The organism is Oceaniglobus ichthyenteri (assembly GCF_003057885.1).
GTDB classification, from domain to species: Bacteria; Pseudomonadota; Alphaproteobacteria; order Rhodobacterales; family Rhodobacteraceae; genus Oceaniglobus; species Oceaniglobus ichthyenteri.
In genome coordinates this window covers 1-54,917 of the sequence record NZ_QAGK01000006.1, presented here as the reverse complement: position 1 = coordinate 54,917, position 54,917 = coordinate 1, and the positions used below count along the sequence as shown (strand labels likewise).

At 59.7% G+C, this 54,917-nt stretch carries 61 protein-coding genes, 1 tRNA gene, 1 other RNA gene and 1 pseudogene (1 of these 64 running past the window's edge); 38 read left to right on the top strand and 26 right to left on the bottom strand.

What is annotated here, in order from left to right; genetic code table 11:
- On the bottom strand, nt 1-384 hold the 5' portion of the coding sequence (locus C8265_RS10530; protein WP_108483975.1) for a YceD family protein. It extends 174 nt beyond the left edge of the window; 384 of the gene's 558 nt are visible here — the first part of the coding sequence; its start codon is at nt 382-384; its stop codon lies off the left edge, out of view.
- Nucleotides 385-470: 86 nt separating this feature from the next.
- Here C8265_RS10530 and C8265_RS10525 point away from each other — a divergent pair, with 86 nt between their 5' ends.
- Complete coding sequence (locus C8265_RS10525) at nt 471-935, top strand: outer membrane protein assembly factor BamE (RefSeq protein ID WP_108483974.1); 465 nt, start codon at nt 471-473, stop codon at nt 933-935.
- 56 nt (nt 936-991) lie between these two features.
- On the opposite strand, the gene msrB is transcribed toward C8265_RS10525, so the two are convergent.
- Nucleotides 992-1,387, bottom strand: coding sequence for a peptide-methionine (R)-S-oxide reductase MsrB (msrB, locus tag C8265_RS10520; RefSeq protein WP_108483973.1), 396 nt, complete (start codon nt 1,385-1,387; stop codon nt 992-994).
- An 86-nt stretch (nt 1,388-1,473) separates the two neighbouring features.
- Here msrB and C8265_RS10515 point away from each other — a divergent pair, with 86 nt between their 5' ends.
- From C8265_RS10515 to C8265_RS10505, 3 genes are read left to right on the top strand one after another with little or no spacing between them, the layout of a single operon-like run.
- Complete coding sequence (locus tag C8265_RS10515) at nt 1,474-2,253, top strand: GNAT family N-acetyltransferase (RefSeq protein ID WP_108483972.1); 780 nt, start codon at nt 1,474-1,476, stop codon at nt 2,251-2,253.
- 31 nt (nt 2,254-2,284) lie between these two features.
- Entirely contained in the window at nt 2,285-4,090 is a 1,806-nt protein-coding gene (locus tag C8265_RS10510; RefSeq protein WP_108483971.1) for an ABC-F family ATP-binding cassette domain-containing protein, read from the top strand.
- 39 nt (nt 4,091-4,129) lie between these two features.
- Entirely contained in the window at nt 4,130-5,032 is a 903-nt protein-coding gene (locus C8265_RS10505) for a cation diffusion facilitator family transporter (protein ID WP_108483970.1), read from the top strand.
- Here C8265_RS10505 and C8265_RS10500 read toward each other — a convergent pair.
- The 11 genes from C8265_RS10500 to C8265_RS10450 all read right to left on the bottom strand — a co-directional run bounded on the left by C8265_RS10500 (nt 5,029) and on the right by C8265_RS10450 (nt 13,449).
- Nucleotides 5,029-5,745 (bottom strand): RlmE family RNA methyltransferase, encoded by a 717-nt coding sequence (locus C8265_RS10500; protein WP_108483969.1) that lies wholly within the window; start codon nt 5,743-5,745, stop codon nt 5,029-5,031. The genes C8265_RS10505 and C8265_RS10500 overlap by 4 nt on opposite strands.
- A gap of 96 nt (nt 5,746-5,841) precedes the next feature.
- Entirely contained in the window at nt 5,842-6,066 is a 225-nt protein-coding gene (locus C8265_RS10495; RefSeq protein ID WP_108483968.1) for a ribbon-helix-helix domain-containing protein, read from the bottom strand.
- Nucleotides 6,063-6,239 carry a DUF4169 family protein gene (locus C8265_RS10490; RefSeq protein ID WP_108483967.1) on the bottom strand — a complete coding sequence of 59 codons (177 nt, stop codon included), beginning with the start codon at nt 6,237-6,239 and terminating at the stop codon, nt 6,063-6,065. Before C8265_RS10490 ends, C8265_RS10495 begins: the two co-directional genes overlap by 4 nt.
- Nucleotides 6,236-7,627, bottom strand: a complete 1,392-nt coding sequence (gene fumC / locus C8265_RS10485) for a class II fumarate hydratase (protein WP_108483966.1) — start codon at nt 7,625-7,627, stop codon at nt 6,236-6,238. Before fumC ends, C8265_RS10490 begins: the two co-directional genes overlap by 4 nt.
- 88 nt (nt 7,628-7,715) lie before the next feature.
- Nucleotides 7,716-8,273 (bottom strand): class I SAM-dependent methyltransferase, encoded by a 558-nt coding sequence (locus C8265_RS10480; RefSeq protein ID WP_126623166.1) that lies wholly within the window; start codon nt 8,271-8,273, stop codon nt 7,716-7,718.
- Nucleotides 8,274-8,321: 48 nt separating this feature from the next.
- On the bottom strand, nt 8,322-8,777 hold the full coding sequence (locus tag C8265_RS10475) for an SspB family protein (protein WP_108484172.1): 456 nt from the start codon (nt 8,775-8,777) through the stop codon (nt 8,322-8,324).
- A gap of 286 nt (nt 8,778-9,063) precedes the next feature.
- The gene (locus C8265_RS10470; RefSeq protein ID WP_108483964.1) at nt 9,064-9,489 is read right to left on the bottom strand and encodes an ester cyclase; all 426 of its coding nucleotides are present in this window, start codon (nt 9,487-9,489) and stop codon (nt 9,064-9,066) included.
- A gap of 100 nt (nt 9,490-9,589) precedes the next feature.
- Nucleotides 9,590-9,944: a transfer-messenger RNA gene (ssrA, locus tag C8265_RS10465) on the bottom strand.
- Between the two features lie 51 nt (nt 9,945-9,995).
- A complete protein-coding gene (locus C8265_RS10460) occupies nt 9,996-11,570 on the bottom strand; it encodes a pilus assembly protein TadG-related protein (RefSeq protein WP_108483963.1) in 1,575 nt (524 codons plus the stop codon).
- The gene (locus C8265_RS10455; protein WP_108483962.1) at nt 11,567-12,019 is read right to left on the bottom strand and encodes a TadE/TadG family type IV pilus assembly protein; all 453 of its coding nucleotides are present in this window, start codon (nt 12,017-12,019) and stop codon (nt 11,567-11,569) included. The genes C8265_RS10460 and C8265_RS10455 overlap by 4 nt, the downstream gene beginning before the upstream one ends.
- 392 nt (nt 12,020-12,411) lie before the next feature.
- Nucleotides 12,412-13,449 (bottom strand): ABC transporter substrate-binding protein, encoded by a 1,038-nt coding sequence (locus tag C8265_RS10450; RefSeq protein WP_108483961.1) that lies wholly within the window; start codon nt 13,447-13,449, stop codon nt 12,412-12,414.
- 369 nt (nt 13,450-13,818) lie between these two features.
- Between C8265_RS10450 and acuI the strand changes: the two genes are divergently transcribed.
- From acuI to C8265_RS10395, 11 genes are all read left to right on the top strand, one after another.
- On the top strand, nt 13,819-14,808 hold the full coding sequence (acuI, locus tag C8265_RS10445) for an acryloyl-CoA reductase (protein WP_108483960.1): 990 nt from the start codon (nt 13,819-13,821) through the stop codon (nt 14,806-14,808).
- Between the two features lie 94 nt (nt 14,809-14,902).
- A complete protein-coding gene (locus C8265_RS10440; protein WP_206050327.1) occupies nt 14,903-16,621 on the top strand; it encodes a BCCT family transporter in 1,719 nt (572 codons plus the stop codon).
- Nucleotides 16,622-16,810: 189 nt separating this feature from the next.
- Nucleotides 16,811-18,232, top strand: coding sequence for a cryptochrome/photolyase family protein (locus C8265_RS10435; RefSeq protein WP_108484171.1), 1,422 nt, complete (start codon nt 16,811-16,813; stop codon nt 18,230-18,232).
- A 124-nt stretch (nt 18,233-18,356) separates the two neighbouring features.
- Nucleotides 18,357-19,571 carry an SAM-dependent methyltransferase gene (locus tag C8265_RS10430; protein ID WP_108483958.1) on the top strand — a complete coding sequence of 405 codons (1,215 nt, stop codon included), beginning with the start codon at nt 18,357-18,359 and terminating at the stop codon, nt 19,569-19,571.
- A gap of 4 nt (nt 19,572-19,575) precedes the next feature.
- Entirely contained in the window at nt 19,576-20,034 is a 459-nt protein-coding gene (locus C8265_RS10425; protein WP_108483957.1) for a TrgA family protein, read from the top strand.
- A 3-nt stretch (nt 20,035-20,037) separates the two neighbouring features.
- A complete protein-coding gene (locus C8265_RS10420; protein ID WP_108483956.1) occupies nt 20,038-21,156 on the top strand; it encodes an NUDIX domain-containing protein in 1,119 nt (372 codons plus the stop codon).
- Nucleotides 21,157-21,207: 51 nt separating this feature from the next.
- On the top strand, nt 21,208-22,233 hold the full coding sequence (locus tag C8265_RS10415) for a cysteine synthase A (protein WP_108483955.1): 1,026 nt from the start codon (nt 21,208-21,210) through the stop codon (nt 22,231-22,233).
- Complete coding sequence (locus C8265_RS10410; RefSeq protein WP_108483954.1) at nt 22,230-24,587, top strand: DUF3772 domain-containing protein; 2,358 nt, start codon at nt 22,230-22,232, stop codon at nt 24,585-24,587. Before C8265_RS10415 ends, C8265_RS10410 begins: the two co-directional genes overlap by 4 nt.
- Nucleotides 24,587-25,303 (top strand): alanyl-tRNA editing protein, encoded by a 717-nt coding sequence (locus C8265_RS10405; protein WP_108483953.1) that lies wholly within the window; start codon nt 24,587-24,589, stop codon nt 25,301-25,303. Before C8265_RS10410 ends, C8265_RS10405 begins: the two co-directional genes overlap by 1 nt.
- Nucleotides 25,304-25,423: 120 nt before the next feature.
- Nucleotides 25,424-25,513 (top strand) — tRNA-Ser (locus tag C8265_RS10400).
- Between the two features lie 349 nt (nt 25,514-25,862).
- Complete coding sequence (locus tag C8265_RS10395; protein WP_108483952.1) at nt 25,863-26,699, top strand: protein NO VEIN domain-containing protein; 837 nt, start codon at nt 25,863-25,865, stop codon at nt 26,697-26,699.
- Between the two features lie 390 nt (nt 26,700-27,089).
- Here C8265_RS10395 and C8265_RS10390 read toward each other — a convergent pair whose 3' ends face one another.
- From C8265_RS10390 to C8265_RS10365, 7 genes are all read right to left on the bottom strand, one after another.
- A complete protein-coding gene (locus C8265_RS10390; RefSeq protein WP_108483951.1) occupies nt 27,090-27,947 on the bottom strand; it encodes a DUF4435 domain-containing protein in 858 nt (285 codons plus the stop codon).
- Nucleotides 27,944-29,314, bottom strand: a complete 1,371-nt coding sequence (locus C8265_RS10385; protein ID WP_108483950.1) for an AAA family ATPase — start codon at nt 29,312-29,314, stop codon at nt 27,944-27,946. The genes C8265_RS10390 and C8265_RS10385 overlap by 4 nt, the downstream gene beginning before the upstream one ends.
- 226 nt (nt 29,315-29,540) lie before the next feature.
- The gene (locus C8265_RS10380) at nt 29,541-29,936 is read right to left on the bottom strand and encodes a hypothetical protein (protein ID WP_108483949.1); all 396 of its coding nucleotides are present in this window, start codon (nt 29,934-29,936) and stop codon (nt 29,541-29,543) included.
- The gene (locus tag C8265_RS10375; protein ID WP_108483948.1) at nt 29,933-31,258 is read right to left on the bottom strand and encodes a recombinase family protein; all 1,326 of its coding nucleotides are present in this window, start codon (nt 31,256-31,258) and stop codon (nt 29,933-29,935) included. Before C8265_RS10375 ends, C8265_RS10380 begins: the two co-directional genes overlap by 4 nt.
- The gene (locus tag C8265_RS10370) at nt 31,258-31,707 is read right to left on the bottom strand and encodes a DUF2924 domain-containing protein (RefSeq protein ID WP_276308498.1); all 450 of its coding nucleotides are present in this window, start codon (nt 31,705-31,707) and stop codon (nt 31,258-31,260) included. The genes C8265_RS10375 and C8265_RS10370 overlap by 1 nt, the downstream gene beginning before the upstream one ends.
- Nucleotides 31,708-31,744: 37 nt before the next feature.
- Nucleotides 31,745-31,990: a hypothetical protein gene (locus C8265_RS19310; RefSeq protein ID WP_126623165.1), complete on the bottom strand. Its 246-nt coding sequence runs from the start codon at nt 31,988-31,990 to the stop codon at nt 31,745-31,747.
- 171 nt (nt 31,991-32,161) lie between these two features.
- Entirely contained in the window at nt 32,162-32,839 is a 678-nt protein-coding gene (locus tag C8265_RS10365) for a LexA family transcriptional regulator (RefSeq protein ID WP_108483946.1), read from the bottom strand.
- 107 nt (nt 32,840-32,946) lie between these two features.
- Here C8265_RS10365 and C8265_RS10360 point away from each other — a divergent pair, with 107 nt between their 5' ends.
- From C8265_RS10360 to C8265_RS10270, 19 genes and pseudogenes are all read left to right on the top strand, one after another.
- Complete coding sequence (locus tag C8265_RS10360) at nt 32,947-33,630, top strand: hypothetical protein (protein WP_108483945.1); 684 nt, start codon at nt 32,947-32,949, stop codon at nt 33,628-33,630.
- A gap of 199 nt (nt 33,631-33,829) precedes the next feature.
- On the top strand, nt 33,830-34,141 hold the full coding sequence (locus tag C8265_RS10355; protein ID WP_338065783.1) for a helix-turn-helix transcriptional regulator: 312 nt from the start codon (nt 33,830-33,832) through the stop codon (nt 34,139-34,141).
- A 12-nt stretch (nt 34,142-34,153) separates the two neighbouring features.
- Nucleotides 34,154-34,507, top strand: coding sequence for a hypothetical protein (locus tag C8265_RS10350; RefSeq protein ID WP_206050326.1), 354 nt, complete (start codon nt 34,154-34,156; stop codon nt 34,505-34,507).
- Nucleotides 34,507-35,040, top strand: a complete 534-nt coding sequence (locus C8265_RS10345; RefSeq protein ID WP_206050325.1) for a hypothetical protein — start codon at nt 34,507-34,509, stop codon at nt 35,038-35,040. The genes C8265_RS10350 and C8265_RS10345 overlap by 1 nt, the downstream gene beginning before the upstream one ends.
- Nucleotides 35,037-35,342, top strand: coding sequence for a hypothetical protein (locus tag C8265_RS10340; protein ID WP_126623164.1), 306 nt, complete (start codon nt 35,037-35,039; stop codon nt 35,340-35,342). Before C8265_RS10345 ends, C8265_RS10340 begins: the two co-directional genes overlap by 4 nt.
- Nucleotides 35,342-36,088: an ATP-binding protein gene (locus C8265_RS10335; RefSeq protein ID WP_108483943.1), complete on the top strand. Its 747-nt coding sequence runs from the start codon at nt 35,342-35,344 to the stop codon at nt 36,086-36,088. The genes C8265_RS10340 and C8265_RS10335 overlap by 1 nt, the downstream gene beginning before the upstream one ends.
- A 23-nt stretch (nt 36,089-36,111) precedes the next feature.
- On the top strand, nt 36,112-36,612 hold the full coding sequence (locus C8265_RS10330; protein WP_108483942.1) for a DUF669 domain-containing protein: 501 nt from the start codon (nt 36,112-36,114) through the stop codon (nt 36,610-36,612).
- 63 nt (nt 36,613-36,675) lie between these two features.
- Complete coding sequence (locus tag C8265_RS10325) at nt 36,676-37,050, top strand: hypothetical protein (RefSeq protein ID WP_206050324.1); 375 nt, start codon at nt 36,676-36,678, stop codon at nt 37,048-37,050.
- Nucleotides 37,050-37,994, top strand: coding sequence for a PD-(D/E)XK nuclease family protein (locus tag C8265_RS10320; RefSeq protein WP_108483941.1), 945 nt, complete (start codon nt 37,050-37,052; stop codon nt 37,992-37,994). The genes C8265_RS10325 and C8265_RS10320 overlap by 1 nt, the downstream gene beginning before the upstream one ends.
- Nucleotides 37,988-39,727, top strand: a complete 1,740-nt coding sequence (locus C8265_RS10315) for a DEAD/DEAH box helicase (RefSeq protein ID WP_108483940.1) — start codon at nt 37,988-37,990, stop codon at nt 39,725-39,727. Before C8265_RS10320 ends, C8265_RS10315 begins: the two co-directional genes overlap by 7 nt.
- Nucleotides 39,724-39,948, top strand: coding sequence for a DUF6511 domain-containing protein (locus C8265_RS19480; protein WP_164512312.1), 225 nt, complete (start codon nt 39,724-39,726; stop codon nt 39,946-39,948). The genes C8265_RS10315 and C8265_RS19480 overlap by 4 nt, the downstream gene beginning before the upstream one ends.
- Complete coding sequence (locus C8265_RS10310) at nt 39,948-42,272, top strand: DUF3987 domain-containing protein (RefSeq protein ID WP_164512311.1); 2,325 nt, start codon at nt 39,948-39,950, stop codon at nt 42,270-42,272. The genes C8265_RS19480 and C8265_RS10310 overlap by 1 nt, the downstream gene beginning before the upstream one ends.
- 345 nt (nt 42,273-42,617) lie before the next feature.
- Complete coding sequence (locus tag C8265_RS10305) at nt 42,618-43,103, top strand: crossover junction endodeoxyribonuclease RuvC (RefSeq protein WP_108483938.1); 486 nt, start codon at nt 42,618-42,620, stop codon at nt 43,101-43,103.
- Nucleotides 43,100-43,297: a hypothetical protein gene (locus C8265_RS10300; protein ID WP_108483937.1), complete on the top strand. Its 198-nt coding sequence runs from the start codon at nt 43,100-43,102 to the stop codon at nt 43,295-43,297. The genes C8265_RS10305 and C8265_RS10300 overlap by 4 nt, the downstream gene beginning before the upstream one ends.
- Complete coding sequence (locus C8265_RS10295; protein WP_108483936.1) at nt 43,290-43,667, top strand: DUF6362 family protein; 378 nt, start codon at nt 43,290-43,292, stop codon at nt 43,665-43,667. The genes C8265_RS10300 and C8265_RS10295 overlap by 8 nt, the downstream gene beginning before the upstream one ends.
- A 416-nt stretch (nt 43,668-44,083) precedes the next feature.
- Nucleotides 44,084-45,337, top strand: a complete 1,254-nt coding sequence (locus C8265_RS10290; protein ID WP_108483935.1) for a site-specific DNA-methyltransferase — start codon at nt 44,084-44,086, stop codon at nt 45,335-45,337.
- Nucleotides 45,338-45,340: 3 nt separating this feature from the next.
- A pseudogene (locus C8265_RS19745) lies at nt 45,341-45,940 on the top strand (DNA cytosine methyltransferase); the annotation flags it as partial.
- Between the two features lie 477 nt (nt 45,941-46,417).
- Nucleotides 46,418-47,449, top strand: coding sequence for an IS110 family RNA-guided transposase (locus C8265_RS10280; protein ID WP_108484166.1), 1,032 nt, complete (start codon nt 46,418-46,420; stop codon nt 47,447-47,449).
- A gap of 475 nt (nt 47,450-47,924) precedes the next feature.
- Nucleotides 47,925-48,191 (top strand): DUF7220 family protein, encoded by a 267-nt coding sequence (locus tag C8265_RS10270; protein WP_108483934.1) that lies wholly within the window; start codon nt 47,925-47,927, stop codon nt 48,189-48,191.
- Here C8265_RS10270 and C8265_RS10265 read toward each other — a convergent pair.
- From C8265_RS10265 to C8265_RS10245, 5 genes are all read right to left on the bottom strand, one after another.
- On the bottom strand, nt 48,127-48,438 hold the full coding sequence (locus C8265_RS10265; RefSeq protein WP_206050323.1) for a type II toxin-antitoxin system RelE/ParE family toxin: 312 nt from the start codon (nt 48,436-48,438) through the stop codon (nt 48,127-48,129). The two genes, C8265_RS10270 and C8265_RS10265, sit on opposite strands and share 65 nt — an antisense overlap.
- On the bottom strand, nt 48,435-48,710 hold the full coding sequence (locus tag C8265_RS10260) for a type II toxin-antitoxin system Phd/YefM family antitoxin (protein WP_108484165.1): 276 nt from the start codon (nt 48,708-48,710) through the stop codon (nt 48,435-48,437). The genes C8265_RS10265 and C8265_RS10260 overlap by 4 nt, the downstream gene beginning before the upstream one ends.
- A 75-nt stretch (nt 48,711-48,785) precedes the next feature.
- Nucleotides 48,786-49,346 carry a DUF3489 domain-containing protein gene (locus C8265_RS10255; protein WP_108483932.1) on the bottom strand — a complete coding sequence of 187 codons (561 nt, stop codon included), beginning with the start codon at nt 49,344-49,346 and terminating at the stop codon, nt 48,786-48,788.
- Nucleotides 49,347-49,441: 95 nt separating this feature from the next.
- Nucleotides 49,442-49,660 (bottom strand): hypothetical protein, encoded by a 219-nt coding sequence (locus C8265_RS10250; RefSeq protein WP_108483931.1) that lies wholly within the window; start codon nt 49,658-49,660, stop codon nt 49,442-49,444.
- A gap of 5 nt (nt 49,661-49,665) precedes the next feature.
- Nucleotides 49,666-49,935, bottom strand: a complete 270-nt coding sequence (locus C8265_RS10245) for a hypothetical protein (RefSeq protein WP_108483930.1) — start codon at nt 49,933-49,935, stop codon at nt 49,666-49,668.
- A 146-nt stretch (nt 49,936-50,081) separates the two neighbouring features.
- On the opposite strand from C8265_RS10245, the gene C8265_RS10240 reads away from it, so the two are divergent.
- Together C8265_RS10240 and C8265_RS10235 are read left to right on the top strand one after the other, a co-directional pair.
- Nucleotides 50,082-50,642, top strand: a complete 561-nt coding sequence (locus tag C8265_RS10240; RefSeq protein ID WP_108483929.1) for a hypothetical protein — start codon at nt 50,082-50,084, stop codon at nt 50,640-50,642.
- Entirely contained in the window at nt 50,590-52,584 is a 1,995-nt protein-coding gene (locus C8265_RS10235) for a phage terminase large subunit family protein (protein ID WP_108483928.1), read from the top strand. Before C8265_RS10240 ends, C8265_RS10235 begins: the two co-directional genes overlap by 53 nt.
- 38 nt (nt 52,585-52,622) lie before the next feature.
- Here the strand turns inward: C8265_RS10235 and C8265_RS19740 are convergent, their stop codons facing one another.
- The gene (locus C8265_RS19740; RefSeq protein ID WP_338065781.1) at nt 52,623-53,516 is read right to left on the bottom strand and encodes a DUF1186 domain-containing protein; all 894 of its coding nucleotides are present in this window, start codon (nt 53,514-53,516) and stop codon (nt 52,623-52,625) included.
- Nucleotides 53,517-53,581: 65 nt separating this feature from the next.
- Between C8265_RS19740 and C8265_RS10225 the strand changes: the two genes are divergently transcribed.
- Nucleotides 53,582-53,797: a phage head-tail joining protein gene (locus tag C8265_RS10225; protein ID WP_108483927.1), complete on the top strand. Its 216-nt coding sequence runs from the start codon at nt 53,582-53,584 to the stop codon at nt 53,795-53,797.
- Between the two features lie 3 nt (nt 53,798-53,800).
- A partial coding sequence (locus tag C8265_RS10220) for a phage portal protein (RefSeq protein ID WP_240611043.1) occupies nt 53,801-54,917 on the top strand: 1,117 nt, incomplete at its 3' end.

The window sequence follows — 54,917 nt, the reverse complement described above, 5'->3', positions numbered from 1 at the left end:
AACGAGGTTCAGATCCAACGTGGCTGGCAAGGCTTCGGCGGTGTCGTCTTCGGGCATTTCAACTTCGCCGGTGGTGTCGGGCTCTTGCCAGTCGGCCAGATAGCGCCGGGTGACATCGGTATCGATTCGGGTGGTAACGGGCGCCAGGCTGACCACACAGGGCTGTACGACGGTGGCACCCAGGGTTGCATCCAATTGCCAATCGCGCCCCGAAAGCGGGGTCAGCGTGCCGGCAAAGCGCAGTTTTTTTACCCCGTCTATGCCGAGGTCGCGCGCCAATGCGGCACGGGCGGCGGCATCTGGGGCCAATTCAAACGCGGTTTCGCGCCGTTGGGCCAAATCGGCCAGACGCAGGATGTGGGACCGGGGGGCAGGATCGGGCATGTCAGTCTTTCGATTCTTGAACAGGGGGCCAACACGGGGTAAGCCATGTGAAGGTAAGCAATATAACGATAAGTTAAAAGCGGGGCATGGATGGTATGGGGCGATTTGCCAAGGGAATACAGCGCGCAGTGTTATTATGTGCGGTGCTGGGGGTGGCGGCCTGTTCATCGGTGTACCGCAATCACGGCTATGTTCCGGCCGATGACCAGCTTGAGGTGATTGAAGTGGGCGTTGATACCCGCGAAACAGTGGCAACCGCCGTGGGCCGCCCGACATCAACCGGCGTTCTGGATGCGGGCGGTTGGTATTATGTCAAAAGCCGGTTCCAACATTTCGGCCCCCGCGCGCCAAAAGAGATCGATCGTCAGGTATTGGCGATTTCCTTTACCGAAGGCGGCGTGGTTGAAAATATCGAACGGTTCGGCCTTGAAGATGGGCGTGTTGTCGTTCTGTCGCGCCGGATCACCGACAGCAATATCAAGGGCATTGGGTTCTTGCGTCAGTTGTTTGGCAATCTCGGCAATTTCTCAGCCGGCGATTTCCTGCAATAATCTGGATCTTGCGGCGGTGCGCCATTGGGGCAGACCCACGGCGCACCGCCGAACGCTCAACCGGATTTGGGTTTGAAGTCCAACGCGACGCCGTTCAGGCAGTATCGCTGGCCGGTGGGTTGTGGTCCGTCGGGGAAAACATGCCCCAAATGCGCGTCGCACCGCTTACAATGCACTTCGGTTCGGCTCATCAACCACGACCGGTCGGTGGATTCGCCCACCAGTTCGGGGTTGGACGGTTTCCAGAAACTGGGCCAGCCGGTGCCGCTGTCGAATTTGTGCGCCTGATCGAAGATTTCCGCCCCGCAACAGACGCAATTGAATGTGCCGGGCTCTTTTGGAAAATCATCGTGGGAAAATGCCCGCTCTGTGCCGTGTTTGCGCGTTACCTTGAACGCCAGGTCGGACAGTTCGGCGCGCCATTCGGCATCGGTTTTAGTGATCTTTTCCATCGCTTTTGTTCCTTCTGCTTTTGCCCGGCTTGTGCGCCCGGCGGTGTTGATGCCATATCTAAGGTGTTTTGCAAGGCAGACCACCCATGAACCTGATCCACGCGATCGACCCATTGGAAAAAGGGCCATTGCGGGTGCGTGCCCTGACCGGGCCCGCCGATCTGGCCGCGCTTCTGGCGGTGCGGGGCCTGTGTTTTCGTGGCCATGCAGGCGCCGATGATAGGGATCAGTATGACGATGACTGTATCCATATGGTGATTGAACGGCGGGATTGCATCATTGGCGGTTTCCGTCTACGCCGGTTTTCAGGTGCCGAAATAGCCGATAGTTACAGCGCACAGTTTTATGATCTGACACCGCTTCATCGATTTTCCACCCCGATGCTTGAACTGGGCCGGTTTTGTATCGACCCGGTGCATCAGGATGCCGATGCCGTGCGACTGGCCTGGGGGGCGATCACGCAACAGGTTGATCGTGGGGGTGTTGGCCTGTTGTTTGGGTGCAGTTCGTTCGCGGGCTGCGATCCGGCACCGTATCACGATGCGTTCGGGGTGTTGCGCACGCGCCATCTGGCGCCGCGCGGCTGGGCCCCCGGTATGGGCCGCGGTGCAACTGTACGGTTTGCCGATTTGCCCATGGTTCACGATCGCGGCGCCGGGCTGCGCGCCTTGCCGCCACTGTTGCGCACGTATCTGGCCATGGGCGGATGGGTCAGCGATCATGCAGTGATTGATCGCGCGCTTGGAACGGTGCATGTGTTTACCGGCCTTGAAATCGGTCAGGTGCCGCCGGGCCGGGCGCGATTGCTGCGCGCCGTGGCCGCAGGTGGGCAGGTATTTCAAGATCGCGATCAGACGGGGCGTTGACCTTCTTGGGTGGGCGGCTTAGCTGAGCCTCATGGCACGCGCACCCCTTTTACAACTCTCCGATATCGCCCTCACCTTTGGCGGCGATCCTGTATTTTCAAACCTCGATCTGGTGGTTCAGCCCGGCGATCGGGTGGCCCTTGTCGGGCGCAATGGTTCGGGAAAATCCACCCTGATGAAGGTGATGGCCGGACTTGTCGAACCCGACAGTGGCACCCGCGTGGTGACCCCGGGCATTGGCGTGGGATACATGGAGCAGGACCCCGGCATGGAGGGGCACGCCACCTTGGGCGACTATGCCGCCAGCGGGCTGGATCTGGGCGATTCCTATCGCGTTGAAATGGTGGCCGAAGGGCTGAAATTTGATCCGTCGCGCGCTGTTTCGGTGGCCAGCGGTGGCGAAAGACGCCGCGCCGCATTGGCCAAACTTCTGGCCGAGGCGCCGGGTTTGATGCTGTTGGATGAACCGACAAACCATCTGGATATTCAAGCAATTCAATGGCTTGAAAGCGAACTTTCAACCACCCGCACCGCTTTTGTTCTGATTTCGCATGACCGCGCGTTCCTGAACGCGCTGACCCGCGCGACCCTGTGGATTGATCGCGGCCAGGTGCGCCGACAGGAAAAGGGATTCGTCCATTTCGAGGCATGGCGCGATGAAATCTGGGCCGAAGAAGACGTGCAGCGCCACAAACTGGATCGCAAGATCAAGGCCGAGGCACGATGGGCCGTTGAGGGCATTTCAGCCCGGCGCAAACGCAATCAGGGCCGGGTGCGCGCCTTGGGCGAATTGCGCGCCGAACGCAGTGCGCAGATCCGCCGCCAGGGCACCGCCGCAATGGCGCTTGAGGCGGGACCAACCAGCGGCAAGCGTGTAATGGAAGCGCGCGGTATATCAAAGACTTACGATGGAAAGGTCATCCTTGCGCCGTTTGATCTGCGGGTACAGCGCGGCGACAGGATTGCCTTTGTCGGGCCCAATGGTGTGGGCAAAACCACGCTGCTGAAAATGCTGATTGGCGAAATTGAACCTGATACCGGTACGGTTCAGATGGGCACCAATATGGATCTCGCGGTGTTCGATCAGAACCGCGTCCAGTTGGAGCACGACAAAACCCTGTGGGAAAACCTGACCGGTGATCCGGCGATTGGTGTCTCGGGCAAGGCCGATCAGGTCATGGTGCGTGGAATGCCGCAGCATGTGATCGGCTATCTCAAAAGCTTCCTGTTTTCCGAGGCGCAGGCCCGCGCGCCTGTCCGCTCTCTTTCGGGGGGGGAAAAGGCGCGTTTGTTGCTCGCCCGAATCATGGCGCGGCAATCCAACGTTCTGGTGTTGGACGAACCCACCAACGATCTGGATGTCGAAACATTGGACCTGCTGCAGGATCTGTTGGCCGATTATGATGGCACGGTTTTGCTGGTCTCGCACGACCGTGATTTCCTGGATCGTGTTGCCGATACCACCGTCGCCATGGAAGGCGACGGGCGTGCCACGGTTTACGCCGGCGGTTGGACCGATTACCAATCGCAACGGGGCGAACGCGTTGCCGAAGCGGCCGCTGTGACCAAAAAACCTGCCGCACCGGTGAGCGAGGAAAAGCCAGCCGCGGGCGGATTGTCATTTACCGAAAAGCACCGGTTGGAAGCATTGCCCGCTGAAATTGCCCGGCTGGAAGCGGAAATCGCCAAGCTGGAAGAGTTGATGATGGATCCTGATCTGTTCACCCGGGAACCGGTAAAGTTTCAAAAGGCAACCGACGCTTTGATTGCCCGCCACGATCTTCTTTCGACTGCCGAAGAAGAGTGGTTGGCGCTTGAGGAAAAAGCTGCGCAATAAATTCCCGCGTGGCCCAATTGTGATCTGAGGGCCCGCCCCATGACATCAAATCTGCGTCTTTTGGCGATTGCGACGATTGTTATCGGGGCATTGGTTTTCGGCCTGAAATGGGCCGCCTTCATCGTCACCGGCAGTGTGGCATTGTATTCCGATGCTCTTGAAAGTGTTGTGAATATTGGCGCGGGCATCTTGGCCCTTGTGGCAATTCACGTCAGCGCCAAACCCCCCGATGCCAACCACCATTATGGCCACGCCAAGGCCGAATATCTGTCGGCTGTCGCCGAAGGCGTGATGATTGTCGTCGCCGCGCTTTTGATCATGACCGAAGCATATGGCGCCTTGGCCCGCCCTCGTGCCCTGGATGCGCCGCTTTTGGGGCTGGCGATAAATGGCGCCGCAACCATTCTGAACGTGATCTGGTCGACAATCCTGATTCGTGTCGGTACATCGGCCCGTTCGCCCGCCTTGGTGGGGGATGGGCGGCATTTGCGGGCCGATGTGATTACCTCGGTCGGGGTGATCCTGGGCTTGATTTTCGCCCAGATCATCGGCTGGGCCTGGCTTGATCCGGCAATGGCGATGGGTGTGGCGCTGTATGTTTTATGGTCTGGATGGTCGTTGATGCGGGTATCAATCGCCGGCTTGATGGATGCGGCCCCCAACGCCGAAATGCGCCAAAAGGTGGAAACGGTGATCGCCGAAAACGGCAAGGGTGCGCTGCAGGCCCATGATTTGCGGATGCGGGAAACGGCGCATATGACGTTTATTGATTTCCACCTGATCGTACCGGGCACGATGACAGTGTCGGAATCGCACACGATCTGTGACAGAATCGAAACCGCGCTGGCCGCCGATTTCAGCGGAGCCGTTATTTCAATTCATGTTGAACCTGAAATCAAACAAAAATCCGGCGATGTGGTTGATCTGACGGGATTTTATTAACCGCGAAATCCGGTTGCGACGACAAATTTTTCTGAACTGTCAGATCTTGATGCGGGCGGTTTCACATTCACCACCTTGGTGAATTTTTGCTTCAACAACTGTTGCAGATCAGCCTCGGCGCCGCCTGCCAGAACCTTGGCCACGAAGGTGCCGCCGGGATTAAGCACATCAAACGCAAAATGCGCTGCCGCCTCGCACAGCATCATGATGCGCAAATGATCGGTTTGCTTGTGGCCCGAACTGGACGCCGCCATATCCGACATGACCACGTCGGCCGGCCCGTCGAGCCATGCTTTTACCTTTTCATCGGCGCCTTCTTCCAGAAAATCCAGCACATGAATATCGCAGCCCGCGATCGGCTCGACCTCTTGAAGATCAATCGCCACGATCTTGCCCACCGCCTTGCCAGGTTTATCGCCCAACGCGTTGACGCGGCGCGCGGCAACCTGACACCATCCGCCGGGTGCGCAGCCCAAATCGACAACCCGCGCCCCGGGCACCAGAAAGCGATATTTATCGTCCAGCTCAAGAATCTTGAAAGCGGCGCGCCCGCGATAGCCCATCGCCTGAGCTTTTTTCACGTATGGGTCATTCAACTGGCGCTGCAACCACAGAGTTGACGACATTTTGCGCCCCCGGGCTGATTTTACCCGGATGGTCAAATCGCGCTGGCCGCGCCCTGAATTGTTTTTCTTGCCGGGTGGTTTGCCCATGGTGCGATCCTTTGTTGCGGCCCCTTCTTAAACCCTGTGTGCACCAATTGCCATTGTCATCATCAACAGTTTATTTTCGGTTAAGATGGCTGGATTTTAAACCTTTTTGTCCCGCACAGCGCGAAAAACATACAGACGGATCGCTGTTGCAAGACCGGTTTCGGGCGTGCGTTCTGCATCAATTTCGGCGGCCAAGTCATTGATCGGGCGGTTATTTTCCGCAGCAATGGCGCGAAATGCGTGCCAAAAGTCGTCTTCCAATGAAACCGAAGTGCGATGGCCGCGCAATGTCAGAGAATGTTTGCGGGGCCGGTCGCTCATTCTTCTTGCTTGTGCTGATCAAGGGCGCGCGCCGCCTTTGCGTTGCTTGTCGCATTCAGGATTTTCTCTGCTTTACTTTGGCCATGTTTGATCGCGTTCGCATCAGCCTGCATGCGCTTTTCGTCCCGCGCGCGCTGTTTGCGCGCGCGGTTAAGGTTGATCGGCTCGCTCATTTAGGGCCGATCATGTTTTCCGGGCGCACAACCTTGTCAAAGGTTTCCTCATCGACAAACCCAAGGGCGATTGCCTCTTGTTTCAAAGTCGTGCCGTTTTTATGGGCCGTTTTGGCGACCTTGGTGGCGTTGTCATATCCGATGGTGGGGGCCAAAGCGGTGACCAGCATTAATGATTCGTTCATGATGCGGGTGATATTGTCAGTATTGGCGGTGATTCCCACCACACAATTATCGGTAAACGCGGTGGCTGCATCGCCCAGCAGTTGCATGGATTGCAGAACGTTATAAGCCATCATCGGCTTGTACACGTTCAGCTCGAAGTGACCCTGTGATCCGGCAAAGCCAACGGCGGCGTCGTTTCCAAAGACATGGGCGCACACCTGAGTCAGCGCCTCACATTGGGTTGGGTTTACCTTGCCCGGCATGATCGAACTGCCCGGTTCATTCTCGGGCAGCATCAATTCGCCCAAACCACAGCGGGGGCCAGACCCAAGCAAACGAATATCATTGGCGATCTTGAACAGCGACGCGGCAACCGTTTTCAACGCGCCAGACATTTCCACAAGGGCGTCATGGGCGGCCAGGGCTTCAAATTTGTTCGGGGCGGTGACAAAGGGCAGGCCGGTTATATCGGCCATGTTTGCGGCCACTTCCTCGGCCCAACCCACGCGGGTGTTCAGCCCGGTGCCAACGGCGGTGCCCCCTTGGGCCAGTTCGTAAATATGGGGCAGGGCGGCTTTTACCCGTTTGATCGCCATTGCCACTTGATGGGTGTATCCGCCGAATTCCTGCGCCAGGGTCAGGGGGGTGGCATCCATCGTATGAGTGCGGCCAATTTTGATGATGCCGTCAAATTCGGCAACTTTTGCCTGCAACGCGGCGTGGAGTTTTTCGAGACCCGGCAGTGTCACATCCCGCGCGGTTGTAGCCACGGCAATGTGCATCGCGGTTGGGAACGTATCGTTGGACGATTGGCCCATGTTACAATGATCGTTCGGATGCACCGGATCCTTGGTGCCGATGGTGCCGCCCAGAATTTCGATGGCCCGATTGGCGATCACTTCGTTGGCGTTCATGTTGGATTGGGTGCCCGATCCGGTCTGCCAGACGACCAGTGGAAAGTTATCGTCAAACTTGCCAGCCACCACTTCGGCCGCCGCCTGCATGATCGCATCGGCCTTTTCGCCGTCGAGCGCGCCAGCCTTTTTGTTGGCCTGGGCGCAGGCCTGTTTGATCACGCCCAGCGCGCGAACGATGGCAATGGGCTGTTTTTCCCACCCGATCGGGAAATTCAGGATCGAGCGTTGGGTCTGCGCGCCCCAGTATTTATCGGACGGCACCTCAAGGGGGCCAAAGCTGTCGGTTTCTGTGCGTGTATTTGTCATCTCTGCCTCATCCGCAAAAGGGTTGGCGGTGTTTTAAGGGCAGGCAGCGGTGAAATCAATTGGTATACGATAGTATGCGAAAAATGACCTAGGGTGTTCGGCGATAAAACCGATAGACGCGCGCCGGGGGCAGATTGCGCAAAACGCGCGCGCCTTTTTCCACACGCAGATCCAGCTCGGCAATCAGATCGGCAGGCAGCGGCGGACGCGGGCCATAGGTAAATTGAACCAAAGGCGCGCCCGGAGCCAAGAGTTTGAACGCCGCCATGACAATTTCGTGGCGTACCGCGTTGGGCATCGAAAGCAGCGGCAGACCCGAGATCACCGCCGCTGCCCCTTTGGGCATGCTTGCGCGCATCAGGTCAGGCGCAGTTTGGGCCGGTTGTTGGTGGATGGTCACTGCGGGCGGCAGGGTTGCGCCCAAATGTGCGGCCAATTCTCTATCCAGTTCGAACAGAGTCAGACGGTCAGGGGGCAGGCCGGTCTCCAGTATCGCGCGGGTGATGCGGCCCGTGCCGGGGCCAAATTCAACCATCGGGCCCGTATGGGGGCCAATACCGGCAGCCATCGCATTGGCCAATTCGCGCGAGGATGGCGCAATCGCAGATATTTGCCGCGGGTTTTGCAACAGGCGTCGCCGAAACATGGCGAATTCAGAGACCTGCGCTGTCACCCGTTAAATGCCCCCTTGGCCTTAATTTTTGCGAAAACTGTCAAGGCTGACAACCTGCGCCGCGCCGGGTTCGGCGTCAGGCACTGTGTCATCCTCGGTTTCGTCATCGTCTTCGGCGATTTTGGTTTGGGTTTCGAACCGCAGACCAAATTCAACCGACGGATCCACAAAGGTACGGATCGCATCATAAGGGATATACAGGGGTTCGGGGCTTTCACCAAAATTCAGGGTAATTGAAAACCCTTCGTCCGTCACCTCAAGCCCGTCATACCAATGCTGCACAACGACAGTCATCTCATCGGGATACCGATCAGACAGCCAATCGGCGATTTCCACATCGGGATGCATCGTATCGAAGGTGATGAAAAAGTGATGTTCGCCCGGCAGACCGCGTTCAGAGATGTCGTTCAGAACCTCTTGGATTAGGCCCCGCATGGCGCGATGCATCAAATTTCCATAGTCGATTTTGCGCGACATCCACAGCCCCCTGATTGTTATGGATAGCATAGAACATTCGTAGGTGATGAAAAGGGCCGGCAGACGGTTTTCGCCATAAGCGCCGGAAATCAACCATATACCGGCCCACGCCATCCCATCGATCGTCGCAATGTCCAGGCCAGATGATCCCGATCAATCCTCACGACCGCCAAAAGACAGCAAGCTGATACGCGGAAAATTGTGAGGGATGGCGCAATTCCCAAAGCAACGTGATTTTGCCCGCAGTGTTCTGTCAAATACAAAGGCCCACCTTGAATGCGCCACCTCAGACCAGCGGTTCACCCGACAGGCACAGCATTACCGCCTCGTGGGGAATAAGGCCGAGCTGTTGGAAAAGCCCGAGAAAATCAAAATGGTTGTACACTTCGACAATCAGGCCATGTTCAAATCGCGCGATGATCTGTCCGGTTGCGGTGATAACCGCCGTGTTGATTTGTGACTCGGCGCGCACGCGGATCATGACCGATACCCAGTTTTCATCGGACAGGGTTTTGATGACTGTGATTTCGGGGTGTTCGACAAGGTTCAGCAGCGCCAGAACCATGGTTTTAAAATCCTCGGGCGTCAGTGTCATATCTGGCAACAGCCCCTCGGCCCCGACATTGGGCGCGAACACGCGATCGATCAGATCCATATCGGCATCCACCCACACGCGTTGCAGGAAATCATGCATAATTTCAACATTGGTCATGGCGGCCTCGGGTTAGGGGTGCGCCATGTTTAGGGTGCGATCTCTTTCAAAATGCTGAAAGAAACAGTTCAATTTGTTTAGAGTGGTCATGAAAGGGGAAAGTGCAGGCTTCTGTTGCCAGGTGCCTGCGAACCCCGCCTTACGCGGCTAGGCGTAAGGACTTAAGATTTGGTCTTAGTGACAGCTTACGCTGCGACTGCGACCGGAGCATGGTTGTTATTGGCAACTATACTATATGCACCGATATCGGTGGTAGCTCACCGAGTAAAAGCAAACAGTTTTAAACGTTTGTCGATCCTATTTCGGCCCCATGCCCCCGCCAATACGGGTGATTTGGTGGAGCCGCCGGGTACCGCCCCCGGGTCCAATCCGTGTATTATCTGCGCGTTTATCACCATAGTCAGGTTGCCCTGACAGGATTGAAGGTATGCCCATCACCGCCCCATTTCAAGCTGTCATCGCAATTTTATTTGGGCGCAGTTTTGGTTGTGGTTTCTGTCACGCCATTACATCGCCAAGCGTGCGTTGCAATCGATGGCAAGAAGATCGAGTCGCGCTTCGGCCAATTTCAGATCAAGCAGCGCGACGACAAGCTGATCCACAGGCGTTGTAAGTTGGCCGACAACACCCCCGACCAGGCCCAGAACACCGCCCACCAAACGACCCAGACCACCGGGCAACACATCGCCGATGATGTCAATAATCAGGCGCCGCAAATCATTGCTGAGCGACGCGGTCAGGCCCGGCGTTGTCGGGCCGAAAATCTTCGCTGTGCCATGGTCGTAATCGGCCCGGCTGAATGATACACTGCGCCGTACCGGTTCATAGCGATAGCCGTTTTCATCCATGTGATCGGTGTTTCCGCCCAGCGACAGCCCCAAGGCGCGGGCGCGAACCGACACCTGAAGCAGGTCTGCCTCGACCGGTGAAAACACCGCGACGGATTGTTCGGGCGCTTTGCTGCAGGCAACGCCATCGTCAGACAGATGCGCCGCCGCATTTGCCACGTCGATGATAAGAGACAATTCCGCAAGCCCCGCAAGGCGCACACCGTTGACATGCAGGCGGATTTGCGATGTGCGCGCCACCGCATCCGGATCTCCGGGCACGGCACCCATGACAATCTGGCGCGGGTCCGATACCTGAACCGTAATGTCAGCTGCGGCCAATGGGCCCAGATCAATGTCAAGCTTCAGATCAACAACCCGTTTTCCCAATATTTCGGCCGATCCAAACACAATGTCAGACACCGCAAGTTCAAGCTCGTGAAGGGGTGATCCCACAACCGTGCGGCGCAATTCGCGATCCAGATACAGCAAATCGCCCAGCCGTATGTCACCCAACCGGCGCGTGATTGTCTGACCCAGGGCCGTGCCGATGATGATGGATGCGTCAATCCGTGCATCCAGAATATCACCATAGGTCGTATGCCCCGGCTGAAGAATATCAGCCTCGGCAGCGACAGCGCCAAGAAATTCAAACCCCCGCAACCGCACACCGTGACCAGAGCACAAGGTGTCTAATCCGGCGCCAACAATCGGGCGCAACATCCCCCGAAACAGATTGAGGCTCAGCAGGCAATTCGACAGCGCAAATCCGACCCGGGGTCGCACGGCGGCGGTGGCGGCGCGGGCGATCATCAGCTCGTCTTGTGCCAGGAACGCGCCCAGAACAAAAAATCTGGGCCGCGCTGTTGCGGTCACGCGCACGGCATTTGTTCCGTCAAGGCGGTGCTGGGTGGGCGTGGGCGAAAAGTGATGATCGTCAGACAATGTGCCAAAAACGATCTGATCATCATCAAGCGGCAAAAGCGGAAAAGGCCAGACCCCGGGGCGGGTGTGGGTGTTCTGTGCGGCCTTGCGCGAAATCTTGGCGGTGTCAAACCGCCGGGCTGCCGTGAGGGCGGCCAGATCCGCCCGCGCCTGAACGTGGCGTTTTTGGGCATTCAGACTGGTCAGATCAATCGCCACGCCAATGCCCATCAGAATGGCGGGCAAGACGACCAATGCAAAAATGCTCAGCCCACCATTTTCCTTCACCATCAGGGTGCGAAATGCATTTTTGAACCGCGCGCCAATCACAGCAACATCTCCGCCGAGCCGGACATTTCCGTGACGGAAAACCCGATGAGTGTTCCCAAGCGATGGGCCAGTGTTTCGCTCAGATCATAGGTGATTGCGACCATGATTGAACGCCCCGCATCCTGACTGTGGCAGATCACATCACTCACCCGCTCTGCGGTGACAAACGGCAGACCTTCGACAAGTTTGGGCAGAACATCCGATTGAAGCGACAGACAAATCTGATCAATCGGAAACGCGCGGTCAACATAGGTGAGCGACAGGCGCGTCATGTCAGATGCCAAATGTTGAACATCGCTGAGCGTGGCGAAATACATCGCAATCGCCGCCATCGATAAACAGACAAGCAGTATTCCGGGAAACAGAATTGCAAATTCGACCGAAATACTGCCATCCTCACGCCGCAAAAAACGCTGTATCGGGGGATGTTTGTGAATGTGCAAAAACATGGCTGCTCCTCCATATCCAAAGGCATTCTGAAAAGGGGGATCTGCCCCTCACACAGAGTTGATTGAAAATTTGAAAAGCGGCTTTGTTAGGGCATTCACACGGGCAAAACGGCGCAAATGTGACACATCTTGGCCATCAACGAAACGAGATACAACCGAAACGCGAGGCGCGCGGCCCTGTAAAACAAGGGTTGGACGGACGTAAACCAGCCGTTAACAGGTGTGGCAGAGCAACTGTTTATCGTTCGAATGAATTTTGAAAAATATTTCTACATTGCAAATTTAGGTCGCCAAACCGCTGAAGGACCATGTGTTTGCAGGTGTTTTGGCAATTTCTTTGCAAAAAACCGGCGCCGGATGCCAGCGCCGATTCCTTTTTTAACAGTTTTGGCTCAGAAACCGGCCTTGATCATCTCAAAAGCTTCCGACTGCTTTGTGCGCAGTTCGTTTGCCATCGGAAGTTGTGCCAGGATCGGTGCATCGATTGCGCCCATGCCAACCGCGGTCAACGCGTCGTCGCCAAAGGCGGCCATGGCTGTTGCGTTGGCATGGCCATACCCGGCATCCAACAAGGGCTGGGTTGAGGATGGGTGCAGCAGCGCGTTCAGGTAATCATATACCTTGTCTTCTGATCCCTGTCCGTCGGCCAGATTGACATAACCACACAACCACAACGATGATCCTTCGGTCGCTTCGCGCTGAAAGCCGATGGGATAGCCCTGATCGGCCATAGTGGGCAGGGTTTCATTCCAGGCCCATGAAATCAGGATTTCACCGGTCGCCATCAACTGGGCCAGTTCGGCCGGGTCGGTCCAATAGGTGCGCAGGTTTTCATGGACTTCGCGCAGCCACGCATTGGCCGCTTCGAATTGGGCGTCGGTTGCGTTTGTCCAATCGGTTGTGCCGGTGGCCAGATAGGCCAGGGCATAGGTATCATCGACGTTGTCAGGCAGGGTCATCCGCGCGGCGTATTTCGGGTTTTTGAACACATCCAGCGATGCCACATCCTCGGCTGGCACCTCATCGGTGTTATAGGCAATGCCGGTTGATCCGAAATCGGTCGGGATGAAATAGGTATCGGTGGCGGCAGAAATATCTTTGCCGGTCAGATTGGCATCGAGATCATCAAAGGCGGTGATGCGCGATGTATCCCACGGATCAAGAATGCCTGCTTCGACCCATTTTGTAACCGACCCGGCGCAAACATGGCTGACGTCGGCCTTGAACCCGCTGCGCAGTTTTTGAAACGCTTCTTCTTCGTCGCCAAAGAACGCAAATGTGGGCGCGGCGCCGTGTTGTTCGACATAAGTTGTATGAAACGCCTCATTTTCGAAACCGGGATAATCGAACACCAGCAATTCGGCATCCTGGGCCGTCGAAACGGTGGCGATCAAAATCATCGCTGTGGCGCTGAGAAGGGTCTTGGTCATGGCTTTCCTCCCGTGAAAGCTGGGGTTTTGGTGGTGCACGATAGAAAGGGCGCGGCGGTGCGGCAAGATGAATTTGATCACGTGGCGCGGGTTGTGCGCGATTTCTTTCGTTTGACGGTAAAGGGAAGTGGGAGGGGGCGTATCGCTGTTCTGTTGGTCATGTAGTGTTTTATGCTGTTACAAGACAACAGGCGGAAATTGTGACACTTTTGCCAAGTGAACGCTGTGGGAGAGAGCAGATCGGGGTTGCCGAGGGCGACCCGGGGCGTGATCTTGGGCAAAGTCGAGGGTTCGGTGACCGGGGCAGACGCCGGGGGGCCAGCCCCCCGGACCCCCCGGGATATTTGGAAAACGAAAATGGAGGATAGGATGTTTCGAGCATTGGTAGTGGAAAAGGATGACGCGGGCAAAACCGTGGCCGGAGTACAGGAAATTGGCGAGGATCGTCTGCCCGATGGCAATGTGACCGTTGCTGTTGAATATTCGACGGTGAATTACAAGGATGGCCTGTGCATTGGCCCCGGGGGTGGGTTGGTGCGCAATTACCCCCATGTGCCGGGCATCGATTTTGCCGGAACGGTCGAGACATCGGATGATCCGCGTTATGGCGTTGGCGACAAGGTGGTTTTGACCGGTTGGCGTGTGGGCGAAGCCCATTGGGGGGGCTATGCCCAAAAAGCGCGGGTCAAGGCCGATTGGCTGGTTCCACTGCCAGATGGGTTGAGCGCGCGTGATGCCATGGCCGTGGGTACGGCCGGATTTACCGCAATGCTGGCGGTGATGGCATTGGAGGATCACGGGCTGGAGCCGGGGCGCGGGCCGGTCTTGGTAACCGGGGCCGCGGGCGGCGTTGGGTCAGTGGCGACGGCGATTCTGGCAAACCTTGGCCATGAGGTGGCGGCGGTGACCGGACGGCCGGAAACCGAAACGTACCTGCGCGATTTGGGGGCCACCCAGATTGTTGCGCGCGAGGAGATTGGCGAAACCGTAAAGCGCCCGCTGGAGGCGGAGACCTGGGCGGGATGTGTTGATGCGGTGGGCGGTGCGATGTTGGCGCGGGTGCTGGGGCAAATGAAATACGGCGGATCGGTTGCCGCTGTCGGATTGGCGGGCGGTGCGGCTTTGCCCGCAACGGTCATTCCGTTCCTGTTGCGCGGCGTCAACCTGTTGGGGATCGATTCGGTGATGCAGCCGTTTGAGAACCGTCAGCGTGCCTGGGCACGGATTGCCAAGGATCTGCCGTTGGACAAGCTGAATGCCATGGTCACGTCAGCCACCCTGTCTGATTTGCCCGGTCTGGGGCGTGATATCCTGAACGGTCAGATCAAGGGGCGCGTGGTTGTGGACGTCAACGCCTGAGCGATACCCAGACAGGGCGGGTGACAACCGCCACGCGCCCTGTTAGCGTAAACCCATCATATATGTATCGCAGGCGGGGCGGTGTGATCCGGGAATGCCCAACAGGTTTGGGGGGTGCGCGGCGCCGCCCCGAAATCAGGACTGGGGACAAACCAAACATGGGGGACGCACCGTGGTAGAAACCACCTCGACGCATGGGATACCCGATCCCGAGGGCCACACGGCCATCATCGAAACCGAACACGAAATTGGCGATGACAATATCGAAGGCCGGTTGGGGACGATCGGCTTTGATATTCATAATCCGGTGTTCATGATCGCCGCCTTGTCGATCATCGCCTTTGTATTTTATACCATCGCCTTGCCCGAACAGGCCAATTCGATCTTTACGGCGATGTTCAATTTCACAACGAAAAACTTTGACTGGTTTTTGTTGGGGTCGGCCGACATTATTCTGCTGTCCACACTTGTGTTGATCGTCACGCCCTATGGATCGGTGCGGTTGGGCGGGTCTGAAGCGACGCCTGATTATACCTATGTTGGCTGGTTTGCGATGTTGTTTGCCGCCGGCATGGGCATCGGCCTGATGTTTTATGGCGTGTCCGAACCTTTATCGCATTTCTCAACTTCGCTGGGCGGAACCGCTGGCGAAGCTGGGATGCGCACCGATTGGGCGCCCTTGGGAGGTGCCGGCGGAAATGAGGCGGAGGCCGTGCGTCTGGGCATGGCGGCGACGATCTTTCACTGGGGGCTGCACCCTTGGGCGATCTATGCAACCGTGGCTTTGGCGCTGGCGCTGTTCACTTATAACAAGGGTTTGCCCCTGACCATCCGAAGCGCGTTTTACCCCATTCTGGGCGAGCGCGTATGGGGTTGGTGGGGCCATCTGATTGATATCATTGCGGTGTTTGCGACGCTGTTCGGGCTGGCCACATCACTGGGGTTTGGCGCGACACAGGCAAATGCCGGGTTGAATGACCTGTTCGGAATCCCGATCGGCAACACGACCGAAGTGGTCCTGATCACGGCAATCACCGCTGTGGCGTTGATTTCGGTGGTGCGCGGCCTGGATGGTGGTGTGAAAATCCTCAGCGAGGTGAACATGGGCCTTGCCGGGCTTTTGGCGCTATTCACGCTGATTGTCGGGCCTACCGTATTCCTGATCACGTTCTTTTTTGACAGTCTGGTTGCCTATGCCGAATACTTTCCGGCCCTGGCCAATCCGTTCGGGCGCGAAGACACCAATTTCTCCCAAGGGTGGACGGCGTTTTACTGGGCGTGGTGGATCAGTTGGTCACCCTTTGTGGGCATGTTTATCGCGCGGGTATCGCGGGGCCGCACCGTGCGGGAATTCATCATCTGTGTGCTGCTGATCCCATCAATGGTCTGCGTTTTGTGGATGTCGATTTTTGGCGGCACTGCGATCAATCAGGTTCTGACCACCGGATACACCGGAGCGCAAGATGCCGATCTGCCTTTGCAGCTGTTCAAGATGCTGGATCAGTTGCCGCTGGCCTCGATCACATCGTTCATCGGGATCATGTTGGTGATCGTGTTCTTTGTCACCTCGTCGGATTCCGGATCGTTGGTGATTGACACGATCACGGCGGGCGGCAAGGTTGACGCGCCGATGCCACAGCGGGTGTTCTGGTGTATATTTGAGGGTGCGGTTGCCATCGCCCTGTTGATTGGCGGTGGGCTTGCCGCGCTGCAATCCATGGTGATATCCACCGGGCTTTTGTTTTCCTTGGTTCTGCTGGCGATGACCTTTTGCATCTGGAAAGGGTTGATATCTGAACGGGCGAAAATGTAACCTTGGCCCAATATTTTTTGAACGGCGCTCTGTTTGCAGGGCGCCGTTTTTCATGGCGGGTGCGAAAAAGACTCTTACAAATTGCGAAAAGGTTTTATTCTGGCAATTGACAGCAAAGGTTGACCGGCAGGTTAGAGTGCTAGATCCGATATAATGGCCGGGTTGACCGGTGCTTTACCGGGTGGGGCGATGTCTGAGAAAACTCCGATCATAATGTGGCTGCGGCGGGATTTGCGGATGTCGGACCACCCCGCACTGCGGGCTGCGGTTGAAACAGGGCGGCCGGTGATTCCCGTCTGGATTCTGGATGAGGTGGTGGAAACCCATGGTGCCTGTCCGAAATGGCGGCTGGGTCTGGCGCTGGCGCATTTTGCCAATGTCTTGAAAGACGCAAACAGCCGTCTGATTTTGCGCCGGGGCAAGGCGGTGGATGTTTTGCGCGATCTGGTGCGCGATACCGGGGCAGGGGCGGTATATTGGACGCGGCTTTATGATCCTGAAAGTGTGGCGCGCGATACGGCAGTGAAATCCGCGCTAAAGGACGACAACATCGAGGCGCGCAGTTTCGCGGGCCATGTGATGTTTGAGCCCTGGACGGTCGAAACCAAAACCGGCGGATTTTACAAGGTTTACACGCCATTCTGGAAATCGGTGCGCGGTGATACGGTGGGCGACCCGGTGTCGGCACCCGGTAAAATTCCGGCGCCCGAAAGCTGGCCGAAATCCGACGATCTGGACGATTGGCAGATGGGCGCGGCGATGCAGCGGGGCGGCGACATCGTCAAACCGTTTGCCTCCGTCGGTGAGGCGGCGGCACAGGGGCGGTTGGGCGCCTTCATCAGCGATGGCATTGATGGCTATCAGGCGGCGCGTGATCGCCCGGCCGCCAATGGCACCAGCAAGCTGAGTGAAAACCTGACCTATGGAGAGATTTCGCCGCGCACCTGTTGGCACGCGGGCATGCGCGCCCTGCATTCGGGCAAAAGCGGCGCCGAGACGTTTTTGAAAGAACTGGTGTGGCGCGAATTTGCCTATCATTTGGTGTATCACACGCCCCGCATCACCACCGGCAACTGGCGTGAGGAATGGGATGCCTTTCCCTGGAACGAGGACGAGCGGCGCGCCGAGGTCAAAGCCTGGAAACAGGGGCGCACGGGCATCGAGTTTGTCGATGCCGCCCAGCGTGAAATGTATGTGACAGGCCATATGCACAACCGGGCGCGAATGATTGTGGCGTCGTATCTGACCAAACATCTGATGTGTCACTGGCGCATTGGGCAAAAGTGGTTCGAGGATTGCCTGATCGATTGGGATCCGGCCAGCAACGCCATGGGCTGGCAATGGTCGGCCGGGTCGGGCCCCGATGCAACGCCGTATTTCCGCGTGTTCAACCCGGTGACACAACTGGACAAATTTGACCGTGACCGTGCCTATGTTGATCGCTGGATCGCGGAGGGGCGCAAAAATCCCCATGATGATGCATTGGCTTATTTCGATGCGATCCCGAAAACATGGGGCATGACGCCCCACGACGCATACCCCGATCCCGTGGTAGAGGTGGCCGAGGGGCGCAAGCGCGCACTATCGGCATATGAAAACCGTAGTTTTTGAAGGTGCCGTTAAGTAATGTAAAACCAATTGCCATTGAACCGCGTATATTACTAAAGAAAAGCAGAGGCTTGCCCCGAAAGGCGCATCCTTGGCTGGGGCCTGTTTGGAAATTTTCGGAGTGTTCATGAGTGTTTTGACAACTGTCGCCGGGGAAAAGAACCTGCCGCGCTATTTTGCGCAGGTTTTTGCAATGGCATGCGAAATGCGAAACGGCCGGTTGGATTTCGTATTGCCCGATGGGCGGGTGTTTCGCGCGGTCGGCACACAAACCGCGTGGCCAATCGCCGAATTGCGGGTCCATTCCAACGATCTGTTTGCGCGGCTGATCCGCGAAGGCGATCTGGGGTTTTGCGACGCATATCTTGACGAACAGTGGACAACGCCCGATCTTCAGGCGTTTCTTGATCTGTGCAATGCTGACAACTGGGATGTTTACGACAGTTTCCCGGGCATGGGCATGGTGCGCCTGTTTGAACGGGCTCGGTTCTGGTTGATGGGCAATTCACGGGGCCAGGCGCGCAAAAATATCTCGGCCCATTATGATTTGGGTAACGATTTTTATGGATTGTGGTTGGATGATACCATGACCTATTCCAGTGCGCTGTTCGCCACCGGACAGGAAAGCCTGGAAACCGCGCAAACCGCAAAATACGCCAGCATGGTCGATCAGATGGGTGTGAAACCGGGGGATCATGTGTTGGAAATCGGCTGTGGTTGGGGCGGGTTTGCCGAATATGCCGCGGCACAGCGCGGGCTGAAGGTAACATGCCTGACGATCAGCAAGGAACAGCATAAATTTGCCGTGGATCGGATTGAAAAGGCAGGGCTATCTGATCTGGTCCGCATCAAGTTACAGGATTACCGCGACGAAAAAGGCACATATGACGGCATCGCCAGCATCGAAATGTTCGAGGCTGTCGGCGAAAAATACTGGCCCACCTATTTCAAAACGGTGCGCGAACGTCTGAAGCCCGGCGCACAGGCCACATTGCAAATTATCACCGTGATGGATGACCGGTGGGATGTATACCGTAACACAGTTGATTTCATTCAAAAATATATCTTCCCCGGCGGCATGTTGCCCGCCCCCAAAGTGCTGCGCGCCGAGGTGGAAAAAGCCGGTTTGGTGGTGCAGAAATCGGTCGAATTTGGCGAAAGTTACAGCCAGACGTTGCGCCGCTGGCATGTGGCCTTCAACGAACGATGGGACGATGTGCGTGCCTTGGGGTTTGATGACAGGTTTCGCAGAATGTGGAATTTTTACCTCATCTCTTGCGCTGCGGCGTTTCACAGCGGAAACTGCGACGTGACACAAATCACCATCTCAAGGCCCGCCTGACCCCATGTATCCCACCGCCGCCAAATTGATCGCCGGACTTCTGTTTGCGGCGTTGGCGTTTTTTATCTCGGGGTTGGTCATTCCCAACATCCCGTTTGGGCAAAACACGCCGATAAGTTTTGGTTTGGGCAACGCGGCGATCGGGTTTTTACTGGGCTGGCGTGTGGTCGGGCGGCGCGCGGGCGAAGGATACGCCTTTGGCATTGCCTATGGCATCACGGCGGCGGTCGCGATTGTGTTCTGGTGCCTGTTTTTGTGGGCATTTATTGAAATGATAGAACGCGCGCTTGATCTGTATTACGATGATCCGACCAAGGCGTTGGAAGAAATGGTGCGCCTGATGGTCGATTTTTCCAGCTATCTGGTTGGCAATAACGTGCTGCCCGCTCTTGGTATCGGCACTGTGTTCTGCAGTGCGGTGGTGGAATGGGTCGGCCAGAAAAACAGCCGCCCGGCGGAGTAACCCATGACAGACCTGTTTGTTTTCGGAACACTGCGCGACAGTGAGTTGCGCCAATTGGTGGCAGGGTGCGATCTGCACGGGGAGCCGGGTGAATTGCCCGGTCATGGCGTTTGGCGCGCCGAAACCGGCGATTATCCGGTATTGGGGCCGGGTGAGGGCGCGGTGGGCCTGTTGTTGCGCGACATCCCAGAGGATGCGCTAGCGCGGTTGAGTTTTTATCAGCAGGGTGTTGATCACATCACCGATACGGTCGAAGTCACAGTAAATGGCGCGCGCCAGTCGGCGATGGTTTACCTGCCCGCGACCTTGGTACAGCCCGCCGATGAGGCGTGGGATTTGGCCAAGTGGACCGCGCGCCGGGGGGCAATGACGCGGCGCGCCGCGACAGAGGCGATGACATATTTCGGTAAAATGTCTGGTGCACAGTTGCGCACGCGGATGAATACCATTCGCTACCGCGCCGAAGCATCGCTGCGCGCTGTTGCCACCAAACCGCACCTGTCCTGGCATGATCCATCGCTGGATCGCCGCGATATAAACGTGGTCAGGGCGGCGACCCCCTATGTCAATTACTTTGCCGTGGGCGAATATGATCTGACCCATACCCGGTTTGACGGCAGCACAAGTGGCCAGATGAATCGGGGCGGGTTCCTGATGGGCGACGCGGTGACGGTTTTGCCCTATGATCCGGTGCGCGACCGGGTTTTGTTGGTGGAACAATTCCGCTTTGGGATTTTCCTGCGCGGTGATCCGGTGCCTTGGAGCCTGGAACCCGTGGCAGGCCGGATTGATCCGGGCGAAACCCCGGATCAGGCGGCGCGCCGCGAGACCGAGGAAGAGGCAGGGTTGACCCTGCATCGGCTGATCAAATTGGCCGGGCATTATCCCAGCCCGGCGGCCGTCACGGAATATTTATACAGTTTCATCGGCCTGTGCGATCTGCCGGATCTGACCCAGGGGGAAGGGGGGTTGGACACCGAACACGAAGATATTCGCACCCATATCATGGGGTTTGACGATCTTTTGGCCTTGGCGGATCGGGGCGAAATTGAAAACACACCGCTGTTGTTCAGCATCTTTTGGTTGTTTCGCGAACGGGGGCGGCCCACGCCGTTTGCTTGAGTTCGCGGCGGGGCGGGATTAGATAGGATCGAACCCAGCCCAGGAGCCGCCATGACCATCCACCCTGATCTCTCCGCCGCCATTGGCAACACCCCTTTGATCCGGCTTAACGGCCCATCCAAAGCGACCGGATGCGAGATTTTGGGCAAGGCCGAATTTATGAACCCCGGTCAGTCGGTGAAAGACCGCGCCGCGCTGTATATGATCCGCGCCGCCGTTGCGCGGGGCGATTTGCGCCCGGGCGGCACCATTGTCGAAGGCACCGCCGGCAATACCGGAATCGGCCTGGCGCTGGTGGGCGCATCAATGGGATTTCGCACCGTGATCGTGATTCCCGAAACCCAAAGCCAAGAGAAAAAAGACATGCTGCGCCTCGCGGGGGCCGAATTGGTGCAGGTGCCTGCAGTGCCGTATAAAAACCCCAACAACTATGTGAAATATTCCGGTCGCCTGGCCGAAGCGTTGAATAAATCCGAACCCAACGGGGCGATCTGGGCCAATCAGTTTGACAACACCGCCAACCGTCAGGCCCATGTCGAAACCACCGGCCCCGAGATTTGGGAGCAAACCAATGGCAAGGTTGATGGGTTCATCTGTGCCTGCGGGTCGGGCGGCACCCTGGCCGGCGTGGCCGAGGCATTGCAGCCCAAAGGCGTGAAAATCGGCCTGGCCGATCCCGAAGGCGCGGGCCTGCTGAAATTGTATACCGGGCGCGAAAACCCCGGCAATTCGATCTCCGAAGGCATCGGCCAAGGCCGGATCACTGCCAATCTGGAAGGGTTCACCCCCGATATGGCATACCGGATTCCAGACGCCGAAGCCCTGCCGGTGGTGTTTGATCTGCTTGCCGATGAGGGGCTGTGTTTGGGCGGATCATCGGGCGTAAACGTGGCCGGGGCCATCGCCATGGCGCGCGAAATGGGGCCGGGCCACACCATCGTCACCATCCTGTGCGATTACGGCACGCGGTATCAATCAAAACTGTATAACCCTGTGTTCCTGCGTGAAAAAAACCTGCCTGTTCCTGCCTGGCTTGAGGAAGGTGGGCGCACACTGCCGGCGGTATTTCAGGAATGATCCTGCCCTTGCGGGCGGTGCTTGGGGCGCTGGCGCTGTGGCTGCTGCTGGCATGTGCGACTTTGGCGCAAACCACGACCGACCTTGCCGAATGGGAAGGGGTGGCGGGGCGCGCCGAAGCCACGTTAGAGGCTGATCGCGCTTCGGACCGTGCGATGGAACAACTGCGCAGTGAGTTGGTGCAGTTTCGCGAACAGTTTCTTGCGGCCCAAGGTGGAAATCAGACACGCATCAACACGCTGCTGGCGCAAATCGCCGCACTTGGCCCGGCACCCACCGACAGTGATCCGCCCGAAGAACCCGCATTGGCCCAACGGCGGGCCGAATTGGCAGAGCAACTTACCCGCCTGCGCGCGCCCCAATTAAGCGCCGAAGAGGCATACAACCGCGCCGATGGGTTGATCCGCGAAATTGATGGAAAACTGCGAGAACGTCAGACCGAAGAGGTGCTTCGCCTTGGCCCGTCGCCGCTCAATCCGGCGTTGTGGGGCCCGGCGCTTTCCGAATTGGGCCGCAGTTTTGATCAACTGCACGCCGAAATCATTGATGGCCTGGATGTATCAGGCGCAACCGCGCCGTGGCGCGAAAGCCTGCCGCGCATTCTTTTTTATCTTGTGGTTGCGATGATCCTGATCCTGCGGGGCCGGTCGTGGATGGAGCGGTTGACCCAAAGGTTGCACCGCGGCGGCCACAGCCCCAGCAACCCGGCCATCGGATTTATCGTATCGCTCAGTCAGGTGATCGTGCCGGTGCTGGGCATTCTTGCCTTTCGCGAAGCGGCCTATCTAAGCGGCAGTCTGGGCTTGCGCGGTCAGATCATTGCTGGGGCATTGCCGCAACTGGGGCTGCTTACCTTTGGTGCGATCTGGCTGGGCGGGCGGGTTTTTCCACGCCGCGAAGATATTCAGCACCCCATTCCCATGCCGTCCGAGCGGCGCGCCGAGGGGCGGTATTACACCGCCGTCTTTGGCCTGTTGCTTTGTGTCGCCATGATGCTGGACCGACTTAGCGAATTTGACCGGTACGATGATGGCACCCTGGCTGTTCTGGGTTTTCCGCTGTTGCTGATCGGTGGGTTGATGTTGGCGCGTCTTGGTCAACTATTGGCCCGCACCCATTTTCCGCTGGACGGAGAGGGTGCCGATAGCACGGTATCAAATCTGGGCCGTCTGATGCATCTGACAGGCCGCGCGGCTATCGGGGTGGGCATTTTGGGCCCGGTTCTGGGCGCGGTCGGATTTCTGACCGCCGGAACGATGCTGGTCTTTCCGTCGATCCTTTCACTGGCGCTTTTGGCGCTGTTGCTGGTGCTGCGCTCTACGGTGCGTGATTTTTACGCCCTGTTCACCGGGCGCAGCGAGGCAGAGTCGTCCGAGGCGTTGACCCCGGTTTTGATCGCCTTTGTTCTGGCCCTGGTCGCCTTGCCGATGTTTGCGCTGATCTGGGGCGCACGGCTGACCGATCTGTGGGAACTTTGGGCGCGGTTTCGCGAAGGGTTCAGCTTTGGTGAAACGCGGATTTCGCCCAGTGATTTCCTGACCTTCGCGGTGATCTTTGCCCTTGGCTATGGTCTGACGCGGCTGTTGCAGGGTACCTTGCGGATTTCGGTTTTGCCCAAGACCCATATCGATACCGGCGGGCGCAACGCGATTGTTGCGGGGGTTGGATATGTTGGCCTGTTTCTGGCGATGGTGTTCGCAATTACCGCCGCGGGGATTGATCTGTCATCGCTTGCGATTGTTGCCGGGGCGCTTTCGGTGGGCATCGGTTTTGGTTTGCAAAACATCGTCAGCAACTTTGTCAGCGGCATCATCCTGTTGATCGAACGCCCGATTTCCGAAGGCGACTGGGTCGAGGTGGGCGGGCAGATGGGATATGTGCGCGATATTTCCGTGCGCTCAACCCGGATCGAAACCTTTGATCGCACCGATGTGATTGTGCCCAACGGTGATTTCATCAGCGGCACTGTCACCAACTGGACCCGTGGCAATCTGGTGGGGCGGGTAATTGTGCCTGTCGGCGTGGCCTACGGAAGTGATACCCGCCAGGTAGAACAGATCCTGAAAGAGATCGCCGAGGCGCATCCGCTTGTGGTGCTGAATCCGCCGCCTTCGGTCTTGTTTGTCGGTTTCGGGGCCGATAGCCTTGATTTTGAAATTCGCGCCATTTTGCGGGATATCAATTTCATGATGTCGGTGAAATCCGATATGAATCACGAAATTGCCGCCCAATTCAGCGCCGGTGGAATCGAAATTCCATTCGCCCAACGTGATGTCTGGCTGCGCAATCCCGAAGCGTTAAAGCCCGCGCCCAACACGCCCGAGGGCGATCCATTGGCCAAAAAGGATATGTGATGACCCGCCTTTTGTTCCACGAAGATGCCTATCTGGCCCACGCCCCGGCCAAGGTTGTCGGCCACACACCCGAAGGCGGCGTGATCCTGAATCAGTCGATCTTTTACGCCACAGGTGGCGGTCAACCGGGCGACAGCGGCAGATTGACATGGGGCAATGCATCGCTGGATATCGCGACATGTTTGAAAGGTGACGATGGCGATTTGGTTCTGGTGCCGGCGGCCCCCGATCCGTTGCCCCCGGTCGGAACCTGGGTCGAACAATCGTTGGATTGGTCGCGAAGATTGCGCCACATGCGGGTACATACCGCCTTGCACCTTCTTTCGGTGGTTATTCCGCTACCCGTCAGTGGCGGATCGATCGCACCAGACAAGGGCCGCCTTGATTTCGATATGCCCGACTCTCCAAACGACAAGGATGCCTTGGAAATCGCGCTGAACGATCTGATCGCGCAAGATCTGCAGGTCAGCGAAACCTGGATCACCGACGAAGAATTGCGCGCAAACCCCGGATTGGTGAAAACCATGTCGGTGATGCCCCCCATGGGATCGGGCAAGGTGCGTCTGGTACAGATCGGCAACGCAACACAGCAGATCGATCTGCAGCCCTGCGGCGGCACCCATGTCCGGCGCACCGGAGAAATCGGGCAGGTACGGTTGGGCAAAATCACCAAAAAAGGCGCGCAAAATCGACGCGTTTATATCCACCTGACCTGACCGGCCCACCGCTTGCAAATCGGGTTAAAACCTCTGCTTGGGCGTTCATCTTCTTCATGCGCATTTCTACCCCGCTCTGCCCTTGCATCTTCCGACGCGATTGTCTAATCCATGCGCCACGGACAGGTGGCCGAGTGGTCGAAGGCGCACGCCTGGAAAGTGTGTAGGCGGGAGACCGTCTCCAGGGTTCGAATCCCTGTCTGTCCGCCACAAACCATTCGCGAACCCGAGACGAGGCCCCTGTGAGGGCTTTTTTTCTTTTTGTTTCAAAGGGGTTTAGCGGAGCCATCCGACTTTCGGAGACTGGCCGTTTGCCGGAAATCGGTCTCTGAACGCCCCGCGTCTCCTTTCACCCGCCCTTCACCTAAATCGAGACGCATTCGAAAATGTCTGTCTTTTCAAGTGCTTGCTGAAAATGGATTGCGCCGCAGTTGAGGCAGGTTCGACCGCTATCGAAACGGTCAGAGACACCTGAAGGCGGCGTGGTTCTTCGAAGCAGTGCGAAAAGTCGCGAGAAGTCTTTGATGACAAACAGACTTTCCGCTCATAGCCTGGCGGCATGTCGAATGGGCCCTGGACAGATGCAGAAAACGACCTGATCGTCGCGGATTACTTCGCGATGCTGGCCGAGGACATGGCGGGCCGTCCCTATAACAAGGCTCAGCACCGGCGCAGTTTGATGCCCCTATTACGGAACCGGACGGAAGGCTCGATCGAGTTCAAGCATCAGAATATCAGTGCGGTGCTGAAGGGGCTCGGCGAAGATTGGATCCCTGGCTACAAGCCAGCGTTCAATTTCCAGATGACTTTGGTCGATGCTGTGGCGCGCTGGTTGGCATGGAACCCGGCTTGGCTTGGGCGGATGCCGGGCGCGCGATCAGCAAATGTCCTGCGCGAGGCTGCGCAGATCTGGATTGGACCGCCACCGACGCTGTCTAACCAGCCGCCGCCGCAGGAACTGGAGCAAATGCTGCATGTCGCCAGAAAGTTCGACGTAGCGGGTCGAGATGAACGCAACCGGGCCCTCGGCCGGGCAGGAGAAGAGCGCGTCGTTGCACACGAACGATCCGCATTGAAAGTGGCTGGTCGTGATGACTTGGCACGAAAGGTGCGGTGGGTTTCAAAAGAGGATGGCGATGGTGTGGGGTACGACATTGCCAGCTTCGCTCCGGACGGACGGGAGCGTTTGATCGAGGTGAAAACAACAAACGGCTGGGAACGCACGCCCTTTTACATTTCTCGAAATGAACTGGCGGTCGCCGAAGAGCGCCGGACGGAATGGTGCCTTTTACGCCTCTGGAATTTCTCGCGTGAGCCAAAAGCGTTTGAGTTGCACCCGCCGCTAGACGCCCATGTCTCGTTGACCGCGACGGCCTTTCAGGCGAGTTTTCATTGAGCTCCTGCTTGCTGCGGAGGCCGATTTCTCACGGGCCGCTGCCCGAAAGGCAAAAACGAAAGCGGCCTTTTTCTTGCTGACATAACGGCACGAAGGGCGGAAACCGGACTTTCGCGGTGGCGCGGCACTGAGGACACTTTCCAAGGGAAAGTAGAAATTCGCTACGCTGCGATAATTTTATTCGTCCGAACGTCAAACTAGCAATCCAAGCGTAAGCGGAACTACCTCTGATCAATTTGAGATCTAATAGAAAAGCTCCTTATGCGAAATATTAGTAGAGCCATGATGGGGGAGATAGGGGACGAGAACGCAACCGGTCGGAAGTTTGAGTGCCAGACGGGTCCAACTAATAAACAGTCTGAATCCATTGTCTCAATATGCCACTATCAGTCAGAGAATGCTCCGGAATCGCTTGGCCAAGTAGGGATCGATAGAAGAGTCAATAGTTCGAGATAAAGCAGATTTCATCTGATTGTCACTCATGCCCTGGCCGAACAGCGTTCGCAACCTCGCGAAGACAAGCGGAAGGAGATAGTGCTTGGCGGATGCGTAGGATATTGGGTTATTTGGGACGGCGTTGGCCAGTACGTTTTCTCTCATTTGACGGACAGCAACCAGCCCGAAATCCCGGCAAAGCCGCCGGTAGAGGGCGAATATCCGCCTGCCAGCTTTCCTTTCGCAGATGAGAAAATGGTTTGGGTGCGGTTTGGTCAGGTTGGCGACGTGATATCGTATTGTCCTATCGCCACCGCCTAAATTCAGGCTGGTACCGTAGCACACGAAAAGGCCTTCAAGTTCCCCCGATATGCTCTGTATCCATGCCTCAAAGTCCAATCTATGAACGGCCGTCAGTTCGTCCACTTCAGGATCAAGTATGCAAGCAAGGTCAATGAGCGCCTTCTCCTGAATGAGGTAGTTCTCTATGCAGTACGAGCGGAGCCTATAGAGGTGTTTTAGTCTAGGCTTGCTTCGACCAAGCAATATGTCGATATCCGCATCAATAATGTATAGTTTTTTCCGCCCATCATCGGCCTGATCTCTCTTGCACTCATCAATCACTCGATCTCGGCCACCAAGCTGGATTGGGGTGCTGAACGCAGTACCTACAGGCAGGAACGCTCGGAGTATGTTGCGCCACATATTCGTTCCAGTCTCATCTTCGACAAATATCTCAATGCTATTCTGAGATGAGTTGAGATGTCCAAGCGCCGGGGCGATTCCTGTGGGATATACAGCCGAAGTAGTCATATTTGCCGCGAGATTTCTTTGCAGTTCTTGATGCGATTCATGATAATCGTAGGGGAGTGGGTCGCCATAATGAATTGAGTATTCTCCGTCACCTCCAGTAGAGCGTCAACGAATTTCTGTTGCCATTGGACGTGAAGTGAAAGCTCAGGTTCGTCAATTATGAAAACGTTTGCCTTGTTGGTTTCGGGATTAAAGTAGAGGTGTGCAAAGATCACAATGATCTGAATTTCGCCTGAGGAGAGGGTCGTTAGATCTCTTTCAGCGCTTTCCTCCCCAACCCTAAATGCCAGCTCAAAATCGTCCGTATATACGAGTATTTTCCCGCTGTCCTTAATAAACGAGTTTATTAGTTCTGCGAACTCATTTGTTCTTTTGTCGATCTCTTCGGTCTTAGCTGTGTATTCTGAGACCATTCGGGATAGTGTGTTGATCTTTTCGATGTTGGCTTTATTCTGCGCGATTGCGAACCTCGCTTCTAATATCGGGGCCTCCCATACATCATCTTCATCTTCTTTTCCTGGGGGACTGTTTCTGACGATCGCTACCTGTTCTTCGATAAAGGTAAATAAACCCTCAATCCGACTGGTGATTTCGCTATATGGCAGCCTCAGGAGCTTAGGGATTTTATAGATATTCTTCTTGGCCTCACTCAAGCTTACTTCATCGATAATGTCTTCGTCGTGGCGGAGTTCTGTAAAGTTCACTGGAGGGAAGTTTAATAGCTCTAAAACCAGCTTATCTCTGAAATTTCTGTCGAGTAAGAACTTTCGCCGTTCGTTATTTCTCAGTTGGTCGTTGGCGAAATACATCGCCTCGCGTAGACTTGCGTTCAAGGAGTTGCCGAAGACGTTCCTTCTGATTTGCTTGCGATTCGAGCTATACATCCAGTACCGGTCGGGAGTGAAGGAGCGAGATCGTCGGTCGAGCCCAAGAAACATCGGTGTTGGAAGGTCCTCGATGAAGCTCAAGATTGGTGAATTCGCATTCTTGGCCAATAGCTCCTTGTAGTATTCCTCCTCCAGTTCGGACAGCTTATGCCGCGGCAGTTCAGTGTCGGGTTCTGAGAAAGCTTCGAAGCTAATTGGTTCTTCTGGGTATAGTGAGCATGAGAGCTTAGTAATATGTTTCTCTCGCTCCGCACTGAGCATTACCTTCTCACCCTGATGTCCAATCGTAAGTGATATGTAAGCGAAGCTATGGGACGCTAAGTAATCAAGCTTCGGCATTAGAAGCGCCGACATAGCATTCAAAGCCGACGTTTTTCCGGTGCCATTTATTCCCGTGAGAAATGTCAGGTCTTCGAAGAAGTCCAAGCCAAAATTCAGGTAGCCGTTAACATCAATGGCCTCGAATTTGATGAGCTTCATAAGACGTTATCCCGGTGCTTGACGAACAAACCTTTGTCCTGCTTGCTCTAAATAAGCAAGGCTTTCCTCAACCTCAGCGGGTGGTTTTGTTATGTCGCGCACCGTGTCCGCATAGTTTACGTCATCCAGATGACCGCTACTGAAGCGCCCCATGCGTTCGCTATAGGAACGCCGCGGCGCAGAGTCATCGAGCCTGTGAATGTCCGGTTAGGGCCGAGCGCGACGTTCAGGGTGCAGCCTCCTCGAGTGCCTGTTTCATTTGCTCCTGCCACGGTTCCCCAGCGAGGAAGCCCAGATCATACAGGCTGACCGCCGATGGCTCGCGCCCGCAGGTCAACCGCTTCAGCACCTCCGGGGCGAGATAAGCGAGCCGCAATTGACGGCTGACATGGCGCTCGGCCAAACCAACGGCTTCGGCGAGTTCCTGGATCGTGCTGAATTCACCGGCGTCCATACGCCGCCGCCAGCCCCATGCCCGCCCAATGGCGCGCAGGATATGCGGGTCCTGCGTCTGGTCTTCGCTGGGTCGGTAATCGGCGGGCGGCATGATTTTTGGCCGACCGTTCTTCTTGCGAATCTTCAGCGGGATCAGTACGCGGATCGTATCGTCAGGCTTGGTCATTCCGCCGCCTCCAGATTGCGCGGCGCAACCATCTCGCGGACGACGCCCGCGATCCCCTCGCGCCGGATGTCCACCTCAAGACCTGCGGCGGTGACGGTGACACGACGGACGAGAAGCTGGATGATCCGTGCCTGCTCGGCCGGGAACAGCTGCGCCCAGAGGGCGTTGAATTCATGCAATGCCGCGATGGCGTCCGACTCCGAAACTGCACTATCCTGCTGCTTCACGGCGGCAATCACCTGCGTCACGACCTCCGGCGTCTGGAGAATGCGCCGGACCTCGGTCACGACCGCGTCCTCGACCATTCCGGCAGCCAGCCGCATCGGGGCGGTCTCAGCACCGGTCTCCCGGTTTTTAATCGTGTCCATCGACACATAGTAACGGTAAAGCTTCGCACCTTTCCGGGTGCTGGTGGGGGTCATGGCGACACCGGTGTCGCTGAAGATCAGCCCCTTCAATAGCGCAGGTGTCTGCGACCGGCTATTGTTGGCGCGCTTGCGGGGGCTTTCCTTCATGATGGCGTGGGCGCGATCCCAGAGGTCGTTGTCGATGATAACGTCGTGCTCGCCGGGATAAGCCTTGCCCTTGTGGACGGCCTCACCGCGATAAACCCGGTTGTTCAGCAGCCGATAGAGGTAACCCTTGTCGATCAGCGTTCCCTGCTTGTTGCGGAACCCGTCGCGGCGGAGTTCGCGCGCCAGAACCGTGGCGGACCCGAGTTCGACGAACCGCTCGAAGATGCGGCGGACCGATGCGGCCTCGGCGTCGTTGACCACCAGTTTGCGATCCTGAACATCATAGCCCAGCGGCACATAGCCGCCCATCCAGATCCCGCGCTTGCGCGATGCCGCCACCTTGTCGCGGATCCGCTCGCCGATGACCTCGCGTTCGAACTGGGCGAAACTGAGCAGGATGTTCAGCGTCAGCCGCCCCATCGAGGTCGTGGTGTTGAACGACTGCGTGACCGAAACGAAGGTGACGCCGTTGCGGTCAAAGATCTCGACCAGCTTGGAAAAGTCCATCAGCGAGCGGCTGAGCCGGTCGATCTTGTAAACCACCACCACGTCGATCAACCCGTCGTCGATGTCGGCCAGAAGCTGCTTGAGACCCGGCCGCTCGAGATTGCCACCGGAAAAGCCGCCGTCGTCATAACGGTCGCGGGTCGCAACCCAACCCTCGGAGCGCTGGCTGGCGATATAGGCCTCGCATGCCTCTCGCTGCGCGTCGAGGCTGTTGAACTCCATGTCGAGCCCTTCCTCGCTCGACTTGCGGGTGTAGATCGCACAGCGCAGGCGGCGGGCAGGGCGGGTCGTGCGATCCATCATGCCTGCTCCCGCTTGCGTTCACGGAGGCCGAAGAAGCGATAGCCATTCCAGCGCGTTCCGGTGATGGCCCGGGCTACCGCCGAGAGCGATTTGTATTTCTGGCCTTGCAAGTCGAACCCGTCTTTCAGGACGATCACCGTATGCTCGACGCCGTCCCATTCCCGGATCAGCCTCGTGCCCACCACAGGATTGCGCGGGTCGGCAATCTGGTTTTTCCTCCGCGCGACCCCCTCAACTTCATCGGCCAGCAAATCAAGCATGCGCCGGGTTTGCCGGTCGGGACCGCCGTAGGTCAGTTCCTGGATGCGATAAGCGATGCGAATTTCCAAAAAGGTCCGGCTGTTGTTCGGCGCGGCGGTGCCGATGAGCTTTTCCCATTCGGCTTTCAGATCCCTGACCGACATGGCCTTCAGCGCAGCCAGGCGGGCCAGGACTGTTTGATCCACTGCTCCGTCCTGCCCAGGTTTGGTGGGTGTTATCCTATTATGATGCTTCATCAATTCCTCCAAGTGGTAAACGTTTTGCACGACAACCACCGCTCGTTTGGGGCGAGAAGTCCACGAAACTGTCTCCGCCTGCGGCAGATAAAGACCTGGCATTTTCGGCGGTCAGACGAATGACGCCGACGGCTAGAATGCGGCCGAGTTCGGCGAGGCGGGCACGGGCTGACATCTTGTTGGGGCATAGCGGATTGGGCCCCGAAACCGGGGTTGAGATTTCATCAATCATCGGAGCGCCTTTCGGGTTGTTGCCCTATCTGGGCTTCAGGCGGCGCTGGTATTCAAGTTAAAACAACGGGTTGCGGGGCTGGTGCGGGGTGCCGCGTAAAGGATCGGGTTTGCGTCGCCGGAATGCGTTAACGCAGCGCCGACATCATCGACCTGGCCGCATTTGATGATCTCAGATCTCCCGTGCGAACCAGCGGATCCGCCCGATGACGTGGATCTCTTCGACCGTGCGCTCGTAGGGGCTGTAAAAGCTGTTGTCGGAGATGACCCGCACCGCAGCTGGATCGCTGTTCGGGATGTGCTCCAGCCGCTTGGCGACCAAACCCATCCCGTCGTTCAGTACGAAAATCCCGGGCGGGTTCGGAGTCTTGCGCGCCATGTCGACCAGCACCGTATCGCCGTCCAGCAGGGTAGGGGCCATGCTGTCGCCTTCAACATGCATGATGCGCAGCTGCGAGGGGCTGGCCTTGAGGCTGCCCTTTATCCAGGACCGGCGGAAGTGATAGGCGCGGCCCGGCGTGTCGCGATCTTCAAGCACCACCGCGCCGCCGCCCATTGAGGGGCGCGGGCTGGCATGTGCAATCGCCACAAGGGCTTCATCGGGATTGTCGATGAAGGGCGGCGTGCCGTCCACGTCGCCGATGCCGTGAATCAGCCAGTCGCGATCCACCTTCAGGACTGCCGCGACCTCGCGGAGCTTTTCGATCCCGGGGCGCGTCGATCGCCCGCGCAGGATGTCGTAGACGAAGGAGCGGTTCACACCGGCCATCTCGGCGACATGCGCCGGGCTGAGGCCAAGTTGATCGGCGCGGGCGCGGAGGCGGTCGGCAAGGGTATGTTGCTCGGTCATGATTTCCCCAAGGGGCTGTGGACTAAATAGGATAAAATAGGATTGATCCGATAACGTCAAGCAACTAGAACAAAGTATAAACATTCAGCGGCGGGAATCGAGGGCGGATGGAGATCGAAAAAGCGTATTTTACCCTCCCCGAGGTACTGGACCGCTGGCGGATCTCTGAGGCCGACCTGATCTACCTTGCCGAGAATGACAGTCTGCGGCTTTCGATGCGGGTGTTTGGTGTGCCGGTGGAGTTCGGCGGCTACGAGGACAACGGGGATGGGGTTGGTCATCGTGTGCCTTGGGAGCAAGCTAACTATGATGGCTTGCTGGATCTGCACGCCCGGGATGCGTTTCAGCTCTTTCGCTGTGGTGAAGTCCACCTGAGTGACTTCCGCACTCCCCAGGCTGATTATGCCACGCTCTGCGAGCACGCCGAGCCGGTGCTGGTTCTGATCGGCGATCTTCTGATAAGGCGCGAGGAACGCGACTGTTTCGAGATCGCCAACGGGTTTTCCGGGGCAGGTGCGGCCATTGAGGAGCCCACCTTCATCGCCTCGGCTGACTACCAGGAGGTGCGGTGCAATGGCAGCCGCTTCAAGCTTGGGCCGATCCAGGCTGAAGTCGTCCGGGCATTGCACGGCGCGGCCATGGCGGGCGAGCCGTGGCAGAACGGCAAGTCGGTTCTCTCCGGGGCTGGTTCGAAAAGCCTGCGTATGGCCGATGTATTCAAATCGCAGGCCAACTGGCGGCACCTGATTCGCTCGGATCGCCGCGGCGGATACCGACTCAACCTGGACTGATTTGCACCACCGGTCACCCGGCGGTGGGGGATCGTGAGGGGGATGAGTGGGGGATGGAGGGGGATGGCTCACCCTCCAGGCTGCCGAAGGTGCTGCCACGCAAGGGTCACGTGATCCCCCTCCGCATCCCCCGCCAATCCCCACGACATCCCATACCGCAAATTGGCATTGTGTCCTCATCAACGATGAAGAGGAGACAATGATGCTGCAAAAGCATTGCCTGAATCAGAAGGAGCTGGCCCGTCGCTGGGGCATCTCCCATCGGACGCTTGAGCGTTGGCGCCATGTTGGCCAGGGGCCGACGTTTCTCAAGCTTGGCGGGCGCGTGCTGTATCGGCGCGAGGAGATCGAAGCTTTCGAAGAGAGCCAGTTGCAGCGGGCGAAAGTCGTAAGTGCTGCAATTGACCGAGCCGGACCCGCAGAGGGTCGGAGGCTGTCAGCTGTTCCCGTCACATCCTCACCTGCGAATGGCAGGACCCCGTCCAGGGCGATGTCGCTGCGCAGTTCGTAGAGGGGGGAGATCATGTTCATGGGAACCACACCCTTTATCACCGTTCGCGCCAGCCGACCGCTCACCGAGATCGAGTTTTGCGCCTGGGTGGCGCAGGCCGTTCCCGGCGACCGGCTGGAATACCATCGCGGTTTTCTGGTGCTCGACATCTTCCCTGTGTTTTCAGGGCTGTCGGACGGCGCACGTGCCGAGTTGAGCAGGCTTGGATCCCGCGCTTTCTGGGCCGCTGAACTTGGTCTCGTGCATCTCGTTCAGGACCGCGTGGGGCCCGACCAGTTCGCCTACATCGCCGTCGCCAGGCCCAAGCCCAAAGCCGCCGCTGCCTCCCTGTCCGAGCTGCTGCTCGCCGAAACGGAGGCCGCGTGATGGCCGCCTTCCAATCCTTTTTCACCGATCACGGAGACCAATTCATGCCATTCCCCGACAACACCCCCACGCCTGACGATCTGCCATCCCTCAGCGCAGCCGAAATCGCGACCTTGCCGGTCGAGTTGCTGGCAATCCTGCAGCGTGAGATCGACGAGCGTCTGAAGCGCGACAAGGCCGCCAAGACCCGCTTCGATGCCGGACTGGCCATCCGCTACGCCACTCGCGCCACCGAGGAGCGGCAGCTGCTGGCCAAGGACACTGGCACCGTCCGGTTCGACGATGGCGATTTCACCGTGGTCGCCGATCTGCCCAAGCGGGTGGATTGGGATCAGGCCCGACTGGCCGACATGGTCGCGCGGATCCGCGATGCCGGGGAAGATCCGGCCGAATATGTCGATCTCGCCTACAAGGTGGCGGAGCGCAAATACGCCGCCTGGCCTGAGGCCATCCGGCAGGGTTTCGAGCCCGCACGCACCGTCCGGCCCGGCACGCTGAAGGTCGAGATCGTCCCGCAGGGGGCTGACCAGTGAGCCGGCTCGCCCATGCATCGGCCCCGTCACAGGACCTGCCCAGTCTTATCTACCGTGCCGCGAGCATGTTGTCGGGTGCGAAAATCGCCGCCGAGGTGCTCGAGGCGCGGGAGGTTGCCGGTCTGGCCTACGATGCGGCGCGGGCGCGCGGCGACGTCTCCACCCGCCAGCGCAATCCAGGCTCTGTGGGGCATGTCGGCGATCACAACATGCCCCCGGCGACGGCCGCCGTCACCGCCGATCCCCCTGGCCGCAAGTCGGCATTCCAACCCTCCATTCCGCAACACCAAGGACATCGATAATGGCCATTTCTCTCGCATCTCTGCGCACCACGAGCGCGCTCCAGCCGCCGCGCATCCTGATCCACGGGGTTGCCGGTGTCGGAAAATCCACATTTGCGGCCGACGCTGGCGCGCCTGTGTTCATTATGACCGAGGATGGTCTCGGCAAATTGCAGGTCCCGCATTTTCCGTTGGCGACCAGCTATACTGAGGTGGCGGAAGCGCTCGACGCATTGCTGGAGGAAGATCACGGGTATGGCACCGTCGTGGTCGACAGCGTCGACTGGCTCGAGCCGCTGATCTGGGCTGAAGCCTGCAAACGCAACGGCTGGCAGTCGATCGAAACCCCGGGCTTTGGCAAGGGCTACGCCGAGGCTCTGACCATCTGGCGCGAGTATCTCGACAAGCTGAATGCGCTGCGTGATCGGAAGGGCATGGTGGTCATCCAGATCGCCCATACCGACATCAAGCGTTTCGACAGCCCCGAGCACGAACCCTACGACCGGTATGTGATCAAGCTGCAGACCCGCGCCTCGGCGCTGCTGCAGGAGCATTCCGATGTGGTGCTCTTCGCGAACTACCAGATCTCGGTCGCCAAATCCGATGTCGGGTTCAACAAGAAGGTGACCCGTGCGCTCGGGTCCGGTGCGCGCGTCATGCACACCGAAGAGCGTCCTGCCTTCCTCGCCAAAAACCGTTACGGCCTGCCGGACACCCTGCCGCTCGAGTGGTCGGAGTTCCTCGCAGCCATGCCCCAACCTGAATAATTCGCACCTGAAAGGATACGACCATGGCACGTTTTGACGCCGCATTTGATGCCTCGGGCATCGAGCCCACCACCGCCTATGAGCTGCTGCCCGCTGGCAAATACCGCGCCCAGATCGTCGAGAGCGAGATGCGCGTGACCCGCAACGGCATGGGCCAGTTCCTCTGGCTGATGCTGGATATTCTGGATGGCCCGCATAAGGGCCGGAAGATCTTCGACCAGCTGAATCTGGTGAACCCGAACCCGACCACGGTCGAGATCGCACAGCGGACGCTGTCGGCGATTTGCCACGCGACGGGCAAGATGCAGGTCAGCGACAGCGAAGAACTGCATCTTATCCCGGTGACGATCCAGGTGACGGTGAGGCCGCCCAAGAACGGCTACGGGGAGAGCAATGCGATCCGCTACATGACGCCGGAACAGGGTGCGGTCGCACCGCAAGCGTCGAAGCACGCCCAGACCGGCGGGGACGCAGCAGCAGCCCCGGCCAAGATGGCCTCCGCTCCCTGGAACAGGAAGGGCTGATGCCCTGCGCTGCTCCGCTCCCATTTGCCGGGGCAGCGCCCAAACACATCTGAGGATTCTTCCATGACTAATCTGACCAACGCGGCCGCCGAGAACACTCTCGGGGCCGCGATCAGCTCCGGCTTGCCTGAAGACCAGCGCCGGTTGATCGAACTCGACGACGATATCGCCAAGATCCGCACGCAGATCGCAACCGCCGATCTGGCACGCCAGCGGGGCCAAAAACCCATCGATCCCGACTGGTTCCACCGGGCACGGACCGCGCTGCGCCACCTGTGCCGCGAACGGGCAGAACTGCTGGCGAAAGGAACCGGCCGCCGTCGTCGCGAGAAGCTGAAGGACGCGCTGATCGGCGTTCTGCGTGACCGGCATGACCCGGAGACGTGGAGCGGCATTTTGGCCGAGGCTCAGGCCCGCAGCGAACGGGAGGGTTTGTGATGGCTGATCTTCCCGCACCGGCCACGCCAACACTGACTGCGATCTATGCGTCTTACGAGGCGCGGCAGGGCGATGGCTTTCGCGACCACCTCGGCGCGTCGATCATCGGCAAATCCTGCGCACGCGCGCTCTGGTATGATTTCCGCTGGGTGACGCCTCCACGCCATTCCGGCCGCCTGCTGCGTCTGTTCGAGACCGGCCAACTGGAAGAGGACCGGATGGTCCGCAACCTGCGCGCCACGGGTGCGACGGTGTTGGAGGTCGATCCGGACACGGGTCGCCAGTTCCGTGTCGAAGCCCACGGCGGCCATTTCGGCGGCTCGCTTGACGGCGTCGCCCTCGGGCTGCTTGAGGCGCCAAAAACCTGGCACGTTCTCGAATTCAAGACCCATTCGGCGAAGAGCTTTGCCGATTTGACCGCGAAAGGCGTGGCGCTGTCCAAGCCCCAGCACGCTGCTCAGATGCAGATCTACATGCACCTGACCGGGATAACGCGGGCGCTGTACGTGGCGGTCTGCAAGAATACCGACGCGCTGCATGTCGAGCGCCTTAAAGCCGATCCCGCCATGGCCGAACGCCTGTTGGACAAGGCGGGCCGGGTCATCTTCGCCCAGCATCCGCCCGCGCGGATCAGCGAGGATCCGGCCTGGTTTGAATGCCGCTTCTGCGATCACCGGACTGCTTGCCACGATGGTGGCGAGGCCGCCGTGACCTGTCGGTCCTGCCTGCATTCCACGCCGATTGACGGCGGATGGCACTGCGCCCGGCACGACCGAATGCTGGCTCCACCCGAGCAGCGTGCCGCCTGCGGCAAACATCTCTTCATCCCCGATCTCGTGCCGGGTGAGGTCATCGATGCGGGGGAGGATATCGTCACCTACCGCATGGCTGATGGCTCCTCCTGGTCAAATGACGCCCGTACCACGGAGGCCGCGCCATGCTGACCCTGCGCCCATACCAAAATGCTGCAATCTCTTCGATCTACGGCTATTTCCAGAACAACAAGGGCAATCCGCTGGTGGTCATTCCAACCGCTGGGGGCAAGAGCCTTGTCATGGCGTCCTTCATCGAAGGGGTGCTGAAAGCCTGGCCCGATCAGCGCATCCTGATCGTGACCCATGTGCGTGAGCTGATCGCGCAGAACCATGCTGAGATGATCGGCCTTTGGCCCGAGGCTCCTGCGGGCATTTATTCGGCGGGTCTGGGCAAGCGCGAGGCGCAGGCGCGCGTCCTGTTTGCCGGCATCCAGTCGATCCACCGCCGGGCCCGCGAGATTGGTCATACCGATCTGGTGCTGATCGACGAGGCCCATCTGATCCCAGGCAGGTCGAACACCATGTATCGGCGTTTCCTCGATGCGCTGAGTGCGATCAACCCGGCGCTGAAGGTGATCGGACTTACGGCCACGCCGTTCCGGCTCGACAGCGGCATGCTGCATGAAGGCAGATCGGCGCTCTTCACCGACATCGCCTACGAGGCCCCGGTCCGCGACCTGATCGATCAAGGCTATCTCAGCCCACTCGTCTCGAAGCAGCCCGCCACCCGGCTTGATGTGTCGAAAGTTGGCACCCGCGCCGGTGATTTCATCGCCCGCGATCTGGCGGTAGCAGTTGACCAGGAAGCAACCACCCGGGCAGCTGTCACCGAGATCATCGAGTACGGCAAGGATCGCAAATCCTGGCTGGCCTTCTGCTCGGGCGTGGATCACGCGCGCCACGTTGCGGAGGAATTCCAGCGCAGGGGCATCAGTTGCCGCACGATCTTCGGCGATACGCCGAAGGACGAGCGCGACGCCATCATTGCCGCGTTCAAGCGGGGCGAAATCCGCGCATTGGCGTCGATGGGCGTGCTGACTACCGGCTTCAACGCCCCAGCCGTCGATCTCATTGCGCTGCTGCGTCCGACCCAGTCGGCCGGGCTCTATGTCCAGATGGTCGGTCGGGGAACGCGCCTGGCGCCAGGCAAGGAGAACTGCCTGGTTCTGGATTTTGCGGGCAATGTCCGGCGCCACGGCCCGATTGATCTCGTGCGTCCAAAGCGTCCCGGTGAGAATGGCGGGGGAGAGGCACCCACAAAGGTCTGCCCCATGTGTGAGAGCATCGTGGCGCTCTCGGCGACCGAATGTCCGGACTGCGGCTATGAATTCCCGGCCCGTGAGGTGAAGATTGCGCCGACCGCGGCCACGCTGCCGGTCCTGTCGTCAAAAGCACCTCAATGGCTGCAGGTGAGCGGCGTATCTTACTGCCGTCACGACAAACGCGGCGGGCGACCCTCGCTCAAGGTCACTTACAGCTGCGGTCTCGCCACTTACAGCGAATGGGTTTGCTTCGAGCATCAGGGATACGCGCGCCAGAAGGCCGCGGACTGGTGGCGCAAGCGTGCACCCGGTCTGCCTGTTCCGCTCAGCGTGAACGAGGCCATTGCGCAGGCGAGCCGTCTCACGCGCCCAAGCGAAATCTCGGTCCGTCCATCGGGCCGCTTTTTTGAAATCTCGGGCTACAGGTTCGATCCATGCGCCAAACCCACCCCGGCCTCTGCGCCGTCTGCCACCGGGAACCTCGCGGCTTTGGCTGGTTCAACGCAGGTTTCCGCATCTCGGACCAGCGGCGGGACGCAAGCCGCAAGCACCTCTGCTCTCGGACCTGTCAGGACCTCTGCCATGGGAGGAAGGGCATGATCGACCCCACTCCGAACGAGAGCGAGGCCATGACCGTCGGTGGCCAACAGGGCGGTGAATACCTCGAGAGCATCGGCAAAACCGACCTCGTCACCCTGACCGAGACCGAATGGGACCGCTTTCTGGATGCGGTTGTCACCGGATATTGCGACCACCTGCGCGCGCTTGCGGCCAGGGACCGCACGCGGCTCGACGGGATGACTCCGGAGGTACCGTTCTGATGGCAGACACATCTTACATGGCTCGGTTTGGCGCGCGGTTGGTCACCAACGGCTATGCCATTCTGCCGATTGGCCCGGGCACCAAGAAGCCGGGGCGTTTTCAGCGCGGGGCCTGGACCGATTATCGAGAATGGAATCGGCATGCAGAGCGCCCCACGACCGAGGTGGAGGTGACGACATGGTCGGCCTGGCCGGAGTGCGGCGTGGGGATCGTTGGCGGCGCGGTTGCGGCGGTCGACATCGATATCGTCGAGGATGCTGAATTGGCGCTCCGGATCGAGCGACTGGCCCGGGACATGCTGGGCGACACGCCTGCCTTGCGCATTGGGCGCGCCCCGAAACGCATGCTGATCTATCGCACGGCCGAACCGTTTCGCGGCATCAAGCGCCACCCGCTGGAAGTGCTCTGTCTCGGCCAGCAGTTCCTGGCCTATGCCGATCATCCGGACACGTGTGCCCCCTATGTCTGGCCCGAGGAAGGGCTGGCTGATCTCGACATCACAGATCTGCCGGAAATTACTGCGGAGGCTGCGGCGGCGTTTCTGGACGAGGCCTATGCGCTGCTGCCGGAAACCCTGCGGCAGCGTGGGCTTGCAGCCATGTCGCTTGGGGCGGAACACCTGCGCAGCCATAGCCAGGTCGGTACATTGCCTGCCATCCGGGCCGCGCTGGAATGGCTGCCCAACGCGGAACTCGACTATGACAGCTGGATGCGGATTGGTATGGCGCTCAAGGGCGCGCTCGGTGAAGCCGGTCAAGATCTGTTCGCGGATTGGTCAGCGCAGGCTGCGAAGGACGTCCCCGCGACCACAGCCAAGGCGTGGGCGAGCTTCAAGCCGGATCGCATCGGGGCTGGCACGATCTATCACCTCGCCATGGAGCGCGGCTGGCAGCCTGATTCATCGCTGCGCCTTGACGGGTCTTTGGTCTGCGATGGCAAGCATCCAGCTGCGGGGCTGTTATCGAGGCTGGACGGTCGTTCTGAAGAAGGCGTCGACACCCCGGTCAGCCGTTCGTTCACGCTGGAGATGCCGGACGGGCTGGTGGGTGATCTGACGGAATACATGTTGTCGACGGCCCGGCGTCCGCAGCCGCTTTTGTCACTCGGAGCGAGCCTCTGTGCGATCGGCGCGCTTATGGGGCGGCAGTATCGGACCGAAAGCAACCTGCGTTCGAACCTGTATGTCGTCGGCATCGCCGACAGCGGATCGGGAAAAAACCACGCCCGCGAGATCATCAACGAGGTCTTCTTCGAGGCGGGGCTGGCGCATCATCTCGGCGGCAACAAGATCGCCTCCGGGGCGGGGCTTCTGACCGCGCTGCACCGCCAGCCCGCGATCCTGTTCCAGATCGATGAATTCGGCATGTTCTTGGCGGCGGCAGCCGATCGACGACGCAGTCCGCGCCATATTACCGAAATCCTCGACAACATGACCGAGCTCTACACCGCAGCGGGGGGGATCTTCCTCGGCGCGGAATATGCGAACCGTGATGGGTCGAACGAGCGGCGGGATATCGTCCAGCCCTGTCTTTGCGTCTATGGCACCACGACGCCCTTGCACTTTTGGGGCGCGCTGCAGGGGGCAAATGTGGTCGACGGATCGCTTGCGCGTTTTCTGATTCTGCCGAGCGACGAGGATTACCCGGACGAGAACATCGCCGTTGGGATCCGCCAGGCACCGCCAGCACTCATCCACGGATTGCAGGGCGTGGCCGCTGGGGGTGGGCACCAGAAGGGCAATCTTGCGGGCAAGACGGCCGATCAGAACACGACAGTAAATCCGACCATCGTGCCCATGACCGATGAAGCGAGGGCGCGTTTTAAGGCACTGAGTGCCGAATTGACGGAGGAGTTGCGGGCGGCAGCTGGGACGGCCTTCACCGCAATCCTGGCCCGCATCGGAGAGAACGCGTTGAAGCTGGCGCTGATCGTCGCGGTCGGGCGCGACCCGGCAAATTCCGAGATCGACCTCTCGGCGGCGGACTGGGCTATCGACTTCGTGCGCCATTATGCGCGGCAGACCATGGAAGCCGTCGAGCGACATGTGGCCGACACGGAGACCGAGGCCCACTTGAAACGGCTCAAGGAGGTCATCCGCGCCGCAGGAGCGAACGGGATCACCAAGTCGGAAATCACGCGTGCCTCCCAGTGGCTGAAATCCCGCGACCGCGATGAGATCCTGCTCACCCTGATTGAAACCGGAGACGTCACGACGGGCATGCGGGGATCATCGACGAGGCAGGCCATGGTCTACCGGATGGCCCGCTGGATGGGCCCCTGGCGAGATGCTTCAGGGCGCAAAGTCAGTCAGAAGGAACTGTAATGATGCCTAACCATATGAAAGATAGTCCGAAAACTTGTTCTTTCACATTCTTCAATCTTTCAAGAGGATGCCTATACCCCTCGCGTGTATGCGCGCGCGATTAGAAATAGAGAGACACCCTCTATAACTATATAATAATTGAATAATTATATATTATAGAGACTGGGCAATGGGTTAGCGGTCCGAATCCTTCACGGGGGGACCTTGAAGCCCAAGAACAATTCGCAGTGCGACCCGATCGCCCTGCGCCTGACGTGACCAGACCACCCTTCGGGGCCTGGCGAGACCGCAGCCTTCACCGGCCAGCCCTCTCGCCGAGCCCGGCAAACCGAAGAGGAGGTCGTCATGACCCAATCACAAAACCCGCGCTGCATTTTGGCGCTCGATCTTGGAACCACGACGGGCTGGGCGCTCCGGACCTTCGACGGGCTGATCACCACCGGTACGGCGTCGTTCAAACCTGGACGCTACGATGGCGGTGGCATGCGCTATCTGCGCTTCACCAACTGGCTGACCGAATTGGATCGGCTATCGGGACCTTGCGCGGCGATCTGGTTCGAGGAAGTCCGTCGCCATGCAGGCACCGACGCGGCTCATGTCTATGGGGGCCTGATCGCGTCGCTGACCAGCTGGGCCGAACTCAGGGGCATTCCATATGAGGGCGTGCCGGTCGGGACCATTAAGCGCCACGCGACCGGCAAGGGCAACGCTCCCAAGCAGGCGATGATCGACGCAGCGCGCGCCCGAGGGTTCAACCCGTCCGACGACAATGAGGCTGACGCCATCGCCATCCTTCACTGGGCCATCGAGACCCGGGGAGGTACAGCATGAGGTTCACCCCCAAAGGCTATGGCGGTCAGCGCCGTGACCCCGAGCGGGTCAAACGGGAGGGCTGGCGTGAGCAGGGCGTGCTGGCCGTCAGCATCCACGATCACCGCCTGACCTGGCCCGAACGGGAGCTGGTCGAACAACTGGGTAAGAAACTGTACGGGCCGCGCCCAGCAGGGGAGGTGCGCCATGGCTGATCGCATCTGGACTGCTGACGATGTCGCCGATCATTTCGAAGAAGCGTTCCGCACCCTCCGGAAGCTACCGCCGGTGAAGGCCCGTGGGTATTTCAACGCATGGCCGGACATCGTGCGGACCAGCCGCGAAATCGCAGCGATGGAACCGCAACCCATGCGCGTCTGGCCTTCGGCGGCGTCGATCTCCCGGCTCGAGCAGACCTTCGACTGGGTGCTCTGGATTGAGGAGCAGGAACGCAAGCTGATCTGGTCCCGGGCTGCGCGTGTGCCTTGGAAGCAGATCAGCGGCGAGTTGGGGTGCGATCGTACAACTGCGTGGCGGAGGTGGCAGCTGGCGCTCACCAAGATCGCCTCGCGGCTGAATGCCTAGCGACTCCAACGTGTTGCAACACTTTTTTGTTCGACAAGTGCAACATTTCCGTGCTATCCGTAGGGCATAATGGGGAGAGTGCGTTGGAAAACGGCTCTCCCCGTTTTCGTTGCTGGATGCCCCACTGGCTTCCGGCGTCCATCGAAGGGTCCAGGCGGCTAACCCACTGACTTTACGGGTCCTTCCTGGCCGTAAACCTATACGGGGGGGCGCAGCGCGCAATATCGCCAGCGACAGGGCCAGTATTTTGGGAAGCCACCCCGGCGGGAATCCACCCGAAATCTGCTGAAAACCACAATAAAAACAAACCTTTGAATCCGGATGCGTCCGGTGGCCGCTGGATTCTTTGCGGAGTCCAGGCTGGCTGCCGGTGTCCGGAATCCAGGGGATCCACCCAATGAGGCGAACCGATCATAATGACGCTGAGCTTTACCCCGGACGCGATCAAGACCTGGCCGCTGGCCAAGCTTCAGCCCTACGCGAACAACGCCAAGATGCACGGCGCGGATCAGGTTGCGAAGATCGCCGCCAGCATGGCCGAGTTCGGCTGGACTGTGCCTTGCCTGGTCGGTGACGACGGCGAGTTGATCGCGGGCCATGGCCGGGTGCTGGCGGCGACGCAGCTCGGGCTTACGGAAGCGCCAGTGATCGTGCTGGACCACCTGACCGAGGCGCAGCGCCGGGCCTACCGGATCGCGGATAACAAGCTGACAGAACTCGGGACCTGGGACGAGGCGCTGCTGTCGGCCGAACTGAACGACCTGCTGGCCGAGGATTTCGATCTGTCGCTCATCGGATTCGACGACGCTGAACTCGAGGTGCTGTTGGCCGGAGAGGTTGATCCTGAGACTGCGTCCCGAGAGGGCGAGGACGATATCCCCGAAGCACCCGAGATCCCGATCAGCCGTCCCGGCGATCTCTGGCTGCTGGGCAAGCATCGGCTGCTCTGCGGTGACGCGACCGTTGCCACCGATGTCGAGCGTCTACTGGGTGATGTGCAGCCGCTCCTGATGGTGACCGATCCGCCCTATGGCGTCGAATACGATCCCGGCTGGCGCAACAGGGCAGGGGCCGCCGCAACCAGGCGCACCGGCAAGGTGCTGAATGACGACCGTGCTGACTGGCGTGAGGCCTGGGCGTTGTTCCCCGGCGACGTCGCTTATGTCTGGCACGGCGCGCTGCATGCGACCACGGTCGCCGACAGCCTTGAGGCTTCCGGCTTCAATATCCGGTCGCAGATCATCTGGGCCAAGGACCGGCTGGTGCTGAGCCGCGGTGATTATCATTGGCAGCACGAGCCGTGCCTCTACGCCGTGAAAAAGACCGGCAAGGGCCACTGGGCGGGCGACCGCAAGCAGACAACGCTGTGGCAGATCTCGGGCAAGGATCAGGATGCTGAAACCGTGCACGGGACACAGAAGCCGGTCGAATGCATGCGCCGGCCAATCCTGAACAATTCCAACCCGGGGCAGGCGGTCTATGAACCCTTCATGGGATCCGGCACCACGCTGATCGCGGCCGAGACGACGGGCCGGGTCTGCTACGGGATCGAACTCAATCCGGGTTATGTCGATGTCGCCGTGGAGCGGTGGCAGCAGTTCACCGGCAAGGACGCTGTTCTTTCCGGATCAGGCGAATCCTTCAACGAAATCAAGACCAAAGACGATTGAGGTATGCATGACCTGGCTTTACCTTCCTCCGGACGCGTTTCCGGAACCGCAGACGCATGCCTCTTCGGACTGTCCCTCTGCTCCGGCGCAGGCGGGCTCGACCTCGGGCTCACCATCGCCATGCCCGGATATCGAACTGTGGGCCATATCGAACGGGAAACCTACGCCGCAGCCACTCTCGTGGCGCGGATGGAAGACGCGGCCTTGGATCGCGCGCCTGTCTGGGACGATGTTGCCACCTTCGACGGCCGCCCGTGGCGCGGCGCGGTGGACATCGTCACTGCGGGATATCCGTGCCAGCCGTTCTCCGTCGCGGGCAAGCGCCGGGGCGCGGACGACCCGCGCCACCTTTGGCCGCATGTCGCCCGCATCATCGGCGAAGTCGAACCGCCCTTCGTGTTCCTCGAGAATGTCGCCCATCATCTCCGCCTCGGTTTCCCCGAAGTCGCCAGCGGACTGGTCGGCATGGGTTACCGCCTTGCGGCGGGCCTCTTCACGGCGGCGGAAGTCGGCGCGCCCCACAAGCGCGAACGGCTGTTCATCCTCGCCATTCGCGAGGGAGACGAGCTGGCCGACCCCACGCGCCTGCTCTGGGACTCGTTCGAGTGGCGGAAACCGGACGGAGATGCTGCGCCTCTGGCCGACGCCGAGAGCCAGCGCCAACGAGAACCGGCAGACGAAGCCGACGCCCTCGCAGGAAGCGGGCAAGCACGGGATGAACCTCGCGACGACGGCCGCGATGTGGCCGACGCCGCAGTCCGACAGCTTTCGCAGCCGGGGCGGAGATCGGAAACACCAGAAGGGTCTGGACGGCATGGCGCGGGACTGGCCGACGCCGATGGCCAACGACGGGTGCAAGCCGAGCGCGGGCAATCGCAAGACAGCGGATCTGACAAACGCCAGCCGCATGTGGATGACGCCGACGGCGCGGGATCACAAGGACGGGGCGACGACATTGGCGAACACGCCGGTCAACGGCCTGCTTGGCCGCCAGATGGGGTGGATGCCGCCCTTCCTCGGCGGCAACGCCATGTGCCACATTCGTGGTGCTTGGTTCCACGAGAGGAAAAGGAGGCATCCATGGAAAAAGGTATCATCGTCGGGGTCGATCTTGCAAAGCACAGCTTTCAGCTGCACGGGTCATCGGCGGACGGGACCGTTCTGTTCCGCAAGAAGCTCAGCCGACCACAGTTTCACCGTTTCATGTCCGAGCAGCCACGTTGCTCCGTTGTCATGGAGGCCTGCGGCGGGGCGCATTTCTGGGCACGCGAGCTGGGGCGCTTGGGCCATGACGCGCGGCTGATCTCGGCGCGTTACGTGAAACCGTTCATCAAGCGACAGAAAAACGACGCGGCAGACGCCGAGGCGATCGTCGAGGCGGCAACCCGTCCGACGATGCGCTTCGTCGAGGTCAAGAGCGCAGAACAGCAGGCCCGGGCAGTCGTGTTCCGGACCCGCGAGCAGCTCCTGAAGCAGCGGACCGAGCTGGTGAACGCCCTGCGTTCGCACCTCTACGAATTCGGGTATGTGGCGCCACAGGGGATCCACAATCTTCCGCGCATCGCGAAAATTCTCGATGATAAAAATACTGATATTCCATCGCTGGCGCGCGAGACCTGCTGTGATCTCCTCTCGCAAATCTCCGAACAGACCACCCGGATAAATGCGTTGACGAAGCGGATGGGCGAATTGGCCCGCACGGCGGATACGACCCGCAGATTGCAGACCATGCCGGGCATCGGTCCGATTGGCGCTCTGGCCATTGAAACCTTTGCGCCGCCAATGGAAACCTTCGGCTGCGGCCGCAACTTCGCGGCCTGGCTGGGTCTCGTGCCCCGGCAGAACTCGACAGGGGGCAAGCAGCGGCTGGGCCGAACGTCGAAGATGGGACAGCAGGACATACGGCGATTGCTGATCATCGGCGCGATGGCTGTGGTGCGATGGACAAGCCAGAAAGGAGCCCGCCCGGGGACGTGGCTGGCGCGCATGCTGGCGACGAAACCGCGAATGCTCGTGGCCGTCGCTTTGGCGAACAAGATGGCGCGTGGCATCTGGGCGATGCTGACGCGCAACGAGGATTATCGAGATCCGGGGCAGTTGATGGCGGCGTAATACCGCGACGACAATCATCTGAAACCGGTACGCTGGGGATGTAAGGAGAGGTGCCGAACTTCATGGGAAAATGATCGAACAGATCAGGGTCAGGAAAACCAGTCCAGGACACAGAGCCACTCGCTCGCCCGCCAGATTTGGACCCGGCCCGCGGATCACCATACCGGCCAGCGGCGTGTGAAAGGCCGCACTATCAGGCCTGACACAAGCACGCACTCGATCTCTATCTCAGAACAAGGCAAATCGACTTGCAAAACGGGCGGCATCCACACAAGGTCCTGGTGACGCCGATGGCTGGGATCGATTCCTGCGAAGCGCGCCGAACCTTGAACCCGCAGTTCGTCGAGGCGCTGATGGGCTGGCCCACCGGGTGGACCGGCTTCGCCTCTGTGGCAACGGCGTGGTCCCCTTGGTTGCGGCGCATGCGCTGCGAATTCTTGCGGCTGAATTGCTGGCCGACGGATGAGGTGGCGGGATGAAGCAGTCACGCCTCATGTCGCTGGTGGAGTCCGTCGTCAACGTGATCGTCGGCTACGGCGTCGCGGTCGTCACGCAGATTCTGATCTTCCCGATTTTCGGGCTGCATACGACGCTGGCGCAGAACCTCAAAATGGGCGCCATTTTCTCATTCGTGAGCATTGCCCGCTCATTTGTCCTTCGGCGGCTGTTTGAACGGATCAGGGTTGCCAATCACTGCGACGGCCATGCCGGATATGAAGAACCTGCACCGCTCCGTCGATGACGGCATAGTAGACCCGCCAGCGGGTTCCGTGACCATAGAGCGCGCGCCGGATCGGCAGATCGAAGGCCTTCGATTCCTGCGCAATCGGATGCGCCTCGGGCATGGCGCCAAAGTCGAGGATCATATTGCGGATACCAACAAGCCATTCGTCCGCAGCCCTCGGGTTGCGGTCGCGCAGCCAGATCCATGAAGCTGTCAGATCATCCGCCGCATTCGGCGTGATGATCACCGGCAGTGAAGCTGTCATTTCGTCTGAGCGAGTTCGTCAAAGAATCGGCCAGCCTCTGTGCCTTCACCGGCCCGGGCTTGCGTCAGTCCCTTGCGGATGCCCGCGACGGTCTCGGCATGGTCGAGCTGGTCCTGCATGTCCTGCCATGCGCTGGCGTCCATGACGACGACCGAAGGCTTGCCATTGACGGTCAGGATCTGCGGCCGTCCGCTTTCCTTGATGCGCGCGATCATGCGCGCCGAATTCCGTTTGAACTCGGTCAGCGGGCTGATGTCTTTGATGATGTCCATGGCTGGGCTCCCGGCGCGCATCTAATTCGGTGCGAATATAGCGCGATTTCAGATGCGCGTCGAGATGTTCCGTGATCAATCGCGGATAGCGTAGACGCGGCCTCTTCCGTCAACCACCTCGGAGGTGATGGTCAGGCCGAGCTTCTTCTTCAGCGCACCGGCCATCGCGCCGCGCACCGTGTGCGATTGCCATTCGAGCGCTGCGACAATCTCGTCGATGGTCGCGCCGTCCGGCGCGCGCAGCATGGCGATCAGCGTTGCCTGCTTGGTGCCCTCGCGCGGTGTCCGTGCCTTGGGCGCGGCCTCTGTTTCGGTGGGGGTGTCCGGCGTGGGCTCCTCGATCAGCGCGCCCGCAGGCGCGGGGTTCGCGTCCTCGGGTTCGATGCCGATGGCGGCGAGGCCTGCGTTGGTGGCGACCAGCGTGACACCGTGGCCGTCGCCGGTCTCGCGCCAGACCGGTTCGCCGTTGCGGATGTCGGCATCGACTTCTTCGAGAAGGCCTTTGGCGAGCATCGCGCCGACCACCTTGGCAGCGGCACCGCCGCGCAGGCTGTCGGGCAGCGGCAGGGCAACGCGGTCCTCGTTCTGGGCCGCGCGGGACAGGATGATCGTCTGGGTGTCGGATAGCTTGGTCATGGGGTCGTCTCCGTGTTCGGACCGCGACCGTCGCGGTCTTCTACGACCCCAAGCCGCGCAGGGCGCGCGGTCGGAGTTCGGGCGGGGGCCCGAGGTCAGATCAGCCCGAGGTCTTTCAGGCAGGCGGCCGCATCAATCAGTTGATCGGTCGGAACCTCGATGGTGATCGTCATGCTGTCGGCATGGGCGCGGACATAAACGCCGCCGTCGTCCAGCAGGGCGCCTTCGATCTCGTCGAGGATTGTGGTGATGCGGCTTCTGTCCAAGTGGTCGGGCAGCTTGCGGATCGGCAATCGGATGGTGCTGGTTTCCATGGCGTTCACTCCGCGTGCTCGCCTTCGCTGAAGGCGTTGTTGGTGATGCGCTTCAGCAGGCTGGCGTAATGCTCAAGGGCGCCGACATGGCCCCAGTTCACTTCGTCGGGGTGGGCGTTGAAGTGGTCGTCGCTCAGGCTTGCCAAGCGGGCGAGCATCTCGTCGATTTCGGCTTTCTTGCCCATGAAGGCGTTGAGCGCTGCTTCCCGGTTCCGCGCAGCTTTCTCGGCGCGCAGTTGGTGGCGGGGCGTTGTCTGGGGATTCAGGCGGGTCATCGTGGCGGCTCCTTGGTTTTGCGCTACCGCTGCGCTGCTTGAGCGCGGCGGTGAGTTGCATCGTTTTCTTGAGACCATGTTCGCTCTGGCGCGGAAGCTTATCAACTACATAAGCACATGATTTTGAATGATAATCGGAGCGCGCAATGGAGGGTCTGAGCGAGCGCCAATACGCCGCCCGCGTTGGCCTTTCACGCGGCGCGATCCAGAAGGCCAAGGCGACCGGACGGCTGGTTTTGCACGGCGATGGCAGCATCGACGCGGTCGCCAGCGATGCCCTGCGGGCTGAAGCGACCGATCCGTCCAAGACCCGCAAAGCGCCACAACAGAAACTAAAGCCCGTCCCGGAGGCGGCGGTCTCCGCTGTGGGCGAAACCCTGCGCGAACAGGGTCTGGCAGCACCGGCGGTCGGTAGCGGCACCACCTTCCTGCAGGCCAAGACGGCCAACGAAGTGCTGAAGGCGCAGGAACGCCGCCTCCGGCTGCAAAAGCTGAAAGGCGAGCTGATCGACCGGGCGCGTGCGCTGTCCTTGGTCTTTCGGCTGGCGCGGCAGGAGCGCGACGTCTGGGTCAACTGGCCTGCGCGTGCGGCTGCGCTGATGGCTGCCGATCTGGGCGTTGAGCCTGCAGCCATGCAAAAGGTTCTGGAAAAACATGTCCGTGCCCAGCTCGACGATCTTGCCGAGGTCAAACCCGATCTCCGGTGACGATGCCTTTGAGTTCGACGGTGCAGCAGAAATCCAGCGCGCCTGGGGCGCGGGCCTCTCGCCGGATCCGGACCTGACCGTGTCTGAATGGGCGGACCGGCACCGGATGCTCTCGGGCCGCGCCTCGGCCGAACCGGGCCGGTATCGCACGGCGCGCACGCCCTATATGGGCGAGATCATGGATCGGCTGAGCCCGGGCGATCCGACCCAGCGGATCGTGTTCATGAAGGCGGCGCAGGTCGGTGCGACCGAGGCTGGGAACAACTGGATCGGCTTTGCCATCCACCAGGCGCCGGGCCCGATGCTGGCGGTCCAGCCGACGGTGGAACTGGCAAAACGCAACTCGCGCCAGCGGATCGATCCGCTGATTGATGAGAGCCCGGAACTGCGCGAGCGGGTCAAACCGGCGCGATCTCGCGACGCCGGGAACACGATGCTGTCGAAGGAATTCGCGGGCGGCATCCTGATCATGACCGGCGCGAACTCGGCGGTCGGGCTGCGTTCGACACCAGCACGCTACATCTTCCTCGACGAGGTCGATGCCTATCCGGCCTCGGCCGACGAGGAGGGCGACCCGGTCACGCTGGCCGAAGCCCGGTCACTGACCTTCGCGCATCGGCGCAAGGTCTTCCTGGTCTCGACGCCGACGATCCGGGGGCTGTCGCGCATCGAGCGGGAGTTCGAGGCCAGTGATCAGCGGCGGTTCTTCGTGCCATGTCCGCATTGTGGCCAGCAACAATGGCTGAAGTTCGAACGGCTGCGCTGGCAGAAAGGCCACCCCGAGACGGCGGAATATCATTGTGAGGGCTGTGAGACACCCATCGCCGAACACCACAAGACGGCAATGCTGGAAGCGGGTGAATGGCGCGCGACAGCCACGGCGGCCGATCCCAATACCGTCGGCTACCACCTCTCGGCGCTTTACTCGCCGATTGGCTGGCTCAGTTGGGAGCGGATCGTGCGGGCCTGGGACGCGGCGCAAGGCTCGGACGAGGCGATCAAGGCGTTTCGTAACACGATCCTCGGCGAGACATGGGTTGAAAGCGGCGAGGCGCCGGACTGGAAGCGCTTGGCGGATCAGCGCGAGACATGGACTGCTGGCACCGTTCCAGCGGGCGGATTGTTTCTGACCGCCGGGGCCGATGTGCAGAAGGACCGGATCGAGGTTGATGTCTGGGCCTGGGGCAGGGGTTTGGAGAGCTGGCTCATCGATCATCTGGTCCTGGAGGGCGGGCCTGGCGATCCGGCGTGCTGGCAGCAGTTGACCAATTTCCTCGGTCAGACCTGGGAGCATGCTTCCGGTCAGCCAATGACATTGGCGCGGCTGGCGATCGATACCGGCTATGAAACCAGTGCTGTCTATGCCTGGTCGCGGCAGGTCGGTTTCGCGCAGGTGGCGCCGGTGAAAGGCGTCGAAGGGTTCAACCGTTCAAGCCCGGTCACCGGCCCGACCTATGTCGATGCGACCATCGCGGGCAGGAGGCTGCGGCGCGGCGCGCGGCTTTGGACGGTGGCCACCTCGACCTTCAAGACCGAGACCTATCGCTTCCTTCGGCAGGACCGGCCGACGCGGGCGGAAATCGCGAATGGGCACCTTTGCCCGCCCGGAACCATCCATCTGCCAAACTGGGCGGACGGCGAGTGGCTGAAACAATTCACGGCCGAACAACTGATCACGGTGCGTACCCGGCGTGGCTTCGCCCGGCTGGAATGGCAGAAGCTGCGCGAACGCAATGAAGCTCTGGATTGTCGGGTCTATGCCCGAGCAGCCGCTTGGATATTGGGCGCAGACCGTTGGTCCGATGCGCGGTGGACTGATCTGGAAGCACAGGTCGGGATCACGGCGCAGGACATGGCTGAGGACGGGGCGGGAAACACCACGCCCGCTTCTCGGCGCGCGGGACCACAGCGGCGAACCGTGCGCTCAAGTTACATGAGGTGAAGGGGCTGGAAACGCAGGGTCATGTTGGCCGGGCCGGTTCAGTGCAGGCAGCATTTCTTGAACTTCTTGCCGCTGCCGCAGGGACAGGGATCGTTGCGGCCAAGTTTGTCAGGTGTCTTTGTGAGGGCCTCTGTCCAAGGGGCCACGCGTAAGGCGTTGTCAACTTTGCGGGTCTTCTGCTGGATGAGAAACTCATCGGTATAACAGTGCCATTTCGACAACTCATCGATGGCACTGGTGATCAGGGCTTTCTGGTAACGACGGTTTGCGGGGGAAACACCTTCGTTGAGGGAGGCCTCCAGATCCTCGAGGAAATGCCCGAAGTCGCAATACTCTTTCGGGATCAGGCCCTGGTCGAAAACCTCGCGCACAGCCTCCGACATGTCTTCAAGCCCAAGATCGGCAACGCCGTCCATCCAGCCAGTTAGAACATCGGTCGATGCCTTGGGGCAGCGTTGGCGAAAGGTCCGGAAATAATTCTCGATCACCGGGCGTTCAGCGGGGTGCAGTTGCGCTATCAAGACGAGAGCATTCATCAAGGACAGACGCGCGAATTCGTCAGCCTTCCTGTCCTCGATCGCGTCGAACACGGGCTGCAGGTCGCCGTCGAATGTTCCAGCGATGACGCGAAAGCTTGTTTCGGTGACAGCGTCCCCGAGGAGATGGTCGATGACCTTGGTAGGACGACGGAGCATCTGAACCAACGGGCGATAGGCACGAGGATCCTGCCATTCGCCCAGCATGTGGAAGATCGGAATAAAAGCCATCAAGTCAGCGTCTTTCATCGCCGGGATAGGCTGATGTGCGAGGCGGGTTGCGAGATCGACGAAGACTGGCGCCATTTCTTCGCGCCGGGTGCCTGCTTCGGCCATGGCGGTTCTCGGAAAAATGTCGTCGCGCGCGAGATCGCGCATGATTTCGGTTGGGGTCATGGTTTTGCCCTCACTCGGGATTCGGTTGGCTCAATGAAACATATTCCCAAGTCAGGTCAATTCAGATGCCGACAATCACAGAACTTCGCGCCCGCCGCGAGACTCTCACTGCACAGCGGTCCTCTGGCGTGGCGCGGGTCAGCTACGACGGCAAGACGGTCGACTATCGCAGCGTGGCGGAAATCGACCGGGCCATCGAGGCGCTCGACCGCGAGATCGCGGCGGCCGAGGGGCGGCGGATCGTGCGACAGGTGCGTGTGACAACCGCGAAGGGGCTCTGAGCCATGGGGCTGTTTGATCGCTTTCGCCGCCGGAGCCCCGGCGGTCCCGCTGCTGTGTCCGCGCGCCTCGAAGGCGCAATGGCTAAACGGCGGCTCAGGGGCTGGAACCCGCCGCTTGAAAACATCAATTCGCTGGTCGCCTCGGGCGGTCCGCGATTGCTGGCGCGCTCGCGGGAATTGGTGGTCACCAATGGCTATGCCGCCAATGCCTGCGAGGCCTTTGCGTCGAACATGGTGGGCGATGGGATCAAGCCCTCGTCGCTGATCGAGGATCCGGATCTGCGGGATCGGGTGCAGCGGCTCTGGCTGGCATGGACAGATGAGGCCGATGCCGACGGGCTGACCGATTTATACGGCCTGCAGGCGATGGTGGCGCGGGAAATGTTCGTGGCGGGCGAGTGTTTCGTGCGATTGCGGCCGCGCCGGGCTGAGGATGGGATGCTGGTGCCGCTGCAATTGCAGCTGCTGCAATCCGAAATGCTGCCCTTCGACAAGACCGAGACGGCGGCCAACGACAATCGCATCCGCTGCGGCATTGAATTTGACGCCATCGGCCGCCGCGTGGCCTATCACTTTCGCCGCCGCCATCCCGGTGACAGCACCGATCAGGGGTCTGTGATTCCCGAAACGGTCCGCGTGTCCGCCGTCGACGTGCTGCACATCTACCGCCCCATCGATGCGGGTCAGATCCGGGGCTTGCCACATGTGGCACCGGCCATGGTGCGGCTGTTTCTGCTGGATCAGTACGACGACGCCGAACTGGACCGCAAGAAAACCGCGGCGATGTTTGCGGGATTCATCACCAAGACCGCGCCGGAAGACCCGATGATGGGCGAAGGTGAGGCAGATCTCGACGGGGCGGCCATCGCCAGCCTCGAGCCCGGCACGATGCAGGTGCTGTTGCCCGGTGAGGACGTGAAGTTCTCGAGCCCCGCTGACGTGGGTGGCGGCTATGAAGCATTCCAGTACCGGACGCTGCTCGCGGTATCGGCCTCGCTGGGGCTGCCCTATCACCTGGTGACCGGGGATGTGCGGCAGGCGAACTATTCGAGCCTGCGGGCAGAGCTGGTCGAGTTCCGCCGCCGCATTGGCCAGCTGCAGCATGGGGTGATCGCGCATC

What these genes read in the sequence shown, in the direction of transcription:
- C8265_RS10525 (WP_108483974.1), top strand. Translation starts at nt 471, where the DNA reads ATGGATGGTATGGGGCGATTTGCCAAGGGAATACAGCGCGCAGTGTTA.
- msrB (WP_108483973.1), bottom strand. Translation starts at nt 1,387, where the DNA reads ATGGAAAAGATCACTAAAACCGATGCCGAATGGCGCGCCGAACTGTCC.
- C8265_RS10515 (WP_108483972.1), top strand. Translation starts at nt 1,474, where the DNA reads ATGAACCTGATCCACGCGATCGACCCATTGGAAAAAGGGCCATTGCGG.
- C8265_RS10510 (WP_108483971.1), top strand. Translation starts at nt 2,285, where the DNA reads ATGGCACGCGCACCCCTTTTACAACTCTCCGATATCGCCCTCACCTTT.
- C8265_RS10505 (WP_108483970.1), top strand. Translation starts at nt 4,130, where the DNA reads ATGACATCAAATCTGCGTCTTTTGGCGATTGCGACGATTGTTATCGGG.
- C8265_RS10500 (WP_108483969.1), bottom strand. Translation starts at nt 5,745, where the DNA reads ATGGGCAAACCACCCGGCAAGAAAAACAATTCAGGGCGCGGCCAGCGC.
- C8265_RS10495 (WP_108483968.1), bottom strand. Translation starts at nt 6,066, where the DNA reads ATGAGCGACCGGCCCCGCAAACATTCTCTGACATTGCGCGGCCATCGC.
- C8265_RS10490 (WP_108483967.1), bottom strand. Translation starts at nt 6,239, where the DNA reads ATGAGCGAGCCGATCAACCTTAACCGCGCGCGCAAACAGCGCGCGCGG.
- fumC (WP_108483966.1), bottom strand. Translation starts at nt 7,627, where the DNA reads ATGACAAATACACGCACAGAAACCGACAGCTTTGGCCCCCTTGAGGTG.
- C8265_RS10480 (WP_126623166.1), bottom strand. Translation starts at nt 8,273, where the DNA reads ATGTTTCGGCGACGCCTGTTGCAAAACCCGCGGCAAATATCTGCGATT.
- C8265_RS10475 (WP_108484172.1), bottom strand. Translation starts at nt 8,777, where the DNA reads ATGTCGCGCAAAATCGACTATGGAAATTTGATGCATCGCGCCATGCGG.
- C8265_RS10470 (WP_108483964.1), bottom strand. Translation starts at nt 9,489, where the DNA reads ATGACCAATGTTGAAATTATGCATGATTTCCTGCAACGCGTGTGGGTG.
- C8265_RS10455 (WP_108483962.1), bottom strand. Translation starts at nt 12,019, where the DNA reads ATGTTTTTGCACATTCACAAACATCCCCCGATACAGCGTTTTTTGCGG.
- C8265_RS10450 (WP_108483961.1), bottom strand. Translation starts at nt 13,449, where the DNA reads ATGACCAAGACCCTTCTCAGCGCCACAGCGATGATTTTGATCGCCACC.
- acuI (WP_108483960.1), top strand. Translation starts at nt 13,819, where the DNA reads ATGTTTCGAGCATTGGTAGTGGAAAAGGATGACGCGGGCAAAACCGTG.
- C8265_RS10440 (WP_206050327.1), top strand. Translation starts at nt 14,903, where the DNA reads ATGCCCAACAGGTTTGGGGGGTGCGCGGCGCCGCCCCGAAATCAGGAC.
- C8265_RS10435 (WP_108484171.1), top strand. Translation starts at nt 16,811, where the DNA reads ATGTCTGAGAAAACTCCGATCATAATGTGGCTGCGGCGGGATTTGCGG.
- C8265_RS10430 (WP_108483958.1), top strand. Translation starts at nt 18,357, where the DNA reads ATGAGTGTTTTGACAACTGTCGCCGGGGAAAAGAACCTGCCGCGCTAT.
- C8265_RS10425 (WP_108483957.1), top strand. Translation starts at nt 19,576, where the DNA reads ATGTATCCCACCGCCGCCAAATTGATCGCCGGACTTCTGTTTGCGGCG.
- C8265_RS10420 (WP_108483956.1), top strand. Translation starts at nt 20,038, where the DNA reads ATGACAGACCTGTTTGTTTTCGGAACACTGCGCGACAGTGAGTTGCGC.
- C8265_RS10415 (WP_108483955.1), top strand. Translation starts at nt 21,208, where the DNA reads ATGACCATCCACCCTGATCTCTCCGCCGCCATTGGCAACACCCCTTTG.
- C8265_RS10410 (WP_108483954.1), top strand. Translation starts at nt 22,230, where the DNA reads ATGATCCTGCCCTTGCGGGCGGTGCTTGGGGCGCTGGCGCTGTGGCTG.
- C8265_RS10405 (WP_108483953.1), top strand. Translation starts at nt 24,587, where the DNA reads ATGACCCGCCTTTTGTTCCACGAAGATGCCTATCTGGCCCACGCCCCG.
- C8265_RS10395 (WP_108483952.1), top strand. Translation starts at nt 25,863, where the DNA reads ATGTCGAATGGGCCCTGGACAGATGCAGAAAACGACCTGATCGTCGCG.
- C8265_RS10390 (WP_108483951.1), bottom strand. Translation starts at nt 27,947, where the DNA reads ATGACTACTTCGGCTGTATATCCCACAGGAATCGCCCCGGCGCTTGGA.
- C8265_RS10385 (WP_108483950.1), bottom strand. Translation starts at nt 29,314, where the DNA reads ATGAAGCTCATCAAATTCGAGGCCATTGATGTTAACGGCTACCTGAAT.
- C8265_RS10380 (WP_108483949.1), bottom strand. Translation starts at nt 29,936, where the DNA reads ATGACCAAGCCTGACGATACGATCCGCGTACTGATCCCGCTGAAGATT.
- C8265_RS10375 (WP_108483948.1), bottom strand. Translation starts at nt 31,258, where the DNA reads ATGGATCGCACGACCCGCCCTGCCCGCCGCCTGCGCTGTGCGATCTAC.
- C8265_RS19310 (WP_126623165.1), bottom strand. Translation starts at nt 31,990, where the DNA reads ATGATTGATGAAATCTCAACCCCGGTTTCGGGGCCCAATCCGCTATGC.
- C8265_RS10365 (WP_108483946.1), bottom strand. Translation starts at nt 32,839, where the DNA reads ATGACCGAGCAACATACCCTTGCCGACCGCCTCCGCGCCCGCGCCGAT.
- C8265_RS10360 (WP_108483945.1), top strand. Translation starts at nt 32,947, where the DNA reads ATGGAGATCGAAAAAGCGTATTTTACCCTCCCCGAGGTACTGGACCGC.
- C8265_RS10355 (WP_338065783.1), top strand. Translation starts at nt 33,830, where the DNA reads ATGATGCTGCAAAAGCATTGCCTGAATCAGAAGGAGCTGGCCCGTCGC.
- C8265_RS10350 (WP_206050326.1), top strand. Translation starts at nt 34,154, where the DNA reads ATGTTCATGGGAACCACACCCTTTATCACCGTTCGCGCCAGCCGACCG.
- C8265_RS10345 (WP_206050325.1), top strand. Translation starts at nt 34,507, where the DNA reads ATGGCCGCCTTCCAATCCTTTTTCACCGATCACGGAGACCAATTCATG.
- C8265_RS10335 (WP_108483943.1), top strand. Translation starts at nt 35,342, where the DNA reads ATGGCCATTTCTCTCGCATCTCTGCGCACCACGAGCGCGCTCCAGCCG.
- C8265_RS10330 (WP_108483942.1), top strand. Translation starts at nt 36,112, where the DNA reads ATGGCACGTTTTGACGCCGCATTTGATGCCTCGGGCATCGAGCCCACC.
- C8265_RS10325 (WP_206050324.1), top strand. Translation starts at nt 36,676, where the DNA reads ATGACTAATCTGACCAACGCGGCCGCCGAGAACACTCTCGGGGCCGCG.
- C8265_RS10320 (WP_108483941.1), top strand. Translation starts at nt 37,050, where the DNA reads ATGGCTGATCTTCCCGCACCGGCCACGCCAACACTGACTGCGATCTAT.
- C8265_RS10315 (WP_108483940.1), top strand. Translation starts at nt 37,988, where the DNA reads ATGCTGACCCTGCGCCCATACCAAAATGCTGCAATCTCTTCGATCTAC.
- C8265_RS19480 (WP_164512312.1), top strand. Translation starts at nt 39,724, where the DNA reads ATGATCGACCCCACTCCGAACGAGAGCGAGGCCATGACCGTCGGTGGC.
- C8265_RS10310 (WP_164512311.1), top strand. Translation starts at nt 39,948, where the DNA reads ATGGCAGACACATCTTACATGGCTCGGTTTGGCGCGCGGTTGGTCACC.
- C8265_RS10305 (WP_108483938.1), top strand. Translation starts at nt 42,618, where the DNA reads ATGACCCAATCACAAAACCCGCGCTGCATTTTGGCGCTCGATCTTGGA.
- C8265_RS10300 (WP_108483937.1), top strand. Translation starts at nt 43,100, where the DNA reads ATGAGGTTCACCCCCAAAGGCTATGGCGGTCAGCGCCGTGACCCCGAG.
- C8265_RS10295 (WP_108483936.1), top strand. Translation starts at nt 43,290, where the DNA reads ATGGCTGATCGCATCTGGACTGCTGACGATGTCGCCGATCATTTCGAA.
- C8265_RS10290 (WP_108483935.1), top strand. Translation starts at nt 44,084, where the DNA reads ATGACGCTGAGCTTTACCCCGGACGCGATCAAGACCTGGCCGCTGGCC.
- C8265_RS10280 (WP_108484166.1), top strand. Translation starts at nt 46,418, where the DNA reads ATGGAAAAAGGTATCATCGTCGGGGTCGATCTTGCAAAGCACAGCTTT.
- C8265_RS10270 (WP_108483934.1), top strand. Translation starts at nt 47,925, where the DNA reads ATGAAGCAGTCACGCCTCATGTCGCTGGTGGAGTCCGTCGTCAACGTG.
- C8265_RS10265 (WP_206050323.1), bottom strand. Translation starts at nt 48,438, where the DNA reads ATGACAGCTTCACTGCCGGTGATCATCACGCCGAATGCGGCGGATGAT.
- C8265_RS10260 (WP_108484165.1), bottom strand. Translation starts at nt 48,710, where the DNA reads ATGGACATCATCAAAGACATCAGCCCGCTGACCGAGTTCAAACGGAAT.
- C8265_RS10255 (WP_108483932.1), bottom strand. Translation starts at nt 49,346, where the DNA reads ATGACCAAGCTATCCGACACCCAGACGATCATCCTGTCCCGCGCGGCC.
- C8265_RS10250 (WP_108483931.1), bottom strand. Translation starts at nt 49,660, where the DNA reads ATGGAAACCAGCACCATCCGATTGCCGATCCGCAAGCTGCCCGACCAC.
- C8265_RS10245 (WP_108483930.1), bottom strand. Translation starts at nt 49,935, where the DNA reads ATGACCCGCCTGAATCCCCAGACAACGCCCCGCCACCAACTGCGCGCC.
- C8265_RS10240 (WP_108483929.1), top strand. Translation starts at nt 50,082, where the DNA reads ATGGAGGGTCTGAGCGAGCGCCAATACGCCGCCCGCGTTGGCCTTTCA.
- C8265_RS10235 (WP_108483928.1), top strand. Translation starts at nt 50,590, where the DNA reads ATGTCCGTGCCCAGCTCGACGATCTTGCCGAGGTCAAACCCGATCTCC.
- C8265_RS19740 (WP_338065781.1), bottom strand. Translation starts at nt 53,516, where the DNA reads ATGACCCCAACCGAAATCATGCGCGATCTCGCGCGCGACGACATTTTT.
- C8265_RS10225 (WP_108483927.1), top strand. Translation starts at nt 53,582, where the DNA reads ATGCCGACAATCACAGAACTTCGCGCCCGCCGCGAGACTCTCACTGCA.